At 65.9% G+C, this 55,147-nt stretch carries 57 protein-coding genes (2 of these 57 running past the window's edge); 25 read left to right on the top strand and 32 right to left on the bottom strand.

All coding sequences use genetic code 11. The features are described 5' to 3' along the window. The 11 genes from flgK to flgB form a co-directional block, all read right to left on the bottom strand. Positions 1-1,270 carry the 5' portion of a flagellar hook-associated protein FlgK gene (flgK, locus tag K2L43_RS16875; protein ID WP_220638070.1) on the bottom strand. 749 nt of this gene lie to the left of the window's left edge, so the window shows 1,270 of its 2,019 coding nt (coding positions 1-1,270); its start codon is at positions 1,268-1,270; the stop codon falls past the left edge of the window. A gap of 26 nt (positions 1,271-1,296) precedes the next feature. Continuing rightward, positions 1,297-2,241, bottom strand: coding sequence for a flagellar assembly peptidoglycan hydrolase FlgJ (flgJ, locus tag K2L43_RS16870; RefSeq protein WP_088888657.1), 945 nt, complete (start codon positions 2,239-2,241; stop codon positions 1,297-1,299). 82 nt (positions 2,242-2,323) lie between these two features. Continuing rightward, positions 2,324-3,448 carry a flagellar basal body P-ring protein FlgI gene (locus tag K2L43_RS16865; RefSeq protein WP_011806922.1) on the bottom strand — a complete coding sequence of 375 codons (1,125 nt, stop codon included), beginning with the start codon at positions 3,446-3,448 and terminating at the stop codon, positions 2,324-2,326. A 177-nt stretch (positions 3,449-3,625) separates the two neighbouring features. Continuing rightward, the gene (locus tag K2L43_RS16860; RefSeq protein WP_015914368.1) at positions 3,626-4,606 is read right to left on the bottom strand and encodes a hypothetical protein; all 981 of its coding nucleotides are present in this window, start codon (positions 4,604-4,606) and stop codon (positions 3,626-3,628) included. Next, a complete protein-coding gene (locus tag K2L43_RS16855) occupies positions 4,607-5,323 on the bottom strand; it encodes a flagellar basal body L-ring protein FlgH (protein WP_015914367.1) in 717 nt (238 codons plus the stop codon). A gap of 23 nt (positions 5,324-5,346) precedes the next feature. Beyond that, complete coding sequence (gene flgG, locus K2L43_RS16850) at positions 5,347-6,129, bottom strand: flagellar basal-body rod protein FlgG (RefSeq protein WP_011806919.1); 783 nt, start codon at positions 6,127-6,129, stop codon at positions 5,347-5,349. A gap of 18 nt (positions 6,130-6,147) precedes the next feature. Next, complete coding sequence (locus K2L43_RS16845) at positions 6,148-6,888, bottom strand: flagellar basal body rod protein FlgF (RefSeq protein WP_220638069.1); 741 nt, start codon at positions 6,886-6,888, stop codon at positions 6,148-6,150. Positions 6,889-6,913: 25 nt separating this feature from the next. Then, positions 6,914-8,500 carry a flagellar hook protein FlgE gene (gene flgE, locus K2L43_RS16840; protein WP_220638068.1) on the bottom strand — a complete coding sequence of 529 codons (1,587 nt, stop codon included), beginning with the start codon at positions 8,498-8,500 and terminating at the stop codon, positions 6,914-6,916. Between the two features lie 51 nt (positions 8,501-8,551). Further along, a complete protein-coding gene (locus K2L43_RS16835) occupies positions 8,552-9,214 on the bottom strand; it encodes a flagellar hook assembly protein FlgD (RefSeq protein ID WP_220638067.1) in 663 nt (220 codons plus the stop codon). A 15-nt stretch (positions 9,215-9,229) separates the two neighbouring features. Beyond that, entirely contained in the window at positions 9,230-9,634 is a 405-nt protein-coding gene (gene flgC / locus K2L43_RS16830; protein ID WP_220638066.1) for a flagellar basal body rod protein FlgC, read from the bottom strand. A gap of 21 nt (positions 9,635-9,655) precedes the next feature. Next, on the bottom strand, positions 9,656-10,072 hold the full coding sequence (flgB, locus tag K2L43_RS16825) for a flagellar basal body rod protein FlgB (protein WP_088888269.1): 417 nt from the start codon (positions 10,070-10,072) through the stop codon (positions 9,656-9,658). A gap of 227 nt (positions 10,073-10,299) precedes the next feature. Between flgB and flgA the strand changes: the two genes are divergently transcribed. The 3 genes from flgA to K2L43_RS16810 all read left to right on the top strand — a co-directional run bounded on the left by flgA (position 10,300) and on the right by K2L43_RS16810 (position 11,873). After that, positions 10,300-11,052, top strand: a complete 753-nt coding sequence (gene flgA / locus K2L43_RS16820) for a flagellar basal body P-ring formation chaperone FlgA (RefSeq protein ID WP_220638065.1) — start codon at positions 10,300-10,302, stop codon at positions 11,050-11,052. Between the two features lie 93 nt (positions 11,053-11,145). Continuing rightward, positions 11,146-11,469: a flagellar biosynthesis anti-sigma factor FlgM gene (flgM, locus tag K2L43_RS16815; RefSeq protein ID WP_011806912.1), complete on the top strand. Its 324-nt coding sequence runs from the start codon at positions 11,146-11,148 to the stop codon at positions 11,467-11,469. A 56-nt stretch (positions 11,470-11,525) separates the two neighbouring features. Further along, positions 11,526-11,873 carry a hypothetical protein gene (locus K2L43_RS16810; protein WP_220638064.1) on the top strand — a complete coding sequence of 116 codons (348 nt, stop codon included), beginning with the start codon at positions 11,526-11,528 and terminating at the stop codon, positions 11,871-11,873. Between the two features lie 210 nt (positions 11,874-12,083). Here the strand turns inward: K2L43_RS16810 and K2L43_RS16805 are convergent, their stop codons facing one another. From K2L43_RS16805 to K2L43_RS16720, 18 genes are all read right to left on the bottom strand, one after another. Then, positions 12,084-12,797, bottom strand: coding sequence for an RNA polymerase sigma factor FliA (locus tag K2L43_RS16805; RefSeq protein ID WP_011806910.1), 714 nt, complete (start codon positions 12,795-12,797; stop codon positions 12,084-12,086). Positions 12,798-12,801: 4 nt separating this feature from the next. Beyond that, positions 12,802-13,599 carry a hypothetical protein gene (locus tag K2L43_RS16800; RefSeq protein ID WP_011806909.1) on the bottom strand — a complete coding sequence of 266 codons (798 nt, stop codon included), beginning with the start codon at positions 13,597-13,599 and terminating at the stop codon, positions 12,802-12,804. Then, positions 13,589-15,181 carry a flagellar biosynthesis protein FlhF gene (gene flhF / locus K2L43_RS16795; protein ID WP_088888271.1) on the bottom strand — a complete coding sequence of 531 codons (1,593 nt, stop codon included), beginning with the start codon at positions 15,179-15,181 and terminating at the stop codon, positions 13,589-13,591. The genes K2L43_RS16800 and flhF overlap by 11 nt, the downstream gene beginning before the upstream one ends. Further along, complete coding sequence (flhA, locus tag K2L43_RS16790; RefSeq protein WP_015914360.1) at positions 15,178-17,262, bottom strand: flagellar biosynthesis protein FlhA; 2,085 nt, start codon at positions 17,260-17,262, stop codon at positions 15,178-15,180. The genes flhF and flhA overlap by 4 nt, the downstream gene beginning before the upstream one ends. Further along, positions 17,259-18,431: a flagellar biosynthesis protein FlhB gene (locus tag K2L43_RS16785; protein ID WP_220638063.1), complete on the bottom strand. Its 1,173-nt coding sequence runs from the start codon at positions 18,429-18,431 to the stop codon at positions 17,259-17,261. Before K2L43_RS16785 ends, flhA begins: the two co-directional genes overlap by 4 nt. Before the next feature lie 221 nt (positions 18,432-18,652). Beyond that, positions 18,653-19,282 (bottom strand): protein phosphatase CheZ, encoded by a 630-nt coding sequence (locus K2L43_RS16780; RefSeq protein WP_220638062.1) that lies wholly within the window; start codon positions 19,280-19,282, stop codon positions 18,653-18,655. 2 nt (positions 19,283-19,284) lie between these two features. Further along, positions 19,285-19,671, bottom strand: coding sequence for a chemotaxis response regulator CheY (gene cheY, locus K2L43_RS16775; protein ID WP_011806904.1), 387 nt, complete (start codon positions 19,669-19,671; stop codon positions 19,285-19,287). 61 nt (positions 19,672-19,732) lie between these two features. Beyond that, positions 19,733-20,674, bottom strand: coding sequence for a flagellar motor protein MotB (motB, locus tag K2L43_RS16770; RefSeq protein WP_220638061.1), 942 nt, complete (start codon positions 20,672-20,674; stop codon positions 19,733-19,735). Between the two features lie 26 nt (positions 20,675-20,700). Further along, positions 20,701-21,561 carry a flagellar motor stator protein MotA gene (gene motA / locus K2L43_RS16765; protein WP_220638060.1) on the bottom strand — a complete coding sequence of 287 codons (861 nt, stop codon included), beginning with the start codon at positions 21,559-21,561 and terminating at the stop codon, positions 20,701-20,703. Between the two features lie 94 nt (positions 21,562-21,655). Next, complete coding sequence (locus K2L43_RS16760; protein WP_220638059.1) at positions 21,656-23,890, bottom strand: hypothetical protein; 2,235 nt, start codon at positions 23,888-23,890, stop codon at positions 21,656-21,658. A gap of 60 nt (positions 23,891-23,950) precedes the next feature. Beyond that, positions 23,951-24,778 carry a hypothetical protein gene (locus tag K2L43_RS16755; protein ID WP_220638058.1) on the bottom strand — a complete coding sequence of 276 codons (828 nt, stop codon included), beginning with the start codon at positions 24,776-24,778 and terminating at the stop codon, positions 23,951-23,953. A gap of 82 nt (positions 24,779-24,860) precedes the next feature. Next, on the bottom strand, positions 24,861-26,993 hold the full coding sequence (locus K2L43_RS16750; protein WP_220638057.1) for a class I SAM-dependent methyltransferase: 2,133 nt from the start codon (positions 26,991-26,993) through the stop codon (positions 24,861-24,863). 40 nt (positions 26,994-27,033) lie between these two features. Then, a complete protein-coding gene (locus K2L43_RS16745; RefSeq protein ID WP_220638056.1) occupies positions 27,034-27,648 on the bottom strand; it encodes a class I SAM-dependent methyltransferase in 615 nt (204 codons plus the stop codon). Positions 27,649-27,707: 59 nt separating this feature from the next. Next, positions 27,708-29,048 (bottom strand): bifunctional cytidylyltransferase/SDR family oxidoreductase, encoded by a 1,341-nt coding sequence (locus tag K2L43_RS16740; protein ID WP_220638055.1) that lies wholly within the window; start codon positions 29,046-29,048, stop codon positions 27,708-27,710. Beyond that, the gene (locus K2L43_RS16735) at positions 29,045-30,676 is read right to left on the bottom strand and encodes a hypothetical protein (RefSeq protein WP_220638054.1); all 1,632 of its coding nucleotides are present in this window, start codon (positions 30,674-30,676) and stop codon (positions 29,045-29,047) included. Before K2L43_RS16735 ends, K2L43_RS16740 begins: the two co-directional genes overlap by 4 nt. Before the next feature lie 18 nt (positions 30,677-30,694). Beyond that, positions 30,695-31,531 carry a flagellin gene (locus tag K2L43_RS16730; RefSeq protein ID WP_220638053.1) on the bottom strand — a complete coding sequence of 279 codons (837 nt, stop codon included), beginning with the start codon at positions 31,529-31,531 and terminating at the stop codon, positions 30,695-30,697. A 171-nt stretch (positions 31,532-31,702) separates the two neighbouring features. Then, entirely contained in the window at positions 31,703-33,082 is a 1,380-nt protein-coding gene (gene fliD, locus K2L43_RS16725; protein ID WP_220638052.1) for a flagellar filament capping protein FliD, read from the bottom strand. Between the two features lie 123 nt (positions 33,083-33,205). After that, complete coding sequence (locus K2L43_RS16720; protein ID WP_220638051.1) at positions 33,206-34,039, bottom strand: flagellin; 834 nt, start codon at positions 34,037-34,039, stop codon at positions 33,206-33,208. A gap of 345 nt (positions 34,040-34,384) precedes the next feature. Between K2L43_RS16720 and fliS the strand changes: the two genes are divergently transcribed. Continuing rightward, positions 34,385-34,789, top strand: a complete 405-nt coding sequence (gene fliS / locus K2L43_RS16715; RefSeq protein WP_220638050.1) for a flagellar export chaperone FliS — start codon at positions 34,385-34,387, stop codon at positions 34,787-34,789. A 48-nt stretch (positions 34,790-34,837) separates the two neighbouring features. Next, positions 34,838-35,128 (top strand): flagellar protein FliT, encoded by a 291-nt coding sequence (locus K2L43_RS16710; RefSeq protein ID WP_220638049.1) that lies wholly within the window; start codon positions 34,838-34,840, stop codon positions 35,126-35,128. 181 nt (positions 35,129-35,309) lie between these two features. On the opposite strand, the gene fliE is transcribed toward K2L43_RS16710, so the two are convergent. Then, positions 35,310-35,621: a flagellar hook-basal body complex protein FliE gene (gene fliE, locus K2L43_RS16705; RefSeq protein WP_220638048.1), complete on the bottom strand. Its 312-nt coding sequence runs from the start codon at positions 35,619-35,621 to the stop codon at positions 35,310-35,312. 173 nt (positions 35,622-35,794) lie between these two features. Here fliE and fliF point away from each other — a divergent pair, with 173 nt between their 5' ends. From fliF to fliR, 13 genes are all read left to right on the top strand, one after another. Beyond that, positions 35,795-37,489 carry a flagellar basal-body MS-ring/collar protein FliF gene (gene fliF, locus K2L43_RS16700; protein ID WP_220638047.1) on the top strand — a complete coding sequence of 565 codons (1,695 nt, stop codon included), beginning with the start codon at positions 35,795-35,797 and terminating at the stop codon, positions 37,487-37,489. A gap of 33 nt (positions 37,490-37,522) precedes the next feature. Further along, a complete protein-coding gene (gene fliG / locus K2L43_RS16695; protein ID WP_220638046.1) occupies positions 37,523-38,518 on the top strand; it encodes a flagellar motor switch protein FliG in 996 nt (331 codons plus the stop codon). A gap of 9 nt (positions 38,519-38,527) precedes the next feature. Continuing rightward, entirely contained in the window at positions 38,528-39,262 is a 735-nt protein-coding gene (locus K2L43_RS16690; protein WP_220638045.1) for a FliH/SctL family protein, read from the top strand. Continuing rightward, positions 39,252-40,655 (top strand): flagellar protein export ATPase FliI, encoded by a 1,404-nt coding sequence (fliI, locus tag K2L43_RS16685; RefSeq protein ID WP_041836108.1) that lies wholly within the window; start codon positions 39,252-39,254, stop codon positions 40,653-40,655. Before K2L43_RS16690 ends, fliI begins: the two co-directional genes overlap by 11 nt. A 27-nt stretch (positions 40,656-40,682) precedes the next feature. Next, entirely contained in the window at positions 40,683-41,147 is a 465-nt protein-coding gene (gene fliJ / locus K2L43_RS16680; RefSeq protein WP_220638044.1) for a flagellar export protein FliJ, read from the top strand. A 2-nt stretch (positions 41,148-41,149) separates the two neighbouring features. Then, a complete protein-coding gene (locus K2L43_RS16675) occupies positions 41,150-42,460 on the top strand; it encodes a flagellar hook-length control protein FliK (RefSeq protein WP_220638043.1) in 1,311 nt (436 codons plus the stop codon). Positions 42,461-42,668: 208 nt separating this feature from the next. Continuing rightward, complete coding sequence (gene fliL / locus K2L43_RS16670) at positions 42,669-43,241, top strand: flagellar basal body-associated protein FliL (protein ID WP_220638042.1); 573 nt, start codon at positions 42,669-42,671, stop codon at positions 43,239-43,241. 15 nt (positions 43,242-43,256) lie between these two features. Continuing rightward, a complete protein-coding gene (fliM, locus tag K2L43_RS16665) occupies positions 43,257-44,261 on the top strand; it encodes a flagellar motor switch protein FliM (protein WP_011806887.1) in 1,005 nt (334 codons plus the stop codon). Continuing rightward, complete coding sequence (fliN, locus tag K2L43_RS16660; protein WP_011806886.1) at positions 44,251-44,700, top strand: flagellar motor switch protein FliN; 450 nt, start codon at positions 44,251-44,253, stop codon at positions 44,698-44,700. The genes fliM and fliN overlap by 11 nt, the downstream gene beginning before the upstream one ends. Positions 44,701-44,707: 7 nt before the next feature. Next, entirely contained in the window at positions 44,708-45,070 is a 363-nt protein-coding gene (locus K2L43_RS16655) for a flagellar biosynthetic protein FliO (RefSeq protein ID WP_220638041.1), read from the top strand. Then, a complete protein-coding gene (gene fliP, locus K2L43_RS16650) occupies positions 45,063-45,818 on the top strand; it encodes a flagellar type III secretion system pore protein FliP (protein ID WP_011806884.1) in 756 nt (251 codons plus the stop codon). The genes K2L43_RS16655 and fliP overlap by 8 nt, the downstream gene beginning before the upstream one ends. Positions 45,819-45,828: 10 nt before the next feature. After that, entirely contained in the window at positions 45,829-46,098 is a 270-nt protein-coding gene (gene fliQ / locus K2L43_RS16645) for a flagellar biosynthesis protein FliQ (RefSeq protein ID WP_011806883.1), read from the top strand. Between the two features lie 5 nt (positions 46,099-46,103). Further along, positions 46,104-46,874: a flagellar biosynthetic protein FliR gene (gene fliR / locus K2L43_RS16640; protein ID WP_011806882.1), complete on the top strand. Its 771-nt coding sequence runs from the start codon at positions 46,104-46,106 to the stop codon at positions 46,872-46,874. Between the two features lie 98 nt (positions 46,875-46,972). On the opposite strand, the gene K2L43_RS16635 is transcribed toward fliR, so the two are convergent. Next, positions 46,973-47,602 (bottom strand): response regulator transcription factor, encoded by a 630-nt coding sequence (locus K2L43_RS16635; protein ID WP_220638040.1) that lies wholly within the window; start codon positions 47,600-47,602, stop codon positions 46,973-46,975. Further along, a complete protein-coding gene (locus tag K2L43_RS16630) occupies positions 47,599-48,720 on the bottom strand; it encodes an ATP-binding protein (RefSeq protein ID WP_220638039.1) in 1,122 nt (373 codons plus the stop codon). Before K2L43_RS16630 ends, K2L43_RS16635 begins: the two co-directional genes overlap by 4 nt. 150 nt (positions 48,721-48,870) lie before the next feature. Between K2L43_RS16630 and K2L43_RS16625 the strand changes: the two genes are divergently transcribed. The 7 genes from K2L43_RS16625 to K2L43_RS16595 form a co-directional block, all read left to right on the top strand. Next, complete coding sequence (locus K2L43_RS16625) at positions 48,871-49,317, top strand: hypothetical protein (RefSeq protein WP_220638038.1); 447 nt, start codon at positions 48,871-48,873, stop codon at positions 49,315-49,317. Between the two features lie 68 nt (positions 49,318-49,385). Then, a complete protein-coding gene (locus K2L43_RS16620; RefSeq protein WP_011806878.1) occupies positions 49,386-49,748 on the top strand; it encodes a response regulator in 363 nt (120 codons plus the stop codon). Positions 49,749-49,799: 51 nt separating this feature from the next. Beyond that, on the top strand, positions 49,800-51,932 hold the full coding sequence (locus tag K2L43_RS16615) for a chemotaxis protein CheA (protein ID WP_220638037.1): 2,133 nt from the start codon (positions 49,800-49,802) through the stop codon (positions 51,930-51,932). Positions 51,933-51,965: 33 nt separating this feature from the next. Further along, positions 51,966-52,454 carry a chemotaxis protein CheW gene (locus K2L43_RS16610; protein ID WP_011806876.1) on the top strand — a complete coding sequence of 163 codons (489 nt, stop codon included), beginning with the start codon at positions 51,966-51,968 and terminating at the stop codon, positions 52,452-52,454. A 48-nt stretch (positions 52,455-52,502) separates the two neighbouring features. After that, positions 52,503-53,396, top strand: a complete 894-nt coding sequence (locus tag K2L43_RS16605) for a CheR family methyltransferase (protein WP_172208667.1) — start codon at positions 52,503-52,505, stop codon at positions 53,394-53,396. Between the two features lie 39 nt (positions 53,397-53,435). Next, a complete protein-coding gene (gene cheD, locus K2L43_RS16600) occupies positions 53,436-54,173 on the top strand; it encodes a chemoreceptor glutamine deamidase CheD (protein ID WP_220638036.1) in 738 nt (245 codons plus the stop codon). Positions 54,174-54,210: 37 nt separating this feature from the next. Then, positions 54,211-55,147: the 5' portion of a chemotaxis response regulator protein-glutamate methylesterase gene (locus K2L43_RS16595; RefSeq protein WP_220638035.1), read on the top strand. The gene runs 176 nt beyond the window's last position; 937 of the gene's 1,113 nt are visible here — the first part of the coding sequence; the start codon lies at positions 54,211-54,213; its stop codon lies off the right edge, out of view.

Genomic DNA, 55,147 nt, shown 5'->3' with positions numbered 1-55,147 from the left:
CAAAGGGCTTGAATAGCACGCGCTCGTTGACGGCGCCCGCGGTGCTGAACTTGAAGGTTAGCCCGTCCATTTGTGTGCCCGCTGAGGCCATCAGATTCGCTACGTTGATGGTCTTGCCGTCGGATAGCCGAATGATTTGCCCTGGAACCTCGCCAGTGGGAGTGGGCCCCCCCGTAAACCGCACCTCGTAGTCCGATGCGGCGAACTCGGAAGTGCCCAAAGGCGTTTGAAAATCGATGAATCCTTGTGCCGTTCCGCTGGTATAGCCCGGCGCCTTATCGGGTTCGGAGAACAGTGGCTTGCCGGCCTGTCCGTCCAGTGTCAGGCCCATGCCCTGTTGGTAGTTCATCGTCCGGCCGATGGCCAGCGCCATGCGCCCCAGCAGGTTGCGGCCCTCGGCCAGGTCCTGGTTGGCAAAGCGCAGCAGGCCGGCCACTTCGCCGCCGCCCAGCATGCCCTCGTTCAACTCCACGGGCGCGCCGCCCGCGGGCTTGAAGAACAGCTGCGTGAGCTGGCTCCCCGGGAACTGCTGGGATTCCGCCACCAGCACCTCGCTGGCCTTGTCGCCCAGCACCAGCGCCTGGCTGCCGCCCACGAACACGCCCACCGTGCCATCGTCGGCTGGGATCTGCGTGGTCTGGATGAACTGGTTGAGTTCGCGGATTAGCTGGTCGCGCTTGTCCAGCAGGTCGTTGGGAGTCTGGCCGTTGCCCTTCACGCGGGCGATCTGCTCGTTCACGTCGGCGATGCTCTTGGCCAGCGAATTGATGCGCGTGGCGTCGTTCTGCAACTGTTCATTGACCGAATAGGCGATCTCGTGCAGCTGCTCCGCACTGCTGCGCATGCGCGCGGCCATCTCGTCCATGCGCGTGAGCGTGACGGTGCGCGCCGTGATGTCGGTCGGCGAGGACACCACGTCGGCCAGCGAGTTCAGCATGTCGGTGATGGCGGCGCCCAGGCCGCTGGTGCCCCCTTGGAACACGTCCTGCAGCTGCCCCAGGCGCTCGGCGCGCACCGTGTCGCCCGCCTGCACCGCCTGTGCGGCCGCGGCCTGGCGCGTCAGCAGCTCGCTGTGGTTGCGCAGGATGGTGGCCACCTGCACGCCGTTGCCGATGTAGCCCGAGCCGGTGAACTGGCCCTGCACCGTCTCCATGGCCACGTTCTGGCGTGAGTAGCCGGCCGTGCTGACGTTGGCGATGTTGTGCCCGGTGGTCTGCAAGGCGACCTGGTTGGCGAGGAGGGCGCGGGCGCCGACGTTCAGAAGACTCATGGTTCAGTGCGTTGGTTCTTATGGGTTCAGGCCTGCGTGCCGGATGCCTGGGCCAGCACGGGCGCGCTGGGGGTGCGCGCCACGCCCAGCGTGCTCTGGATGGCGCGGCTGAGCTTGGCGGCGTATTGCGGATCGGTGGCGTAGCCGGCCTTCTGCAGCTCCGTGGCGTAGGCGACGGCGGAATGGGTCTTCTCGCGCGCCTTTTCGTAGCGCGGGTTGTCGTTGATCAGGCGTGCGTAGTCGCGGAACGACTCCTCGAACGAGTCGTAGGCGCGGAACTTGGCGACCACCTTGCGCGGCGCGCCATTGATGTATTCGGTGGTGGTCACCTCGGCCACCTTGCCGGTCCAGCCCTTGCCGGCCTTGATGCCGAACAGGTTGAAGGAGTTGCTGCCGTCCTTGTGGCGGATCTCGCCCTTGCCCCAGCCCGTCTCGTGCCCGGCCTGGCCCAGCATGAAGCTGGCGGGGATGCCGCTGCTGCGCGCCACGCGCTCGGCCGCGGCGCGGTGGTGCTGCACGAAGTCGTCACGTCCCTTGGGCGACGCGGCACGCGGATTGTCGGCAGGCGCGGCCTTGCGCAGCGCGACGTCCATGCTCAGCGTGGAGCCCGGCACCAGCGTGGTCTGGCCGTCGCCGCCCAACTGGCGCGAGAGCTGGCGCTGGATGGCCTCGGCCAGCCCGCCGGGCTGACCCGCCATCTGCACCGACAGCTGCTGGTCGAACAGGTCGCTGGCCAGGTTGCCCTCGGCGCCCTCCAGCAGGCCGGACTTCATGGTGGCCTCGCGCATGCTCTTGATGAGCTCGCGCATGAACAGGGATTCGAGCTGCTTGGCCGCCTCCAGCGTGGCGTCCTTGGTGGCCTGGGCGTCGCCCTGGCTGGCTTGCGCCTTGAGGCTGTTGAGTGCGCGGCCGTCCACGGCCAGCGCCTGGCGTGCGGACGTTGCGCCTGCATTGGGGAGCGAAAGGCTCATGTCCACCTCCCGCCGCGCCGCACGCGGCATGGGCCTTGGATGGAAGCGGCGCCGCCGCGGGGAAGGGTACGCAGGAGCGGCATCAGATCACCTCCAGCTCGGCGTTGAGAGCGCCTGCGGCCTTGATGGCCTGCAGGATGGCCAGCAGGTCCTGCGGTGTGGCGCCCAGCGTGTTGAGCGCGCGCACCACGTCGGCCAGCTGCGGCGAGGCGGGCACCTGCATCACCTTGCCGCCGTCCTGCTGGATGGCGATGTCGCTCTTTTGCGCCACCACGGTCACGCCGCGCGACAGCGGGCTGGGCTGGCTGATGACTGGCGTGGTGCTGATGGTGATGGACAGGTTGCCGTGCGCGATGGCGCAGGGGCCCAGCGTCACCGCCTGGTTGAGCACGATGGAGCCGGTGCGCGCGTTGATGACCACCTTGGCCGCGGGCGTGGAGTCGGGCAGTTGCAACTCCTCCAGCTCGGCGATGAAATTCACCCGCGCGCCGGGGTCCTGCGGCGCGCGCACCTGCACGGTGCGCCCGTCCAGCGCCACGGCGGTGTCCGGGCCCGAGCGGGCGTTGATGGCCAGCGCCACCTTGCGCGCGGCCTGGAAGTCCGAGGCATTCAGGCCCAGGGTGATGGTGTCGCTGTCGTGCAGCGGCGTGGGCACGGCGCGCTCGACCTGGGCGCCGTCGGGGATGCGTCCGGCGCTCAGGTGGTTGATCTGCACCTTGCTGCCGCCGGCCGATGCGCCCGCCCCGCCCACCACCACGTTGCCCTGCGCCAGGGCGTAGATCTCGCCGTCCGCGCCGCGCAGCGGCGTGGCGATCAGCGTGCCGCCCTTGAGCGACTTGGCGTTGCCGATGGAGGACACCGCCACGTCGATCATCTGCCCCGGCTGGGCGAAGGCGGGCAACTGCGCCGTGATCACCACCGTGGCCACGTTCTTGAGCTGCGGCGCCGTGGTGCCCGGCGGCAGGCTGATGCCCGCCTGCTGCAGGTAGTTGGACATGGCCTGCGCGGTGAACGGCATCTGCGTGGACTGGTCGCCCGTGCCGTCCAGACCCACCACCAGGCCGTAGCCGGACAACTGGTTGCTGCGCACGCCCTGCACGGCCGCGATTTCCTTCAGGCGCACGGCCTGCGCGGGCGCGGCCAGGCCCAGGGCGGTGGCCAGGGCCACCAGGCAATGGACGATGCGGGAGTAGGGCAAGGCTTTCATGCCCCCGATTGTGGGCAGCCGGGCCTTAGGGCAATGCGCGGAAAAGCGGGGGCTTTTGGGGCGTTTATCGGCGCTGGGGCGGCGGGTGTGGCGTGGCTTGCCGGTGGCGCAGCGCTGATAGCAAAATTGGCCTCCAGCGCTTTACCATCAAGCGCTAGTAGCTATAAAAATAATAGTTTACTTGCGCGTGCGCGCGGCCCTGGCGGGCGCTGCGGCATGGCGGATGCAGTAGTAGTAGCCGTTGGGCACGCTGGCCAGGTGGTTGGGCCGCGCGCGGCCCGCGCCGTCGTGCGCAAGCGCCGTGTCGTACAGGCCCGCCTGCACGTGGTACACGCCAGCCGGCTGCAGGGCCACGCCGCCGCCGTAGAAGCCCGCGGCCTCGGCGGTTTCCAGTTCTGCCGCCGTGGGCAGGGCGGCGTTCTGCGACTGGCAGTAGCGCAAGGCCGCGTCGCGCGACACCAGCCGGTCGGCATGGCCCGGCGCGGCCGTGAGCCACTGCGCGCTGCCCAGCGGGTTCTGGTGGGCCGTGAAGCGTGTGCCCTGGAAGTAGTCGAACAGGTCGCGCGCCAGCGCCTCGGCCAATAGCGGCGCGGGCGCCGTGGCGGTGAAGCTCTGCGACGCACCGCTGCGCAGCTTGACCAGCGTGGCCGTGGCCTGCACCAGCGCGCCGTCCAGCCGCGTGTAGGTGATGTAGGCGGCCAGCGTGATGCGGCCCACGCGGCTGGGAAGGTCGTCCCGTGCGGAGGGGCGCTGCAGCTGCTCGGGGGTGATGTCGGCGAAGTCGAAGCGCAGTTTGGGGTTGCGCGTGTTGATGCGCCGCGCCTGCCGGTCCAGCTCGGCGATCAGCTGTACGTTGAGGCTGCGCCCCAGCTCGGCCAGGGCCGCGCGCTCGTGGTGGGCCTGCAGGCCGTCCACCGCTTGCAGCGCGGCGGCCACCTTGGCGGGGTCGGTCTTGTCGGCATGCAGGTCGGCAATGATCTGGCGGTCCTGGCCGTAGTCGCCCAGGTCGGAGGCGCGGATCACCGGGATGTTGGGCCACACGGTGAAGGGCTGGTCCACCGGGTCGCGGAAGTCCTGCGCGCCCGCCGGAGCGCAGGCCAGTGCTGCCACCAGCGCGGCCGCGCGCAGGGCACCTGCCCACAAGCGTTGCAGCGTCATTTAGAACGGGCTGATGGTGTTGAACGCGCGCGCCAGCCAGCCCATGGCCTGGGCCTCGGCCTGCTCGCCCAGGCCGCGCGAGATCACGCGCACATTGGCCACGTAGCGCGAGTCGATCACGCTGCCCGGATGGCCGGGCTGGCCGCGGCGCAGGTGGCGGGGATCGACGATGCCCGAGAAGCGCAGCACATCCACGCTGCGGTTCACGCCCACCTGCTTCTCGCCGGTGATGACCAGGTGCCCGTTGGGCAGCACTTCGGTGACGAGGGTGGTGATGTTGCTCTTGAACTCGTTCTTGCTGGCGGTGTTGCCGCTGCCGTTGAAGGTGTTCTCGTAGCCTGCGCCCAGGCCCGATCGCGCGGCCAGCTTGCCCACCGTGGAAGGGGCCAGCAGCGGCAGCGCCGTGATGCTGCCCTTGGTGTCGCCGTTGCGGTTGACGTTGGACTTGGTGTCCTGCTTGGCGTCGATGCTCTCCAGGATCTCGATGGTGACCATGTCGCCCACCAGGCGCGCGCGTTGATCCTCGAAAGCAGGCCGGTAGCTGGCGGCATGGAACAGGCTTCCCGAGGCCGGGCCGGCGGGGCGCGGCAGGGCGGCGATCGGGGGCGGTGTGGTGGGCAGCACGTCCACCGGCGGGGGCGGGTTGATGCTGGCGCAGCCGGCGGCCAGCGCGGCAGCGGTGGCCGCTGCCAGAAGGCGCAGGAGGGAGGTGGTCATGGCAGGGTTCCTTGTCGTGCGGCTCACAGCTGCGACAGCTTGGCCAGCATCTGGTCGGACGTCTGGATAGCCTTGGAATTCATCTCGTAGGCGCGCTGGGTCTGGATCATGGTGACCAGTTCCTCCACCACGTTGACGTTGGAGTTCTCCAGGAAGCCCTGCTTGATGATGCCCAGGCCGTTGGTGCCCGGCTCGGCCTGCTGCGGCGCGCCGGAGGCGGCGGACTCGCGGTACAGGTTCTGTCCCACGGGCTCCAGGCCTGCGGAGTTGATGAAGCTGGACATGCCCAGCTGGCCGATCTGCTGGGGGTTGGGGTTGCCCGCCACGGTCACGCTTACCATGCCGCGCTCGCTGATGCTGATGCTCTTGGCGTCCGCCGGCACGGTGATGCCGGGCGCCACGGGCAGACCGCTGGAGGTGACCACGCGGCCCTGCGAGTCGAGCTTGAACGCGCCGTCGCGCGTGTAGCCGGTGGTGCCGTCGGGCAACTGGACCTCAAAGAAGCCGTTGCCGTCGATGGCCACGTCCAGGCTGTTGCCCGATTGCTGCAGGCTGCCCTGCGTGAAGTTGCGGCTGGTGGCGACCACGTTCACGCCCAGGCCCAGGTGCAGGCCCGTGGGCAACTGGTTCTCCTCGGTGGTCTGGCTGCCGACCTGGCGCAGGTTTTGGTAGATCAGGTCCTCGAACACCGCGTTGTTGCGCTTGAAGCCCGTGGTGGACACGTTGGCGAGGTTGTGCGAGATCACGTCCAGCTGGGTCTGCTGGGCGGTCATGCCGGTCTTGGCGATCCACAGCGAATTCATCATGGCGGTAGTCCTTCAGGGTTAGCCGTTGAGGCTCAGCAGCTGGCCTGCGCTCTTGTCGTCGCTCTCGGCGGTCTGCAGCAGGCGCATTTGTTGTTCAAACTGGCGGGCGGCGGCGATCATGCCGACCATGCATTCCACCGGGTTCACGTTGGATCCCTCCAGCACGCCCGAGCGCAGGCGCGCGTTGGGGTCGGCGGGCAGCGGGTCGCCGCCGGCCGTGCGGAACAGCCCGTCGTCGCCGCGCTTGAGCGGGTTGTCCGCCGCGGGCGTGGCCAGTTTCAGGCGGGCCACGGGCTGGGGTACTTCGCCCGCCAGGCGGGCGGTGATGGTGCCGTCGGCGCCCAGCGTCACTTCGGCATTAGGGGGCACGTCGATGGGTGCGCCGCCGTCCGAGAGCACGGCCATGCCGGTGCTGGTGACCAGCTGGCCGGCGGCAGTGACCTGAAAGGACCCGGCGCGCGTGTAGGTTTCCACGCCGTCCAGACCCTGCACGGCGAACCAGGCATTGCCCACGGCCATGGCGTCCAGCGGACGGCCCGTGGTCTGCGCGGGGCCGGGGGTGTCCACATGGCCCGAGGTGGCCTCCAGCGCGAACACGCGCGTCGTGGAGCCGCCGCCTTGCAGCGGCACCGAGCGGAAGTTGGACATCTCGGCGCGAAAGCCGTTGGTGGAAACGTTGGCCAGGTTGTTGGCCAGCACCGCCTGCCGCTGCGCGGCGGCGCTGGCGCCGGTCATGCTGGTGTAGATCAGGCGATCCATGGCGTGGCCTCGACTTTAGCGTGCGTCAGCGCAGGTTGACGAGAGTGGATATCACCTGATCCATCGTCTTGATGGTCTGGGCGTTGGCCTGGTAGGCGCGCTGGGCGGTCATCATGTTCACCAGCTCGGCGGTCAGATCCACGTTGGAGTCCTCCAGCGCGCCCGCGCGCAGGGCGCCGAAGTTGCCTTCGGTGGGCGTGCCCATGACCGGCTGACCGGATTCGTAGGTTTCGATCCAGTTGCCGCCGCCCACCGGCGCCAGGCCCTGGGTGTTGCGGAAGCTTGCCAGCGCGATCTGGCTTTCTGCGCGTGTCACGCCGTTGGAGTAGCTGGTCATGATCGTGCCGTCGGCGCCGATGTTGATGCCCGTGATCTGACCGGCCGTGTAGCCATCCTGCGTGAGGTCGGAAACGGCGAACTTGGTGCCGAACTGGGTCACGCGATTGAGATCCAGCGTGACCGGGAAGGCGGTCGGTGCAGGGTTGCCGCCCGCGACAGGGGGGCTGTTGGGGTTGGCAGGGCTGGGGTTTACCGATAGCTTCAAGTCGTAGGACTGTGGGCTTGCAGCGGGTGCGGTGTTCAGGGGGGGGGTGAAACTTCCTACCTTGGGATTGGTGTAGTTTTTGGCCTCGTATTTAAAGATGTCGCTCTTGAGTCGTGCGGATGTGACGGTATTGGCGGGTGCTGGTGCAGGGGCATAAGTGAAATCCCAGGCCTCGGTTGGGCTGCTGACAGTCAGAGTAGTTTCCCGGATGGCTTTGACGCCCTTGGCGTCTTCCCCGTAGAAGCGATAGGTAAAAGTCGTTGGGTAGTTGTTTGGGTCTGTTCCACCGGTCTTCAGCGGGTCGGGCATCAAGGTCGCAGCAATGCCACCGTTCTCGTCAAAAATCATGCGCCCCGCAACGGGTGGAATCGTGGGCGGATTGGTCTTTGGGTTATCCAACTGGTTATAGATGTCCCAGGTGTTGGCGCCATTTTTTTCAAAATACAGATTCAGCGGCGTGGCCACCCCCTGGCTGTCGTACACGTTGAGCGATGTGCCGTTGGTCGTGCGCGGGGTGTCCGGCACGGGCGGAGTGGCCTTGGGGTCGCCCGCCGCGTTGGCTGCGCGTGCGTCGAGGTTGAATTCCGCCTTGATGGCCGTGGTGGCCTTGGCCGGAATCGGGGCGGAGGTGGGGAAAACCAGTGGCACGGGCGTGGTCGAGGTGCGCTTGCCTGTCGTGGGGTCGATGGCGTAGCCCGTGACCCTGTCGTTGCTGTTGGTGATCAGGTAGCCCTGGTTGTCGAGCTTGAAATTGCCAGCACGCGTGTAAGCAATCGAGTTGTCGGGCGACTGGAGGCGGAAGAACCCATTGCCGTTGATGGCCACGTCCATGTTGTTGCCCGTGACCGTGATGTTGCCCTGCGTGAACTGCTGTGCCACGGCGCCCACCTGCACGCCAATGCCGGCGTTGGTGCCGCCTGAGGTGCCGATGGCGGAGGCCACCATTTCGGAGAATTCCGTGCGTGAGGCCTTGAAACCCACGGTGCTGCCGTTGGAGATGTTGTGGCCGATCACGTCGAGGTTCTTGGCCGATGCGTTGAGGCCGGCGAGGCCTTGCTGGAAACCCATGGTGTGCTCCTGGTGTGCGGTAGGTGGCGTTGTGTGGAGATGCGGGGCGTGTCAGAGCACGCCGCGGACGTTGGCGTAGTTGACGGTGTTGCCGTTGTCCAGCGTGAGGGTCAGCGCGCCCGCCTTGGAGCCCGTGGCCACCACCTGCGACTGCATCAGCGGTGTGGCCGCGACGGCCGCCTGGCCCGAGGTGGCCTTCACGCGAAAGCGCAGGTCGCCGGTCGCGCCGCTGTACTTGCCGGCGTCCCACTCGAAGCTGCCACGGCCCTGGTTCTGCGCGCCCAGCGCCACCGTATCCACCAACACGCCGCCGGGGGTGACGATCTCCACGTTGACGTCCTGGGCGGCGCCCGCCAGATCGAAGTAGCCCTTGCCCACGCCGTCGGTGACGCTCATGCGGTCGCCCTCGGCGAGTACCGAGCGGCCGATCATGGAGATGCCCTGGATCTGCTGCATGGTGGAGAACTGCTCGGCCATGGTCTGCATGGTCAGGTTCAGCGTCTGCAGGCCCGTCACCGTATTGATCTGGGCCATCTGCGTGGTCATCTGCGCGTTGTCCAGGGGGTTCATCGGATCCTGGTTGTTCAGCTGGGCCACGAGCAGCTTGAGGAAGCGATCCTGCATCGCACTCGCATCGGTGGACGAATCACGGGCCTTGGAGGTGGTGGTGGCGCCCGCGTCGAGGGCACTCGTGTCTATGGGGGAAATGGACATGAAGTTCTCCAGGGTTTATTGGCCCATCTGCAGGGTCTTGAGCAGCAGCGACTTGGCCGTGTTCATGACCTCGACGTTGTTCTGGTAGGAGCGCGAGGCCGAGATCATGTTCACCATCTCCTCCACCGCGTTCACGTTGGCATGGTTCACATAGCCCTCGGCATCGGCCATCGGGTTGGCCGGGTCGTGCACGCGCCGGCCCGGGGCGTCGCTCTCCTGGATGGTGGAGACGCGCACGCCGGCGGCGCCGTCCGGCCCCATGGGCGCGGTCTGGAAGACCACCTGGCGCGCCTTGTACGCCTGGCCGTCGGGGCCGGCCACGGCGTCCACGTTGGCCAGGTTGCTGGCCACGACGTTCAGCCGCTGCGACTGCGCGCTGATGGCGCTGCCCGAGACGTTGAAGATGGAGAACATGGACATGGCGGGTGCTCTCTTTCGGGATTACTGGCCCTGGATGGCGCTGAGCATGGTCTTGGACTGGCCGTTGATGAAGCGCAGCGTGGCCTCGTAGCGCACGGCGTTGTCCACGAACGCGGCGCGCTCGCGGTCCATGTCCACGGTGTTGTTGTCCAGGCTCGGCTGGGTCTGCAGGGCATAGCCCAGCGTGCTGTCCGAGCTGCCACTGGCGGCTGCCGGCAGCGGGATGTGGCGCGGGTCGCTCACGCTCTGGCTGCGCAGGGGGCTGGGGTTCTGGGCTTCGTTCACGGCACGCATGGCATCGGCAAACTTGAAGTCGCGCGCCACGTAGCCGGGCGTGTCCGCGTTGGCGATGTTGCTCGCGATGGCACGCTGGCGCTCCGAGCGCAGCAGCAAGGCGCTTCCGTGAAAGTCCAGGCGGTTGGTCATCTTGTCGAGCATGTGGGCCTCGGCGTGTAAAAAAAGGGGTTCGGCCGCCATGGCCCCAGGGGGCTTGTGGCGTGCGTCGATTATGGAAATCGCCCCGTTTTTCTAAAGCGCGAAGAGCGCTGGGATTGGCCCGTTGTTCCGCGCTTGGCGCATGCGGTGGCCGGCCTACAGTGGCAGGTGTGAAAAGGCGTCCGGGGCCCGTTGTGCCGGACCGCCGTCAGACCCGTTGGAGTCCCGTCATGCCGCTTCCTATCCTGCGCTCATCCCGCCTTGCCTGCCTTCGCTTCCTGATGGGCGGCGCGCTGGCGCTGGGCTCTGCCCTGGCGCTGCCCGCCCATGCCCAGCAGGGAGGCGATCAGACCGCCGAGCTGGGCTCGATCACCCAGCACTGGCTGGACGATGCGCTGGCCCAGGCGCAGGCTGGGGGGCTGCCGCTGCGCATGGAAGTCAGTGTGGGCACGCTGGATTCGCGCCTGCGCCTGGCGCCCTGCGCGCGCGTGGAACCCTATCTGCCCGCTGGTGCCCGCCTGTGGGGGCGCACCCGCCTGGGCCTGCGCTGCGTGGACGGCCCCACCCGCTGGAACGTGTTCCTGCCCATCACGGTCAAGGCTTTCGGCCCCGCTTGGGTGCTGGCCGGCAATGTGGGCACCGGCGCAGTACTGAGCGAGCAAGATGCCATCGAGGCCGAGGTGGACTGGGCCGCAGAACCCGCGGCCATCGTGGCCAACCGCAAGGACTGGGTGGGGCAGACCGCCACCCGTCCGCTGTCCGCCGGCCAGGCGCTGCGCCAGAACATGGTGCGCGCCCCCGACCTGTTCAAGGCTGGCTCTGCGGTGCGCGTGGTGGTGCAGGGGCCGGGTTATGCGGTCACCTCCTCGGGCCAGGCCATGAGCGCGGGCGCTCAAGGACAGAATGTGCGCGTTCGCATGGCTAATGGGCGCATTATTGGGGGTACTGTGCTTGAGGATGGGACAATAGAGGCCACTTTGTGAGCCGCGAAGCACCACAAAGCGCTAAAGTCTGCTCCCTGCCGGCCGAAAACATGGCTACTGGCCCCACATCTCACAGGGGTGGTGGAGAGTGCGATGAAGATTGGACACAACCCGGATACTGCGACTGCGCTGTCAAAGGCCGCTGCCAACAAGCAGCAGGCCAAGGCCGCCGCACCTGCGCCGGCCGCTGAAGAAGCGGCCCAGGGCGCGACGCGCGCCGCCGCAGGCGTGCCCGTCACGCTGTCGGCCGCTGCCCGCGGGGTGGACGCCACCAAGTCCACGGCCGACTTCGACACTGCCAAGGTCAAGGCGATCAAGGCCGCCATCGAAAAAGGCACCTTCCGCGTGGACGCCGAAGCCGTGGCCGACAAGCTGCTGGCCAACGCCTACGAAACCCTGTCCCACTCGCGGGGCTGACCCGCCCTCCTGGGCCGGCTGGCCCGCCGGGGTGACAGGCTCTAGACTTGCACCCCATGTCACTCGACGACACCCTCACCTCCATCGAAGCGCAGCTGCAGGACATGCAGGCTGCGCTTCTTGCTTCCAACCCCCAGACTTTTGAAGACACTGCGGTGCAGCTGCGCGGCGCTGCCATGGCACTGGCCCAGGCCCTGGCGCCTGTGGCGGGCGCGCTGGAGCCCGCCGCCACGCAAAGGGTGCAGGCCATCGGCCGGCAATTGACGCTGGTGCGCGACCAACTGGCGCGGGTGATGGCGCTGACCGAGCGACAGGCGGCGTCGCTGCTGCCGCCCGTGGAGGGGGTGACTTATGGGCCCTCGTCCGGCGCCGCGGGGGCGCGGATTTACCGGGCACCGGGGTGACTTTTAGCCCGAATTGCTGGCTGGGGCTTATGGGATAAGCGCTGGCAGCTATCTTTTTTGATGGGTTCTTCGGGCTTGATGTTGTTGCCCGGGATCCGCCCCGGCGAGCGCATATCCCGGCCCGCGCCATGAAAAGCCGCACCACAAGCTCAAAAAAATAGCTGCCCGCGCTTGTCCAGCAAGCGCAAAACAGCTATTTCATCCAAAAAATCAGTGCCCCCGCATCTTCGTCCGCAACCGCGCAATCGCCTGGCTGTGCAGCTGGCACACGCGCGATTCGGTCACGCCCAGGACGGCGGCGATTTCCTTCAGGTTCATGTCGTGCTCGTAGTACATGCCCATGATGTACTGCTCGCGCTCGGGCAGGGCCTTGATGGCCTCGACCAGCGAGGCGCGCAGGCGCTGGTCGCGCAGCACGGCCATGGGATCGGCGCCCTCGTCGGCCACGTGGCGGTCCAGGAAGCCTTCGTCCTCGTCATCGTGGTGAAAGTCTTCCAGGTACACCAGCTGCGTGCCGCGCACCTTGCTCAGCAGGGCCTGGTAGTCCTCCAGGCTCATGCCCAGTTCGGCGGCGATCTCGGACTCGATGGGGCTGCGGCCCAGGCGCTGCTCCACGCGGTGCAGGGCATGCTCGATGTCCTTTTGGCTCTTGCGCGAGCTGCGGCTCATCCAGTCGCCCTCGCGCAGCTCGTCGAGCATGGCGCCGCGGATGCGCTGGCTGGCAAAGGTCTCGAACTGCACGCCCTGCGCGACTTCGTAGCGCGAGAGCGCGTCGTTCAGACCGATCATGCCGACCTGGATCAGGTCGTCCAGCTCCACGTTGGGCGGGAGCTTGGCGATCATGTGGTGGGCGATGCGCCGCACCAGGGGCACGTGCTGGTGGAACAGCGCGTCCCGGTCGAGCTGGCCTTTCGCGGTGTACATCGGGTCAGTGGCTCCGGTCCAGGGGCGAGAGGGAGGCGCACAGGCTGTGCGGGGGCAGCAGGGGCATGGCAGCGTCAATGGTGCATGCGTTTTCCAGCAGTTGCAAGGCCAGCCGCTGGATGTCCTGCGCGCGCGCCGCGGCCACGGTGGTGGTGTGGACCTGCAGGCCCAGGTGGGTGCGCGCGCTGCGCTGCAGCGTGTCCAGCGCCTCGGCGGTCTGGCGGTGCTGCACAGGCTCCTGCGGCGCGAGGATGGACGCCACCGTGCAGCGCACGCCGGCGTGCAGCGCCATGTGCTTGAGCTGGCGGTAGCTGCGCACCATGCCTTGTGCGCCGGGGCCGGTCATGATCAGCGGTACGCTGGCGCTGCCGCGCAGCAGCGGCGCCAGTTGCTCGGGCGGCGCATGCAGCACCACCAGCGCGTAGGCGCGAAACAAGGGCTGCAGGCGCTGCAGCACGGCGGCGCCATGGTGTTCGGACTGCTGCGCGAGGCGGGCCAGCCCGCGGGCCGCGGGCACCACGGCCAGCGACGCGCCGGTGGCGGAGGCCAGCGTCTGCGCGCCGTTCCAGGGAGCCGGGTGCAGCAGCTGGTCCAGGCCGGGCATGTGCGGGCTCTCGAGCGCCGTGCCGTCCAGCACCACGACGGGGTAGCCCAGGCGCTGCAGGCTGGAGCACAGCTGCCACAGCATTTCCAGCCACGGGCCGCTGCCCGGCTGGCTCAGCACGGCCAGCAGGCGCAGGTCCTGCTGCGGCGTGTAGCTGTGCAGCCCGGCGGCCTGGTGCAAAGCGGTATCAAGCAACATCGGCCATCCCCCGCTCATCGGCCGTTTCCGTGGCGTGCGAGAAGAAGAAGTTCAACTCGGCGGCCTTGGGGTCGAAGGCCGACTTCACGCTCGTGCGCATGGAGGCGCTCACGAGCTTGCGGGCGTCGGCCGCTTCCCAGTCCTCGGGCACGCGCTGGCCGTTGGTCACGCCGCGCAGCACCATCTGGTGGCGGATCAGCGCATCGATGGCGGGGCCCAGCTTCACGGCCTCGTCCACCTTGGACAGGATGGCCTGCTGCGAGCCGGTGGTCTTGAAGCCGGTGAGCACGTCGTCCAGCGTATCGCCGTGGCTGCTGGCGTTGAGCACCAGCAGGCGCTTGACACCGGGCAGCGCCAGCACGTCCAGCAGGTCGCGCTTGCGCGGGTCGCGCGGGGCCACGCCCGTGGTGTCGATGAGCACCATCTTCTTGGACGACAGCAGGCCCAGCAGGTCCTGCAGCGCCGCGCGGTCGTGCGCCAGGTGCGCCACCACGCCCAGCATGCGGCCGTAGGAGCGCAGTTGCTCGTGCGCGCCCACGCGGTAGGTGTCCAGCGTGATCAGGCCCACGCTGGCGGGGCCGTGGATGCGCGCGCACAAGGCGGCCAGCTTGGCGGTGGTGGTGGTCTTGCCCACGCCGGTGGCGCCCACCATGGCGAAGATGCCGCCTTCCTCGTACAGCGGCAGCGTCTGCGCGTCGGTGCGCAGGTTGCGCTCCAGCACTTCCATGAGCCAGCGCACGGCGTCCTGGGCGCCCAGATGCTCGGGCAGGTGTTCCAGCACCGCGCGCGAGAGGGCGGGCGAATAGCCCGCACGGATGAGCTTGAGCATCAGCGTGGACTGGATCGGGTTCTGGCGGGCCTGGCCCAGCCAGGCCAGGGTGTTGAAACGGTCCTCGATCAGCTCCTTCATGGACTGCAGTTCCTTCATGAGGTTCTGCTGTCCCAGGCCGGCCGCCAGCGTGGGCGCGGCTGTGGCGGGCGCCTCGGCGCGGCGCGGCGTGAGCTGCTCGGCGCCCAGGGCGGCATGCATGGGCCGCAATGGGTTGTGGCGTGCCACCGGGGCATTCACGGGCTGTGGCGCGGGTGGCTCGGGCAGGCGCTCAGCGCGGGGTTCGAAGCGTGGCTCGGGCAGGCCGCGCTCCAGCGCGGCGCGCTCGTTCAGGGGCGCGGGGGCGCTCGTGCCGTTCAGGGCCTCGTGGCGGCGGCGCAGCATGCGCTCGCGCACATAGTCTTGGAACGACAGCGTGCTCATGGCCAGTTGCTCGGTGTCGTGCGCCACGGTGCTGCGTGCCGCGGGCGCCGGCTGGCGTGCGGGCTGCGGGACAGGGGCTGCATGGGGCTGCGTCTGGGACATGCGCACCGGCTGGCTCGCGGCCAGGTCGTCGGCGCGCTCCTGCAGACGGTTGGGTGCCGGCTCGGCACCGCCGTGCAGGGACGACAGCGCGTCCTCGGCCGTGGCCACCACCTCGACGCCGCCCGCCGTGGGGCGGTTGGACAGGATCAGTGTGCCTTCACCGAAGGCCATGCGCGCCTTGGCCAGGGCCTCCCGTGCGGTGGGAGCGGTAAAGCGTTTGATGTTCATGCGGATGCACCTTTGAGGATCGGGCCGATGCGGATGGTGTGGGTCTCAGGAATCTCGCTGTGGGCGAGCACCTGCAAGCGGGGAGCCACGCGCCGCACCAGGCGGGCGATGGCGTTGCGGATCTGGTCGGGCACCAGCAGGCAGGCGGGCATGCCCAGCTCTTCTTGCTGCAGGGCCACCTCGGCGGCCTTGTGGGTGAGCAGGTCGGCCACGCCGGGGTCCAGCGCCGGGCCGCTGGCATTGCCCAGGGCCTGCATCAGCAGGCGCTCCAGCCCGGGCTCGATGGCGATGACGCTGAGCTCGCGCGTGGGGCCGTAGATCTGCTGCACGATGGCGGGGGACAGGGCGATGCGCACGCGGCGCGCCAGTTCCACGGGGTCTTGCGTGCTGCCGGCGTGTTCCGCCAGCGTCTCGATGATGGTGCGGATGTCGCGGATGTGCACGGACTCCTCCAGCAACAGCTGCAGCACTTTCTGGAATGTTGTGATGGACACCATCTTGGGCACGACTTCTTCGATGAGTTTGGGTGCCAGCCGGGTCACATGCTCCACGAGCTGCTGCGTCTCGGTGCGGCTCAGGAGCTTGGCGGCGTGCACTTGCATCAAGTGTGACAAATGGGTCGCCATCACGGTTTCCGAATCAACCACGGTAAAGCCCGCCATTTGTGCCGCTTCCTTCTGCGCGGCGTCGATCCAGTGCGCGGGCAGGCCGAAGGCGGGGTCGGTGGTGGGAGTGCCGATCAGCGGCGTGGAGATGCCGCCGGGGTTGATGGCCAGGTACATGCCGGGGAAGGCCTCGCCTTCGCCCACCACCACACCGCGCAGCGTGATGCGGTAGGCGCTGGGCTTGAGCTCCAGGTTGTCGCGCACATGCACGGCCGGCGGCAGGAAGCCCACCTCCTGCGCAAACTTGCGGCGCACGCCCTTGATGCGCGTGAGCAGGTCGCCCTGGCGGCTCTTGTCCACCAAGGCGATCAGGCGGTAGCCCAGCTCCAGGCCCAGCAGGTCCACGGGTTGCAGGTCGTCCCAGCTGGCTTCGCCGTCGCTCACGGGCGCGGGGGCTTCTTCCACCGGGGCGGGGCGGCGCTGGCGCTGCAGCAGCACCCAGGCGCCGTAGCCGAGGAGGCTGCCCATGACCAGGAACACGGTGTGCGGCATGCCGGGGATGAGGCCCAGCAGGATTAGCACGCCCGCGGTCACGCCCAGCACGCGCGGCGACATGAGCAACTGCTGCACGATCTGCTGGCCCATGTCGGAGTCCTTGCCCACGCGCGAGATCACCATCGCGGCCGCGACGGAAATCAGCAGGCCGGGGATCTGGGCCACCAGCGCATCGCCCACGGCCAGCAGGATGTAGCTGTTGGCGGCATCGTTGGCCGACAGGCCATGCTGCAGCATGCCGATGGCGAAGCCACCCACGATGTTGATGATCAGGATCAGGATGCCGGCGACGGCATCGCCGCGCACGAACTTGCTCGCGCCGTCCATGGAGCCGAAGAAGTTGGCTTCTTCCTGCACCTCGGCGCGGCGGCGCTTGGCTTCCTTCTCGTCGATCAGGCCGGCGTTCAGGTCGGCATCCACGGCCATCTGCTTGCCGGGCATGGCGTCCAGCGTGAAGCGGGCCGACACCTCGGCGATGCGCTCCGCGCCCTTGGTCACCACCACGAAGTTGATCACCACCAGGATCGCGAACACGATCAGGCCCACGGCGAAGTTGCCGCCGATCAAGAAGTGGCCGAAGGCCTCGATCACCGCGCCGGCCGCGCCCGGGCCGGTGTGGCCTTCCAGCAGCACCACGCGGGTGGACGCCACGTTCAGCGACAGGCGCATCAGCGTGGTGAGCAGCAGCACCGAAGGGAAGGCCGCGAAGTCCAGCGGCTTGATCATGTACGCGGCCACCATCATCACCATCAGCGCCACGGCGATGTTGAGGGTGAAGAAAGTGTCCAGCATCCAGGGCGGCACGGGCAGCACCATCAGCGCCAGGATGGCCACTACCAGCAGCGGGGCCGACAGCCCCTGCAGTGCCGGGCCGTGGTTGCCGGCCCATTGCCGGACGGAATGGATCGAGGGGGACGTCATCTTGCGTTACCTGTGGCGGGTGCGGGGCGCCGGGTGTGGTGGGCGCTGTGGGGGTCGAGCTCGGGCGGCACGTAGGGATCGGGTTGGGCCTCGGGCATGCGGCCATCGCCGCGCAGCGCGGCCTTTAGGCGGTACACATAGGCCAGCACCTGGGCCACGGCGGTGTACAGCTGTGCGGGAATCGGTTGCTCCAGCTCGGCGTGCGCATACAGCGCGCGCGCCAGCATGGGCGACTGCAGCACCGGCACGCCATGCGCCTGGGCCACTTCGCGGATCTTGAAGGCCAGCAGGTCGGTGCCCTTGGAGACGACCTGGGGTGCACCCATGGTGGCGTCGTCGTACTTCAGGGCCACGGCGTAGTGCGTGGGGTTCATGACCACGAAGTCGGCCTTGGGCACGGCGGTGATGCTGGCGCCGTCGGCGATCTCGCGCGCGCGCTGGCGCTGGCGGCCCTTGAGCTGCGGGTTGCCGTCGGATTCCTTGTGCTCCTGCTTGACTTCCTCGTGCGACATCTTCAGGCGCGACTTGAAGAAGAACGCCTGCAGCGGCACGTCCACCACGGCGAACAGGAACACCACCAGCAGCAGCAGGCTGGAGCCCGACACGATCCAGTCGCCCACGTGGCGCAGCGACATGGGCGAAGGCTGCAGCACCAGCGCGGCCATCTTCTCGATGCTCTGGCCCATGAAGTTCCAGGCCACGAACGACAGGATGCCGGTCATGAGCACCATCTTGCTCACGTTGGCGAGTTGCTGCTTGGAAAACAGGTTGGTGAAGCCGGTCAGCGGGTTGAGCCGGTTGAACTGCGGCGTGATGGGCTTGAAGCTGAAGACCCAGCCGCCGGCGCCCACGGCGCTCAGCAGCGCCGCGCCGCCGGTGAGCGCGGCGAAGCTGGCGCTGGCCAGCAGGCCCACGCCCGCCATGGTCTGCAGGCGCTCCAGCATGTGGCCGGGCGCCTGCACGGTGGCCGCGTTGAATGCGAGCTGCTGGCGCATCGCGCGCTGCAGGTATTCCACGAACCAAGGCGCGAGCACCAGCAGCGCCAGCGCGCCCATGCCCAGGATGGCCAGGTGCGACAGGTCCCGCGAGCGCGCGGCCTGGCCGTCGCTGCGCGCTTTCTGGAGCTTGCGCTCGGTTGCTGGGAGGTTTTTGTCTTGGCTCGAGCTCATGGCGGCGTGACTGCTGGGTCACGCCATTGTCGGGAGCCGGGGCGAAAGCTAAAGCCCGAATAAAGGGGTTGCGCCGGCGTTATTCGCGGCGGTGGCGGCGGGTGCGCTGACGATTAGTTGCTATTAAAAGAATAGCTGTTTGCGCTTGCCCAGTGGGCGTTAAAGCCTGATTTGGCTGAGGTTTATGTCATGCACCGGGCTCCTGCCTGGGCCCGGCCGCGTCAGAACCCCAGACTGGCCAGCAGGTCGTCCACCTGCGACTGGCTGGTCACCACGTCGGGTGCGGACTCGGGATTGACCACGGGCCCCCGCAGTTGGTCGCGCCGCGGCTCGGGCGCGATGGGTGTTTGCGCCTGCGGCGGCGCGGTCTGGATCAGCAACTGCACCAGTTGCTGCTCGATCGTCGCCGCCAGGTTCACCACGCGCGCTATCACCTGGCCGGTGAGATCGTGGAAGTCCTGCGCCATCATGATCTCGGTCAGGTGGCTGTCGGCCTCCTGCGTGGCGCGCTCCACATCGGTCAGGAAGTTGTAGATCTCGCCCTTGGCCACCGCGGCCACGGGGTCGGCCACCAGCGAGGTGACCACGCGGCGCGTTTCCGAGGCCACGTGGTCGTGCAGCGACTTGGCCTGCTCCACCCGGCCCAGCACCTTCTCGGCCGCCTCGCCCGTCAAGCGGGCGATGTAGGACAGGCGGCTTTGCGCATCGGGCAGCTCACCCATGGTGCTGCGCAACTGGTCCGCGTAGCCGAGCTCGTTCAGGGCGGAATGCAGCTGCCGCGTGAGCAGGCCTATCTTGTGGTGGACGTCGTCTGTCCCGTCGGCTGGCGCGCCGTTTTCTCCCGCCGTCATGCTCACAGCCCCATTTTCTTGAGGATCAGGTTGACCTTCTCTTCCAGCGTGGCCTTGGTGAAGGGCTTGACGATGTAGCCGGCGGCGCCGCCCTGGGCGGCGGCGACGATGTCTTCCTTGCGCGCCTCGGCCGTCACCATCAGCACGGGCAGGTGCTTGAGCTTGTCGTCCTTCTTGATCTCGCCCAGCAACTGGAAGCCGTTCATGTTCGGCATGTTGATGTCGGTGACCACGAAGTCGAACTTGCCGTTGCGCAGCTTGTTCAGTGCCGCCACGCCGTCTTCGGCCTCGTCGGCATCAGCGAAACCGCTTTCCTTGAGCAGGTTGCGGACGATGCGCCGCATGGTGGAAAAGTCGTCAACGATCAGAAAGCGAAGGGCGGAGGACACAAAGGACCCTTTCGGTGAATATGGGGCTATTGTCGTAAGTCATCAGCAACGTGACAAGTTGTTACTGATTCGGCGATGAGGAAGCTGGATTGTCCTGCTTTTCTGCCACGGGCGACGGTAACGGAAATACCACGTTCTTTTTACCCATGAGCCGCTCTTCGGCTTCATGGGTGAGTACGGTGATGGTGATGCGCCGGTTCACGGCGGCGCGGGGGTTCTCGGGCTCCAGCAGATCGCTGGCAGCCATGCCCACCACGCGGCCCAGCTTGGCGTCGGGCATGCCTGCGGCCACCAGTTCGCGACGCGAGGCGTTGGCGCGGTCGGCCGACAGCTCCCAGTTGCTGTAGCCGCGGTCGCCATTGCCATAAGGCACGGCATCCGTGTGGCCGGACAGGCTGATGCGGTTTTCTACCCCGCCCAAAGCTGCACCAATCTGGTGCAGGATGTCGCGCATGTAGGGTTTGACCAGCGCGCTGCCACTGTCGAACATCGGGCGGTTCTGATCGTCCACGATCTGGATCTGCAGGCCGTCGGGCGTCAGGTCCAGCCGGATCTGCGAGCGGTATTCGTTCAGGCGAGGGCTCTCGGTGATCATTGCCTCGATCTTGGTCTGCAGCGCCTTGATGCGCTGGGCGTCCTGCCGGGCACGCTCGGCGCGCGAGGCCTCCACGCTGGAGCGCATGTTGGTGGAGCTGTCGGAATTGGAGCGGCGCACCTGCCCGTGCACCTTGGACAGGTCGTTGCCGCCGCCCGGGATCACGCTGGAGCTGTTGCCCGCCCCGTCGCCGCCCTGCATCGCCACCTTGAGCGGCGACGAAAAGTAGGCCGCAATGCCCTGCAGCTCGCCCTTGGCGGTGGAGCCCAGCAGCCACATCAGCAGGAAGAAGGCCATCATGGCCGTCACAAAGTCGGCGTAGGCGATCTTCCATGCGCCGCCGTGCGGCGCATGGGGCCGCTTCTTGGCGCGCTTGATGATGATGGGCTGGAGCTTCTTTTCGGCCATGGCAAAGGCGGTTCAGGCGTGGCGCGTCACTTCTTGCCCTTGACGTGGGCTTCCAGCTCGACGAAGCCCGGGCGGTCCCCGGAGAACAGCACCTTGCGGCCGAACTCGATGGAGGTGGCGGGGTTGTAGCCCTGCATGCTGGCCAGCAGGGTGGACTTGATGCACTCGTATTCCTTGGCGGCGTCAGCGGCCTTTTGCTCCAGCAGCCCGGCCAGCGGCTCCATCGCGCCGTAGGCCAGCAGAATGCCCAGGAAGGTGCCCACCAGCGCCGAGGCAATCATGCCCCCCAGCACGGCGGGCGGTTGGCCCACCGAGCCCATGGTGTTCACCACCCCGAGCACCGCGGCCACGATACCGAAGGCCGGCAGGGCGCCGGCCAGCCGCGTGAGCGCCGCCACGGGGGCGTGCGCCTCGGCGTGGTGGGTCTCGATCTCGCTGTCCATCAGCGCCTCGATCTCGTGGGCGTTCAGGTTGCCCGAGACCATCATGCGCAGGTAGTCGGTGGTGAATTCGATCACGTGCGGGTCGCTGCCCACGTTAGGGAATTTCTTGAACAGCTCTGATTCCTTGGGCGACTCCACGTCCTGCTCGATCGACATCAGCCCTTCCTTGCGGGCCTTCTGCAGGATCTCGTAGAGCATGGCCATCAGCTCCATGTAGCGCGCCTTGGTGTATTTGTTGCCTTTGAACACCTGGGGCAGGGTGGCCATGGTGGCCTTGAGCACCTTGGGCTGGTTGGTCACGATGAATGAGCCCAGCGCGGCCCCGCCGATGGTGATCATTTCAAAGGGCAGGGCCTCCAACAACACGTTGATATTGCCGCCATGGGCCACGAACACGCCGAAGACGCAGCCGAAGGTGATGAGGTAGCCGAGGATGACGAACATGGTGTGAAATTGTGTCAGAGTCTTACTGGGGCCTAAGACCCGAACAGGCGTGTAAACAGGCGCTTGTTCGTTGCAGTGGTGCGGGCGGCGCTCATCACACCAGTTCAAGCAGTGCCGCGTCAGCGCTGATATAGCCCAGATCGGTCAGAAGGCGCGGTTGGCCGAGACTGGTCCAATCCACCGCCAGCACGTTCACCTGCGCCCCTTGGGCGATCGATTCATCGGGCAGCAGCGACGCCTCGCTCAAGGAAACGTCCAGGTACACAGGCAAATCGCCGAGCGCGCGCACCGTGCATGGAAGGCGCTCAAAGCGCAGCTGCTGCGCCAGCGGATCGACCGCAAAGCTGGGCTTCACCGGGGCGCTCGACAGTTTCGGCCAGCCGAATCTTGCTGCCTGCTCATCGTACAGCTGGCGGTTTTCGGCGCTGCTGCGGGCGTAGGAAATCTCAAAACTCATGGATTCACCCAGTAGGTCGTTGGGCTGTTTCACCGACTGCAGAAAATCTCGAGAAAAAGGCGGTGCATATTTGCGCGGCGTGTCGTAGCCGGAATAATCGTATTTGAGTTCGCCGAGCACCGAACAGATGAATTGGTCGTTTTTAACGCTCACCTGGTAGGAAAAAGAGATTTCAGAAAGATAGCGTATCAGTGCGTCTGAGGTTTTGTTAATCCTGAGCAGATCCCTGGTGAAGCGAGTCGCTCCTTCGACAAAATGGGGGAAGGCGCTGCTGCGCTTGGGGACGATCTTTGGCGTGACGCTACCATCGTCGCTCTCGATGTACTCCTTTATGCTGTGATAGTCGATATCGGAAAAAATCGCCTCAAAAGGAACGTAGGTAATATTGGATGCGATGAAATTCTTGCGTATTACATTGCCGCGATTTCCATAGTAGCTACGCACATAATAGAAGCAGCTGCCAATATCTCTGTCGGCGGCAGTATTTAAGATCCTGGTAAATGCTTCCTGCGTGTATCCGGTGCCCCAAAATTCGACGAAGGCTATTTTTTTGTCAAAATCTATTTCCTGTTGGAAATACTTCACGGCCAGTCGCCGGCGCTGCTTCGCGATTGCAAGCAGCCTGTTTTTGTAATCCTTGGAATTTTTCAACAGCTCCACGACCCTCTGTACCAGCGCCGGATCGAGCCTGTCGGTGGCTTGTAACCCAGCTGCAATTGGACAGAATTCGAAAAATTCCTCTTCACTCAGTAGGGTGGCCTTGAGTAATTCATCGTATGTCTGTACAGCATAAAAATTTCCATAAGATCCGAAAAATTCTGGGTCGATGGCGTCGTCTGAAAAGGCGGCAACGCGCCAGGTGGCGCGCGAGCCAAAGATGTACTTGGTCTGCAGGGGGTAGGAGTGGGCCAGAATGATCTCGTCGGCGATCGCTTTCAGGATATGCCCGTCGCGCGCGATGAAATACAGTACTTGCGTTCTTTGGCGCAGCGCATTTTGAATGCACCAATACACATAGGGGACAAGGGCTGATCCCACATAGGCGTAACCATAGTATTTCCGCTCCAATGTTTCGCTGCATGCGGCATCGAGTAGACCGATGCGGTGTTGGCGCATCATCGCGGCAATTTCGTAGGCGTCGCATTTCAGATTTGGCGGCGCGTTGTGGATGATGGCGCGCTCCATGTCGCTGAATTTGACGATTTGGTGCGTTACCCCCTCAATGCCGTATTTTCTCGGGGTTTCTCCGTCCGCTAGCGCGTTGTCTCCGTAATGGATCCAGCGGCGCAGACTGGGGCCGATCAACGAGTAAATGTGCTTGTACATGGAGCCGGTCTGTTTTTGATAGCCAAGCTCCGAAGAGATGAAAATCGGCACGCCGACGAGGCTGGGCGCGGCTTTCCCCAGTATGCGTTCGATCACACCGCGTGGCAGGTACATGTCGGTGATGATGACGGTCGGAAAGCCTTGCGTCTTCAGCGCACACAGGTACTCCACCCTTTTATTTATGGGCCTGCAGTGGGCTATTTCTGCTGCGATCTCCAATTCTTGCAGCTGCCGTATTTGTTCGTCGTTAAGGTCGTAGGAGCTTGCGATGCGTTGGTAGATTTCGTCGAAGCTGACCTCCAGGCGCTCCTCATCATGAAGAAAGGAGATTCTTCTTTTTACGTGGCGTGCATCTGCCTCTGCTTTTTGACGCAATGTGGGCCAGTTATCGATCAAAGATTGAGGCAGCTGCGACCCGGCTCGTACGAGTTCGCGCTGCACGAAATGGAAAATGCTTTCCGGCTCAACGGTGTCTCTCTCTATCAAGGTATCAAAGAGGTCGAAACTGTAGAGCAGGGAACCGTCAGCGACGTTGGCTTGGGACATGGCGGTAATCGGGCTGGTGAGTTTTTTTGAATTCCGGGCGCGGTGCTACATGTTTCCTGGTTACGCCGTGGACAGAGCGCGCATTTTTTTTTCGACTTGAGCGCGTATGGCGCCGGCTTCGGGCTGGTCTTGGGCGTCCGTGCAGCGGTCGCACTCGCGCAGTGCCTCTGCGTAGTGCCTGCAGCGCAGATAGACCTGAGCGGCCTTGAGCGCCAGCATGCTCTTGATGGGCGATAGGGCTTGGACGTTCGGCAGTGCGTCCGCGATCCGTGCGAAGCTGCGCGCCAGGTCGGGCAGCCTGGCGCTGGGCGCCAGCTCACCGCCGTATTGCGTAAAGCGTGTGACCAGCGTGTTGGCGACGTGCAGCCACGCCTGCGTGTCGAGCTCGGCAGCGTGTAGAGACTCGATCAGGGCGATGCCCAGGTCGAAACGCGCGAAATCGAACGTCAATTCAAAGGCCGCGTCCAAATCGCAAAGATCGCATTCGCAGGTGTCAAGCCCCTGTTTCAGCGCTTCGGCGCTCAAGGACGCGGGCGCTGCCATGGCCTTCGTCAGCCACCAGATGGGCAATTTGTCGTTCAATTGGTCCAGCGCATCGGGCGGCTCCGCTTGCGACAAGACGCCGTAGACGGTGAGCCATTGGTGCCTGTCGTTGGGCGTTGGCAGGTTCTCGCAACCCAGTGTGGCCAGGAACAAGACGACGCTAAAGCGTTGTTGTGCACGGGCAATATCCAGAACTTCGTCGCTCAACAGGCCAGTTTCCATCTGCGGCGCGACGTAATCGTGCAATGAGGCGGTGGCTGCTCCTTGGAGCAGATGGTGCAGTTTTGCCACCCGATCGAGGTTGACAGTGCGCTCTAAGACGGCGAGGCGGTTTCTTGAACTCATGATGCAGTAGGGCTGGGCGCTGGCCAATCTGGTCCGTGGTGCGTTGATAGAAGCGGAGGATGTGTGAGTTGTCCGTTGCTGCTCAAGCAGCGACTCCTTGCCAGGCGCCCAAAAATGCTTCGACCCGTGCTGGCATCTGAGCGTCGACGGGACGGGTAAAAGATGTCAGCACCTGCGCCAGCCTTTGAGCTGAAGCACCTAGGGCGTCTGTGCCGTGGACGTCCAGAAGAAAGTACTCGTTCAGATAAGCGATGCGGCGGCGTATTTCTGTCGTTCGGCTCTGCCAGTCGCGGGCCGAGAGCAGCGCGTTTAAAAACGCCTCGGTCGACGCATAGTCCGCGTGCCGATAGGGGCCGTTGGCAACGGACAACGGTGTCTTGGCAAGCAGGCCAAAGCTTTTGGCACCCAATGCGGCGTCGTACTGAATCGTTGTCAGCGTGAACAGGTAATGGTCGGCCGCCTCCAAGACAGAGCCGACGTCTTCGTCGACGTGCTGGATATTGGGGTGCCGCGGATAGCGGAAGCGCTCGCCTTCGCGCTGGTTGAACGGATGGTCTTGAACGATGAGCCGCACGTCGTGTGCGATGCAGTACTGTGCGATCTCCGTCAGCTGGTTCTGCAGCGTGGCGCGGGAGCTGCCGTGAGTAGAGCCCAAGACGTTCGCCTCTCCTCGGCGATAGAGGTTGGGCTCGCCGTGTGGGAACCAGGCGATGACGCGTTGATCCTCGGGTATGCCATAGCGCTCGCGAAATGCCGTCCGATCGATGAAGGACTTGGATGCGTAGCGGCTTTTTGCCCTGCGCTGTACAGCTCTCTTTTCCAGGGCATCCCATTGGGCTGCGTCAGGTGTGTAGGTCTGCCACAGCTTTTGCGCCAGCAGGCTGCATGTCGTTTCAGAGAGGTAATTGTTGCCAACGACGTCGAACATCAAGGTTTGTGCCAGCCAGCCGCGCTCGCCAAACCACAGTGGGATATCGTCTCGCCTGCAGACGAGCTCGATAATTTTGCTTATGGGATTGGAGCTTTGCCATGCGAGAACCGACGCGGGCTTCAGCGTGCGCAGCAAGTCGTCAAAAAAGCGCCGTGCCCGCGCCAGCGTGCGGCTTGCGGTGGCCTCATCGCAGCGGTACCAGGAGCCCAGCAGCGCGAGCAGATCGCGTTCGGCGGCCGAGTCAGCCTGAGGCGGAGGGTCGCAGGGATAGCCATCCAGCGCGGCAAGGCGGGTCAGTTCATAGGCGATGGGGATGACGTGCAGGCGATCGCTGCGCAGTTTGGCCGTGGAGAGCACGACGAGCATGAAACCCGCCGAGTCGAGCGCGTCGCCCAATTGCTCCCAAAAAGCGGTGACGCTCGCATCGACTGCGCTGGGTACGCAGTTGACGGCGAGTACGATGCCGTTGGCGAGCGGCGCGTGGTTCGTGTCTTGGGGCAGGGGGACGGCGCTGCTCGGTTGGGCCAGCAGGGCGAGTTGATTGCGAATAGCGTCCAGGGATCCAGTGGGATGAGGCAAGATGGAAGTGTCGATTTGCGCGAGAAGCGATGAAGCAAGTCCAAAGCTTTTGTCCTTGCACGCCTTTTGAAGCTCCCCCGTCACGTAAGCGGTATGTGCCAGGCGCTCGACCAGCGCGATTTGGGAACTTGGGTCTGGCGCGGGAAGCGGTTTGACCGTGACCCAGCTTGGGTACTGGGACCACATGTCGTCCGTTTTCTCAAACTCGAGGACGCCCAATTCCAGCGTGTAATCCGCAATAAATCGGTCAACTGCCTGCACAACGCGTGGCCAATGGCTTGAGTAGTCGTCGCCAGCCATGACGCCGCCGGGCTTGAGCTTGGGCCACCAGGTGCGAAATGTCTGTCCATCCTCTTCACCCGTATGGGCATAGCCATCGACGTAGATGAAGTCGAAAAAATGGTTCGGGAATAAATCGACGGCCTCGTCGAAGGTCATTCGCAAAGCCGTGCTCTGCGAGCGAAACTTGGACAAACGACGCAGCGCAAGCTTGTATTGCTCGACGTCGTGGCCCCGATCGCCGCGCCACATGTCTACGCTGTACAGGTGCTCGAAGACGCCGGTGTGCAAAAGGTCTGTGGAAAATTTGCCTTCAGCAACGCCCAGCTCAATGCCGATCGCCCCTGGCGGCAGCAGCTTGACGAGATCAGTGCGCCGCGTGCAGGTCTGCAGCAGATCCAATTGAGGGTGGTAGATGACGTCCATATTCAATCCGTGATGCTGGTGGGCGGCCCAAGTTGAATGCTTAAAGACGCCAGTGTGCGGGGAGTTCGGCGATTTTTTCAACGAGCAGACTTGAACCTGCGTGGCCAGCAACGCGTGCGCATCCGCTGGCAATCAACTCTTCACAAAGCTGCGTTACCCCTGAGCAGTGGTTGTCTTGCTTCTTGTGCGCAAGGCCGTTATTGGGCATGCAATCGTGATAGACCGCCAGGGCGGGGTGGCCATCGTCTGCGACGAGCGCAGGCCAGTGCGCAATGGTGTCTTTACGCACGCCTTCATAACTGTGGTCACCATCGATGAAGAGCAGACCAAAGCGGTTTTCTGGCGCAAAAGGGGTGCGCGAGTCTCCAATGATCAACTCAAGTCGGTCCGGGTGAGTTTCCTGAATTTTCTTGAAGAATTCCTCGCACGTCGGATGGTGTGCCGGTGCGTTATCTATGGATGAAACCTTGCGCCCCTCACCCGCGGTCACGAGCAAAACGGTGGTGCCGCCATGGCGCCGGCCGATTTCCAATATACGACCGCTGCTGGCCTTGACCGCCTTCCACAGGAGCGCGGCTTCGTCAAAGTTCTGGCGGATTATTCCGCGGTTGTCGTTGTTGCACTGGAATAACCAGGTTAAGTCTTCGAAGTTCATAAAAATAGCCTTTTTTCGCTGTCGCGCGGTCTCTGGGATGAATGGAGCGTCTGTTTTGCTCAGACCCGAACAATCACTCCGGTATCTCCCGTGCTCATGAGTTTTGCGGCGCTCAATGCGACCTCGTAGGGGCTGAGCAGCGTGCGCGGGTCTTCGTGGGCGAAGTTGTTGCGGCGCATCGCGGTATCCGTTCGCCGGGGAACGATGCAGTTCACCCGGATGCCATCGTCCATCCATTCGTCGGCGAGCGCCTGCGTCAGGTTCACCACACCGGCCTTGCACGCGGAATAGGGCGCGTAGTCGGTGCGCCCGCGCGTGAACGACGACGAGGAAAAGTTGAGCAGCATGCCGCGGGAGGCTTTCAGCGCAGCGTGGCTGCACTGCGCGACGTTTAGCGCGCCCAGCAGGTTGACCGTCACCTGCTGCGCCACGTCGGCGGGCGGCTGCTTTGCCAGCGGCCCCTTGAGCAGCAGGCCGGCGGTGTTCACCACGTGGTCGATACGGCCCCATTCCTGCTGCGCCTGCGCGATGGCCGAGGCCACTTGGCCATGGTTTGCCACATCGCAGCCGTCGCTGCGCGACAGGCTCTTGACGCGGCAGCCGGCTTCTTGCAACACCTGCACGATGGCTTTGCCGATGCCTTGGCTGCCGCCGAAAACCAGGGCGTGGCGGCCTCGCATGTACAGGCCGTCCAGTTGCGGGTTGATGCGTTGCTGGCGGATGCGGAACAGTTCGTCGGCCAGGATCAGGTCGACCGCATCGGTGATCTTGATGTTCTCTGTGCTGCCCTGGACGACGCGCACCGGCTGCAGCGGGTTGCAGGACAGGTAGATGCCGCAGTCGTCGGTGAATTCGTTCAGACGCTCGGCGCCCAGTTCTTCGTAGCAGCGCACCAGCGCCGTGTAGCGAAACCCCTGGGGCGTCTGGCCGCGGTACAGGTGGTCGCGCTTCGGGATGTTCTGGATCAGGCCGTCGCGCGCGACGATGATGGTGTCGGCCGTCTTGATCGCCACGTCCACCGCGTCGCAGCCCTGCAGCGCGGCGGCGACGTCGTGCAGCACCTGGTGGTCGAGAAAGGGGCGCGCCGCATCGTGCAGCACCACGTGCGTCGGCGGATCGTCCTTGAGGTGGCGCAGCGCCGCCCAGGCTGATTCCTGGCGCGACGCTCCGCCGATGACGATCTCGGCTTTGGTGCCGCGCAGTAGGTCGCGCGCGAGGGCGACCGAGTCGGCGGGCACCGCCACCAGAATGCGTGCCTGCGGGTCGAAGCTGCTCAGGCATTCGTAGCTGTGCTGCAGCACGGTTTTGCCGGCGACGCGGATGAATTGCTTGGGCACCTCCGCGCCCAGGCGTGTGCCGCTGCCACCTGCGAGCAGTACATAGGCCGTTGTGGATGTCATAGGGCAGCCGGGCTTTCGTTTTCGAGCAAAAAAATGTTGTCCAGCCGGGTCGCAAGCTCTTTCAGTTGCGCGAGCAAGGACTGGGCCATGCCGCCGGCGCGGTGGCATTCGCGCTCCATCAGCGCTGATGCGCGCGACAGTTTTTCCGTCTTGCCCTGGCTGATGGCGCTGTAGATACTCAGGCGTCCGACGATTTGGTAAATCGGCCCGCCGACATCGACGGTTGACGGGGATTGCAGGTGGGAGATGTAGTCGGGATCGGACGTGCGCCAATCGTTGCCGTAGTTCTCGCGCAGATTCAGGTCGATGTCGCTGGGGGCGTAGAAATCGGCCCCCAGGAATTGGATGGGTTGCAGGTCGAACGGCGTGAAGGCGAATTTCTGCAGGTAGCCGAAGAGATTGTTCACGCCCGTGACCAGCTTGTCTTCGTGCGGACGGTAGAGAAAGACGTCGATGCAGGTCTGGGTTGCGATGTGCTGAATGGCGATGACGTAGGTCTCTTCCTTGCCCAGGGTCGAGGTTTCGACGTAGAACTTCCTGCTTTGCAAGATGGCGTTGGTGATGTCGAACTGATGGACCCACTCACCCATGATGCCCACGTCGATGTCCTTGTCGTGGCCCAGCAGCCGGCCTTCGCGCGCGTAGCCCAGCAAGGTGCCGGACACCAGAAAGGCGCGGTGGCCGCGAGGCTCCAGGGCCGCCTGCAGCTCGATGAGCGCCTGGGCCGCGGTGTCCGGGTCGAAGGCGGGCGCGGACGATGATGGCTGAAGCTTCCTTTTTTCCATGCGCTGGCGGAATTCACCCAGCATTTCCGGCGTCATCACGAGCGCGATCGCCTTGTCTAGCCAGGCGATCGCCTCCAGATGCTCTCCGGCGCGGCAGCAAGCCTCGGCCATGCGAACCGCATGTTCGTGCTGGTAGGGGATGCTGTCCTCGTCGATCAACGCTGCCACGGCTTTGGCGTGCTCCGGCTCATTGGCCTCCAAGAAGCTGCGTGCGGCATATGCCGCGATGGTGCTGCGCACGAGTTGGTTGTCGTCGTCGCGTGGGAGCCGCGCGATCACGATCTCCAGGCTTCGGGCGTAATAATCCAGGCCAGGCTGGTTGCGCAAGAGAATTTCGCGGTCGATCAGCGTCTTGGCGATGGCCAGCCATGCCGTCGTCGCCAGGGGCTGGGCGGCGAGGTGCCGCAGCAACTGCTCCAGCAGGTCGAGCCGTGCCTGGTCTATGGTCAGTTCGATGGCGTCCAGCCAGTCCGCGGCCGCCGCGCAGGGCTGTGGCGACGGCAGGTCGGCCATGCCGAGCAATTGCCGCACCACCCATTTGATCGGCAGCCCGTCGGGCAGGGTGTGGAAACCGTCGCTTTCCCGATTCTGGACAAGGCTCTGGTAGCACACCAGCCACATGGCGTGGTCATCGGGGTGGGGCAGGTTGGCAATGCCCAGGGTGGCGAGAAAGAGGGTCACTTTCGTCGAACGCAGTGCCCGTGCGGCGTTGAGCATGCCGTCGCCAAGCAGACCCTTGGAGAATTCCTCGTTGACGAAGGCTTCGAGTTCTTCGTGAGCGGCTTGATCGAGCATTTGCTCCATCACTGCGACACGGTGCTGGTCGGCGCGGGATACTTTCATGGCAATTGTCCGTCGGATTCAGCCCTGCAGCAGTCGCAAGACGTTTTGGGGGAGTTGGTTGGCCTGAGCGATCATGGCCGTGCCGGCCTGCTGCAGGATCTGTGTGCGGCTGAGATTGGCCGTTTCGGCGGCGAAGTCGGCGTCCATGATGCGCCCGCGCGCGGCCGACTGGTTCTCGACCGCGGTGCGCAAATAGGAGATGGTGCTCTCGAACCGGCTTTGCACGGCGCCCAGCGTTGCACGGTTGGTGTTCACCTGCGCCAGGGCAGCGTCGAGCTTGGAGATGGTGGCGCGCGCCGCATTGTTGGTGGAACCTAGCGAGACGCCGTTGGCGTTGGCCACGGAGGTCAGCGCCGACGACATATTGATCGCGGCCACCGTGATCTGGTTAACGCCGGAGGCGTTTGCGCCGATCTGGAAGGTATGCGCGTTGGAGTTTTGGAGGATGGTCATGCCGTTGAACTGGGTGGCACCGACCATGCGATTGACTTCCTTGCTCAGCTCCTTGTATTCCTGGTCCAGTTTCTGGATGTCTTCCGGCTTGTTGGTGGCGTTCGACGCCTGCACGGCCAGTTCGCGCATGCGCTGCAGCATGTCGTTGATGCCGGATAGGCCGCCTTCGGCCACCTGCGCCATGGAGATGCCGTCGCTGGCGTTGCGAATCGCCACGTTCATGCCACGCACCTGGGTGTTCATGCGGTCGGCGATGGCCAGGCCGGCGGCGTCGTCCTTGGCGCTGTTGACGCGCAGGCCGGAGGACAGGCGCTGCATGGTGGTGTTCAGGCTGGCGGTGTTGAGTGCGGTGTTGCGCTGCGCGTTGAGCGAGGCGACGTTGGTGTTGATGGTCATGGCCATGATCGGGCTCCTTCAGGCGTTGGACGGACGTTCCACTCGGGGACGCATGTAATGGCGTGGACCATTGCCGAGTGCCATGCCTACCGGGTGTTGATGCGGATTCTGATCAGGACGGGAAAAACAAAAGCCCCGATGAACGGGGCCTTTGGGTGCTATTTACGGTTTTGCGGATCAGCTCTTAAGGCTGTTGCTCCACTGCGAGACGAAGGAGCCTAGCGAGCCCATGGAGCCCATGCTGGCGTCCAGGCTCTGGTACTGCTTGAGCAGGCTCTTTTGCCGTTGCTCGAGCAGCAGGCTCATCCTGTCCTGGTCGCTGTGGTTGCTCTTGAGCGACGCCTGCAGGGCATTGTTGCGGCTGGTGATGCTGCCATCCACGCCGTTGGCCTTGAACGCGAAATCGCGGATTTGGGTGACAAAGCCGTTGGTGCCGTCGGTCAGCAGCTTTTGCAGCTTGGGCAGATCCGTGAGCGCTGCATCGATCTTCGTGGCGTTCATGCTGAGGGAGCCGTCGCGCTGCAGCTGCAGGCCGAGGTCGCTCAGGTATGCCCCTTCGGCATTGGGCGTGCCGATGATCCGGCGCAGGCTGTTTTGCAGGGCAACTGCCGTGCTGTCGCCTTGCAGCGGCTGGCTGGTGGATGTGGCCTGGTTGTAGCGGGTCAGGTCGGCGACCACGCTGTTGACCTTGTTGTAGGCCTGCACAAACGCTTCGATCTTGGTCTTGATGGCCTTGGTGTCCTCGGTAATAGAGACGTCCACGGGAGTGGGCGATGTTTTCACAAGATTGAGGGTGAGGCCGGGCACGACGTCGGTGACGGTATTGCTGGCGGACTTCGAAGCGATGCCGTTGATCGTAAAGAGTGCGTCCTGGGCCGCTTGGGTGCGTGTGGCGCCATCGTTGGCGGCGACCGAAGCGGGGTCGTAGGCGAGCTTGCTCAGCCCGGGATCGGAGACGGAAAGGGCAAAGCCATTTTCTTCGCCGGTCTTGCTGCTGCGCAGCAGCAGCTGGTCGCCCGTTGCGCCCTTCACCACCACGGCGGAGATGCCCGCATCGGCTTTGTTGATCTTGCCGGCAATGGTGGCGAGCGAGTCATTCGCGTCGATGGCAATGTTCACGGAAGCACCTGCGTCGGTGAAACTGCTGCTGTCTTCGCTCCAGCTGCCTCGCTGGATCGACAGTGTCCCGCTGGTGCCGATGGAGGCGCCGCTTGCGACGCTGCCAGATGCCACGGCCTGCGCCTGGGCCAGGGCATTGACCTGAACGGAGAACTGCGCTGCCGTGGCCTCGCCCGTCGCGCTGCCCTTGAGTATGGATTCGTCACTGCTGTTCAGCAGCCTTCCGCGCCAGCTGTCGAGGTCTGCAAGGCCCTTGGCGGCGTCGTAGAGCGCGGACATCGCCGACTTGATCTGGCCGAACGACGAGATTTTTGTCTCGATGCCGCTGGCCTTGGTTTGTAACAGATCCAACGGGCGTTGCTCGAGCTTCATCAGTTGGCTGACGATCGTGTTGACGTCCAGTCCACTGCCGATGCCGGGAGAAGAGATGCTAGCCATGGTTGAGTCCTTGTAACTTGAGGGGGCCGCGTATCTCGCGGAGCCGATGATCTGCAGGCATCCAAAGCGAGAAAAGCCGAGGGCTGTCAGGCCCCCAGCTTTGCGTCAAGACGCCGCTGCCGATCACCGCAGCAGGCTCAGCACGCCCTGGGGCAGCTGGTTGGCCTGCGCGATCATGGCCGTGCCGGCCTGCTGCAGGATCTGGGCGCGGCTCAGGTTGGCCGTTTCGGAGGCGAAATCGGCGTCCATGATGCGCCCGCGCGCGGCCGACTGGTTTTCAACGGCGTTGCGCAGGTAGGAGATGGTGTTCTCGAACCGGCTTTGCACGGCGCCCAGCGTTGCACGGTTGGTGTTCACCTGCGCCAGGGCAGCGTCGAGCTTGGAGATGGTGGCGCGCGCCGCATTGTTGGTGGAACCTAGCGAGACGCCGTTGGCGTTGGCCACGGAGGTCAGCGCCGACGACATATTGATCGCGGCCACCGTGATCTGGTTAACGCCGGAGGCGTTTGCGCCGATCTGGAAGGTATGCGCGTTGGAGTTTTGGAGGATGGTCATGCCGTTGAACTGGGTGGCACCGACCATGCGATTGACTTCCTTGCTCAGCTCCTTGTATTCCTGGTCCAGTTTCTGGATGTCTTCCGGCTTGTTGGTGGCGTTCGACGCCTGCACGGCCAGTTCGCGCATGCGCTGCAGCATGTCGTTGATGCCGGACAGGCCGCCTTCTGCGATCTGCGCCATGGACACGCCGTCTCCCGCGTTGCGGATGGCAACGTTCATGCCACGCACCTGGGTGTTCATGCGGTCGGCGATGGCCAGGCCGGCGGCGTCGTCCTTGGCGCTGTTGACGCGCAGGCCGGAGGACAGGCGCTGCATGGTGGTGTTCAGGCTGGCGGTGTTGAGTGCGGTGTTGCGCTGCGCGTTGAGCGAGGCGACGTTGGTGTTGATGGTCATGGCCATAATGAAAGCTCCTTGGCGTGAAAAAAATCCTGCCCAGTGCCAGCGGTGCCCTGTGCGCCTCTGGCAACGAGTCCTTGCGAGGCCCGTTGAATGTGTTTTCGGTTGTTACACGCAGAACTTTAGGACCGGTAACGCCGATCTAGTGTCAACCAAGCCCGGACGGGGAAAGCCCGAATTGGATGGCGGTTTGCTGTCCTTTTCTTGGCATGGGGCGGGTGCCTGGCTAGGCAGAATGACGGCCATGTCTTCTTTGCCCATGGGCGGCTTTTTTCTTGTGATGGCCTTAATTTGGATGCGCGCCCGCCGATAACGGATGCAGCAAATACAAAAATGGAAGGCTCTCGCATGTACACCCCTCCCAGTGCCCGGGTTTCGGCTGCTTACCGCCAGGTGGACTTGAGTTCTCAGGTCATGAGTGCGTCGCCCCATGGCCTGATTGGCCTATTGTTCAAGGAGCTGCGCTCCTGCCTGGTGGGCGCCAAGGGGGCCATGGAGCGCAAGGACGTGGCCGCCAAGGTGCGCCTGATCGGTAAAGCGGCGCGCCTGCTGGACGAGGGCCTGCTTGCAGGCCTGGACGTCAAGGCGGGCGGCGAGCTTGCCGCCAACCTGCATAGGGTGTATTCCTATTGCCTGGCGCGTCTGTTGGTGGCAAATGCCCATAACGATGCGGCGATCGTGGATGAGGTGCTGCAGGTTCTGCAGCCCGTGATGGATGGGTGGAACGAAATCGGAGGTCGGGCATCTGCCTGAATGTGACTTATGCGGGTGACGACGACCAACACGCAAGCAGCTCCCGAAATGTTGATTGATTACTACAAGGCCATTGAAAACAGCAGCGCCAGGATGCTGGAAGCCGCCCGCCTCAAGGACTGGGACGAGGTGGTGCGCTGCGAGGGCGCTTGCGCCGTGCTCATCGAGCAGCTGCGCTACCAGTCGCAGCAGCAGGAGCTGGCACCCGAGCAGCGCAAGGAAAAGGCGCGCATCATGCAACGCATCCTGCGCAACGATGCCCAGATCCGCTGCCTGGCCGAGCCCTGGCTGGCGCAGTTCGAGCACCTGTTCGACGGGCAGCCGCAGATGATGCACTGACGTTGTGCTTTCCTTCCCTGGCTGCGGCGTGGTGGCGCCGCGCAGGGGGCTCCAGGGGCAACGCAAAAAGCCGGCACCGCAAGGTGGCCGGCTTTTTTATATGCGAAATATGCCTCTAGCGCTTATCCAGTAAGCGCTAGCAGCTATTAAATCATGAGCTAAAATCGCGTCGATGCGCGCCTTACACCTGCATGTTCATGATGTCGGTGTAGGCCTGCACCATGCGGTTGCGCACGTGCAGCGTGGCCTGGAAGCCGATCTGCGCCTTTTGCATGGCGACCATGGTTTCCTCGATGCTGACGTTGGGGTTTTCCAGTTGCACTTCGCGCTGCAGGCCGCTGGCCTGGTCCTGTGCGGCGCTCACGGACTGCAGCGCGTTCTTGAACGCCGAGGAAAAGCCGACCTCCTGCACGCCTTCCTGCGGCGCGGTGACGCGGCGCGCCACCTGGGTGCCGGTGAGGGGAAACTGGGTGCTGTTGATGCGCAGGTCCATGGTGGGATCGGGAAATGTCAGGAATGGCGCAATCGTAGGGCGCCGTGGCGCGCGCAGAGGCGGGAAATGATGGCCAAAGCCGCGCTTTATCGGCTGAACGGCGGACGGGGCGGATTCCATAATCGCCGCACGCCAGAGCCTCGCCTGGCGCCCGTCTTTTTGTGGAAAACCCGATGTCTGCAGTTGCCGAAGTTCCCGTCGCTCCGCCTCCCGTCGCCAGCCCTGGCTGGCCGCAGCGGCTGGCCTCGCTCGACCGTCCCGCACGCCTGCGCCTGGGGGTGGTGGCAGCGCTGCTGGTCGCGGCGTTGCTGGCCGCGTTCTTCTACAGCCGCCAGCCCGACTACCGGGTGCTGTTCTCCGGCCTGAACGACAAGGACGGCGGCGCCATCGTGGCGCAGCTGTCGCAGATGAATGTGCCTTACAAGTACACCGAAGGGGGCGGTGCCATCCTCGTGCCGGCCGAGCGCGTGCACGACGTGCGCCTGCGCCTGGCCACGCAGGGCCTGCCCAAGGGATCGGTGACCGGGTTCGAGCTGATGGAGACCAACCGCTTCGGTGTCACCCAGTTCCAGGAGCGCCTGAACTTCCAGCGCGGGCTGGAGGGGGAGCTGACGCGCTCGATCCAGGCGCTGGCCTCGGTGCAGAGCGCACGCGTGCACCTGGCGCTGCCACAGCAAAACGGTTTCTTCCGCGAGCAGCAAAAGCCCTCGGCCTCGGTGTTGCTCAGCCTGTACCCCGGGCGCTTCCTGGACCGCGCGCAGCTCGCAGGCATCGTGCACCTGGTGGCCTCCAGCGTGCCGGAACTCGCTCCCTCAGCCGTGAGCGTGCTGGACGATACCGGCAAGCTGCTGTCGCAGACGCCCGACATGGCCGGCGCCGGCGTGGACGCGCAGCAACTGGCCTATGTGCAGCAGATCGAGCAGCAGTACGCGCGCCGCATTCTGGACCTGCTGGAGCCCGTCGTGGGCAAGAACAACGTGAAGGCCCAGGTGACCGCCGAAGTGGACTTCAACCAGACCGAGTCCACCGTCGAGCAGCACAAGCCCAACCTGGCGCCCGATGCCAGCGCCGTGCGCAGCCAGCAGGTGGTGGAAAGCGGCGGCACGCCCGGCGCGCAGCCACCCACGGGCGTGCCTGGCGCGGTGACCAACCAACCGCCGCAGGCCTCTGCGGCTCCCATCAACGGCGCCAACCCCGCACCCACGGCGGCCGGTGGCGCGCCGGGCAGCGGCGCTGCGGGCCAGGCCAAGCGCGAGTCCATCACCAACTATGAGGTGGACAAGACCACCCAGGTGACGCGCGGCGGTGCCGGCGCCATCAAGCGTGTGAACGCGGCCGTGGTGGTGAACTACCAGCCCGTGAGCGAAGGGCCGGGCAAGCCCGCGGTGAACAAGGCGCTGACGCCTGAACAGCTGGAGCAGATGACGGCGCTGGTGCGCGAGACGATCGGCTTCAACAAGGAGCGCGGCGATTCCGTCAACCTCATGAATGCCCCCTTCCTGGTGGAGGAGGCCCCCCCGGGCGAACTGCCGCTGTGGAAGCAGCCCGAGACGATCGAGTTGGCCAAGACGCTGGGCTGGCCGCTGGGCATCTCGCTGGCCGCGGCCATCCTGCTGCTGGGGCTGCTGCGCCCGGCGCTCAAGGCCCGCGCCCGCGCCGTGCAGATGGCGGCGCAGCAGCCGGCGGGGGCGCAGCTGAGTGCCATCGCCTCCGAAGAATTGCAGCGCCCCGGCCTGCCGGGGCCTGCGCAACCCGAAGAGCTGCAGCCCACGGCGGAACAACTGCGCCTGGAAGAGGCGCGCCAACTGGCCCGCGACAACCCCGTCGCCGTGGCCAGTATCCTCAAAACCTGGGTCAATGGCGACTGACGCCGCCGGCCCGCACCGAATCACGAGACTGTCATGGACGAGCAAGGCCTGAACGACGCCGCCATCATGCTGATGTCCCTGGGCGAGGAAGAGGCCGCCGAGGTCTTCAAGCACCTGTCGCCCAAGGAAGTGCAAAAGCTGGGCGAGACCATCGCGCGCATGCGCACCGTCTCCCGCGAGAAGGTGGACGAGGTGCTCAACCGTTTCACCAGCGACGCGGCCGCGCAAAGCCTGCTGGTGTCCGACACCAGCAACTACGTGCGTGCCGTGCTCAAGCGCGCCCTGGGCGACGACAAGGCCGCGTTGCTGATCGACCGCATCCTGCAGGGCGGCGACGTGTCGGGCATCGAAAGCCTGAAGTGGATGGATCCGCTGTCGGTGGCCGAGCTGCTGCGTCACGAGCACCCGCAGATCGTGGCCGCCATCCTGGTGCACCTGGATCCGGACCAGTCGTCCGAGATCCTCAAGCAGTTCACCGAGCGCCAGCGCGCCGAGGTGATGCTGCGCATCGCCACGCTGGAGGGTATCCAGCCCACGGCGCTCAAGGACCTGAACGAGGTGCTGTTCAAGGTGCTGGCGGGCGGCGACAAGGTGCGCAAGAGCTCGCTGGGCGGCGTCAAGGCGGCGGCCGAGATCATCAACCTGCTGGGTTCGGGCATGGATGCGGCGGTGCTGGAGTCCATCCGCGGCTACGACATAGACCTGGCCCAGAAGATCATGGACAAGATGTTCGTGTTCGACGACATCGTCAAGCTCGACAACCGCGCCATCCAGACCGTGCTGCGCGAAGTGGCTTCCGAGACCCTGGTGGTTGCGCTCAAGGGCGCGCAGCCCGAGGTGCGCGACAAGATTCTGTCCAACATGTCCTCGCGCGCCGCAGAGGCGCTGCGCGAAGACCTGGAGTCGCGCGGCCCGATGCGCCTGTCCGAGGTGGAGGCGCAGCAAAAGGAAATCCTCAAGACGGTGCGGCGCCTGGCCGACGAGGGCCAGATCGCGCTGGCCAGCGGCGGCGACGACGCCTTTGTGTAGGACTGATCAATGACCCGGTCCCTGCGTTATTACACCCGCTTCATCCCGCGCGAAGAGGTGGGCGACGTCACCCGTTGGGAGTTCGGTGACGTGGAGTTTCCCCCGGGCAGCCAGCCGCTGGCGCCCGAGCCGCCGGTGCTGGAGCCCGAGGCGGATCCCGTTGCGCCCGGTATCGACGAGGCGCAGCACCAGGCCCTGGTGCAGCAGGCGCGCGAAGAGGGCTATGCCCAGGGCCTGGCCGAAGGCCAGGAGCAGACGCGGCTGCAGTGGCAGCAGCGCATGGACGACTACGTGGCCGGCCAGGGGCGCGAAGGCGCCGAGCGGCTGGCCCGGCTCGCCCAGGCGCTGGAAGAAAGCTTCACCGGCATGCAGCAGGGCATGGCGCAGGAGGTATTGCAACTGGCCTGCGACATCGCGCGCCAGGTGGTGCGCCAGGAGGTCGCGGGCAATTCCCAGGCGGTACTGCCCGTGGTGCGCGAGGCGCTGGGCATGCTGGTCAGCGAGGCGCGGCCCGCCACCGTGCGCCTGAACCCGGGCGACTGGGCCGCGCTGGAGCAGCCGCTGCGGGAGGAGTTTCCCGCCGGCCGCATCCAGTGGCTGGCCGACACCGCCGTGGAGCCCGGCGACTGCCAGGTGGAGTCGGGCGGCATGGTGGTGGACGGGTCGCTGGACAAGCGCTGGCGCCGCGCCATTGCCGCGCTGGGTCTGACCGCGGCCTGGAAGGACGTGGACCATGGCGATTGAGCCGGCCCGCGCCTGGGATGATTTCATGGCACAGGCGCGCGCGCGCCTGGCGCCGGAGCAGCCGCTGGAGACGCGCGGCACGCTCACCCGCCTGACCGGCCTGGTACTCGAAGCCACCGGCATCCGCGTGCCCGTGGGGTCGCAGTGCCAGGTGCAGATGAACGGCCAGGAGCCAGTGTTGGCCGAGGTGGTGGGGTTCGCGGGCGACACGGCCTACCTGATGCCCGCGGGAGACATCCATGGCCTGTCTAGCGGCGCCAGCGTGATGCCGGCTCCCGCCTACGTGCCGGCGTTGCACCTGGGCGCGGCGCCGGTGGAGGAAGCCGGCGCGGGCGTGGGCGCACTGCTTCTTCCCATGGGTGACGGCCTGCTGGGCCGTGTGGTGGATTCGCAGGGCAACCCCCTGGACCATGCGGGACCGCTGGCGCAAGTGACGGCCCAGCCCATGGACCGCCGCCCCATCAATGCCATGGAGCGCGACCCGGTGCGCGAGCCGCTGGACACCGGCGTGCGCGCCATCAATGCCCTGCTCACCGTGGGCCGTGGCCAGCGGCTGGGCCTGTTCGCCGGCTCGGGCGTGGGCAAGAGCGTCCTGCTGGGCATGATGGCCCGCTACACCCAGGCAGACGTGATCGTGGTCGGCCTGATCGGTGAGCGCGGGCGCGAGGTCAAGGAATTCGTCGAAGACATCCTGGGCGTGCAGGACCGCGGCCGCGCCGTGGTGGTGGCCGCACCGGCCGATGCACCGCCGCTCCTGCGCATGCAGGGCGCGGCCTATGCCACGGCGATTGCCGAGCACTTCCGCGACAAGGGCCAGCATGTGCTGCTGCTCATGGACTCGCTCACGCGCTACGCCATGGCGCAGCGCGAGATCGCCCTGGCGATCGGTGAGCCCCCGGCCACCAAGGGCTACCCGCCCAGCTGCTTCGCCAAGCTGCCGGCGTTGGTGGAGCGCAGCGGCAACGGACTGAACGGCGTGGGCTCCATTACCGCCTTCTACACCGTACTGTCCGAGGGCGACGACCAGCAGGACCCGATCGCCGACGCAGCCCGCGCGATCCTAGACGGGCACATCGTGCTGTCGCGCGCGCTGGCCGAAAGCGGGCACTACCCGGCCATCGACATCGAGCAATCTGCCTCGCGCGTGATGCACAACGTCGTGCCGCGCGCGCACTTCGAGCTGGCGCGCGGCTTCCGCGCGGTGTACTCGCGCTATCAGAAGAGCCGCGATTTGATCCAGGTCGGCGCATACATGAGCGGATCCGACCCGCAGCTGGACGAGGCGATCCGCCTGCAGCCGGGCATGACCGCCTTTTTGCAGCAGAGCATGTTCGAGGCCGCCCCCATGGACGACAGCATCGCCGCCATGGGCCAGGCGCTGGAAGGCGCGTGAGGCTAGGGCGATGGGAGGGCACGCCGCATGTCGTCGCTGAAGGCCTTCGAGGTGGCGGTGGAGCTGGCCGAACGCCGGCGCGACGCCGCGCGCCAGGCGCTCAAGAACGTGCAGGATGCGCGCCATGCCGCGCAGGCCCAGCTGGAGCAGCTCACGGGCTACGCCGCGGAAACGCAAAGCCGCTGGGGCATGAAGGCCGACAGCGCCATGCAACCCGAGGTGATGTACCACCACTACCAATTCATGGGCCGGCTGGACCATGCCATCGGCCTGCAGACGGGCGTGGTGAGCGGGCAGGACGTGCGTGTGGACAAGGCCCGGCAGGCGCTGCTGGAGGCCGAACTGCGCCTGGCCAGCCTGCGCAAGGTGCTGGAGCGGCGGCGCGCCGAGGTGGCCTTACAGCAGCAGCGCCGTGAACAGAAACAAACCGATGAGCGCGCCGCGTTGCGCGCCGGGCGGGGGGCACGCTCCCCGCAGGATCAGGAGTATTGACCATGGAACAGACCCGTATTTCCTCCTCGCCTTCTACGGCTGCGCACGAGGCGCGCGGCGCCCGGGGCGCCTCCGCCAAGGCTGGCAGCGCCGCTGAGGACAAGGCGGCAGCGCAGGGCGACGGCTTTGCCCTGCTGCTGGCCGCTCTGGGCGGCGGCGAGGGCGCGGCCACGGTGCTGGACACGCTGGCGGTGGCTGGCGAGGCATTGCAGTCGCCCGAGGCGCTGCCGGACGCGGGCGCGCTGGCAGCCTGGGCGGCGGGTCTTCAGCCGGGAGCCGCGCTCGCGCAGCGGACGGGTGAGTCGATCGCAGCCGAGGCGGATGCCCTGGCCGGCCGCCTGGGCCTGGGCCTGGTGCGCGCGGGGCAGGATACGCTGGTGGGGCAGACCGCCCTGCTGGACGGCGCGACGGAGCGGGCGGCTCTGCAGGGCGGGGCCTCCATGGCGGGGCCCGGCAGCGCCGCGGGCCGCGGCACAGCCTGGCGCGCGCAAGGCATGGCACTGCAGGCTGCGGCACAGGACGCCGCCAGCGCCGCAGGGGATGCCTTGCGCGCCGGTGCCCATGCGGCGCGCTCTGGCCTGCAGCAGGCAGCGGACACGGTGTCGCACCTTGCGGCGCAGGTGTCCCAGGCCGTGGATGCGACCGCGCAGCGGCGCGACGCCGTGCCCGTCGCTGGCACGCCGTTGCAGGCCCAGCCCGGCGAATGGATGGCTGCGCAGGCAGCCCCCGCGGGCATCTCGGGCGCCGCACCTGGCTCCGCAGCGGCGGGCGCGGGCGGGGCCGCCACCCCCGCGGGACTGCGGGGTGCGGACGCTGCCGCGGGCACTTCGGGCGCGGAGCCTTTCAGGTCACCTGCCGAGGGGGCCGGGCTGGAGTCGGCCGACGCCACGCTGGCGGGCATGGCCGGGGCAGAGGACGCCCTGGCGGATCAGTTGGCCGAGCAGGTGGCCTACTGGGTGCACCAGAAAACCCAGAATGCCGAACTGACGCTGGACCAGGATGGCCGGCCCGTGGAGGTGAGGGTGGCGCTCACGGGCGACGAGGCGCATGTGACCTTCCGCAGCGACCAAGCCGATGCGCGCCAGTGGCTGGACGGCAGCACGGCCCAGCTGCGGGAGATGCTGCAGCGCGAGGGGCTGCAGCTCGCCGGCGTGACGGTGGACACGGCGGGTGGCGGTGCCGCCGACCGGCAGGGCCGACGGGACGAGAGCCGCCCGGGCGCGCGCCAGGCCGCCGTGCAGGCCCCCGCGCCTGCGGGGCAGTCCGGCGGCGGACGGGGCGTGGCCGAGCGCTCGGTGGATATCTTCGTCTGACGCACCGCCGGGGTGGCCCCTGTGCCGCCCCGGCGGCAGCGGTGCGCATCGGGGCGCATGCGGCTGAAAACCCGGGTTTTGGGCGCTTATTCTGGCTTTCGCGGGGCGCCGGGGCGTTCAATAATCGGCCATCACTGCGGGGAAGGGCCTTTCGGCCCGCCGCCCGCAGCCCACTTCCCCTGCCCTTGTTGCGCAAGAAAGCCCCAACGTGTCCGACAACACTGCTGCTCCGGCCAAAAGCAAGAAACTGATCATCATCCTGGCCGTTCTCGCCCTGGTGCTGGTGGCGGGCGGCGCCGCAGCCTGGATGATGCTGTCCCAGCGCCACGCGGCCGAGGACGAGGAGGGCGGCGGCCGGGCGGTCGCCCAGGCGGGCACGCCCAAGACACCTCCCACCTTCCTGCCCATGGACAACATGGTGGTCAACCTGGCCGACCCCGGCGGCGACCGCTTTGCCCAGCTGGGCATCACGCTGGAGCTGGCCGACGGCAAGACGGCGGACCAGGTGAAGGCCTACATGCCCACCATCCGCAGCGGCGTATTGCTGCTGCTGTCGCAGCGTACGTCCGACGAGTTGCTGACGCGCGAGGGCAAGGAGAAGCTGGCGGTGGACATCCGCCGCGAAGTGTCGCGCCCGCTGGGCTACAGCGTGCCCAAGCCGCGCAAGCGCTCGGCCAGCCGCGATCCCTTGGACGAGGATGTCGAAGAAGAAGAACCCCGTCCCCGCGCCGACACCAATCCGGTGCGGCAGGTGCTGTTCTCCAGCTTCATCATCCAGTGAGGAAAGGTTGCAGCCATGAGTGAGTCCTTTCTGTCCCAGGAAGAAGTCGATGCCCTGCTGGAGGGCGTGACGGGCGAGAGCCAGAAGACCGTCAAGGAGGAGATCGAGGCCGGCGCCGTCCGCAACTACGACATCTCCAGCCAGGAGCGCATCGTGCGCGGCCGCATGCCGACGATGGAAATCGTCAACGAGCGGTTTGCGCGCAACTTCCGCATCGGCCTGTTCAATTTCATCCGCCGCAGCCCTGAGATCTCCGTGGGCACCGTGTCGGTGCAGCGCTACAGCGCCTTCCTGCGCGAGCTGGTGGTGCCGACCAACTTCAACATCGTCGCCATTCGTCCGCTGCGCGGCAGCGGCCTGGTCGTGTGCGAACCGTCGCTCGTGTTCGGCATCATCGACACGCTGTACGGCGGCGTGGGCAAGTTCCAGACCCGCATCGAAGGGCGTGACTTCTCGGCCACCGAGCAGCGCGTGATCAACCGCCTGGTGGACGTGATCTGCGCGGAATACAAGAAGGCCTGGCAAGGCATCTACCCCCTGGAGCTGGCCTACCAGCGCTCGGAGATGCAGCCGCAGTTCGCCAACATCGCCACACCCAGCGAGATCGTGGTGTCCACCGCCTTCCAGCTGGAGATCGGCGACCTGGCCGGCGCGATCCACATCTGCATGCCGTATGCCACGCTGGAGCCCATCCGCGACGTGCTGTACTCGTCGGTGCAGGGTGACGCGATCGAGGTGGACCGGCGCTGGGTGCGCGTGCTCACGCGCGAGATCCAGGCCGCCGAGGTCACCCTGGTGGCCGAGCTGGCGCGCGCCGACGCCACGGTGGAGCAACTGCTGGCCATGAAGCCGGGCGACTTCATCGAACTGGAGCGCGAGCCGCGCATCCGCGCCTCCATCGAGGGGGTGCCCGTTTTCGAGTGCCAGTACGGCACGCACAACTCCAAGTACGCGATCCGCATCGAGGAATGCCTGCGCGGTGCCGAAGCGCACTGGATGGGAGAAAAGAATGTCAACTGAATCCGACCACAACGACAACTCTGGCGGGTCCGCTGCGGACGACCCGTTTGCCGGCTGGGCCGAGGCACTGGAAGAGCAAAAGCGCGTCGACGGGCAGACCATCGATGCCGAGCAGGGAGGCCCGTTGTCGGGCGAGCCCGCGCGCCCCTATGCCGCCGGCGGCGAGCCGCAGGTGCACGACATCAACATGGTGCTGGACATTCCGGTGCAGCTGTCGGTGGAACTGGGCCGCACCAAGGTGCCGATCAAATACATCCTGCAGCTGGCCCAGGGGTCGGTGGTCGAACTGGACGCGCTGGCCGGCGAGCCCATGGACGTGCTGGTCAACGGCTACCTCATCGCCCAGGGTGAAGTGGTGGTGGTGAACGATAAGTTCGGTATCCGCCTGACCGACGTGGTCACGCCTTCGGAGCGGCTGCGCCGCGTCAGCCGTGGATAGCGTGGGTATGACGCAGACGCTGCTGCTGGTGGTGCTGTTCGTCGGCGCGCTGGCGGCCTTGCCGTGGCTGGTCCGCCGGCTGCAGCAGCGCCAAGCCGGCTTGCAGGCCCATGCGGGCGGTGCCTCGCGTGTGCTTTCGGCGGTGGCCGTGGGGCCGCAGCAGCGCGTGGTGACCGTGGAGGTCGGCCCGCCGCAGCAGCGCACGCTGCTGGTACTGGGCGTGACCGCGCAGCAGATCAACTGCCTGCATGTACTGCCGGCGGCTGCAGCGCCGGGGTCGGCGCCAGCGCCTTCGTTTGCCGCCGAGATGGCGGCCGCGCGCGCGCAGACCGTACAACCGGCGAATGCGGGCGGAGACGGCCATGCATAAGGCCGTGCGCGGCATCGCGGCCGGTGCGGCTGGCTTGCTGCTGGCGGGCGCCGCCTGGGCGCAGCAGCAGCCCGCGGGTGCGCTGCCGCTGGTGATCGGCTCGGGGCCGGGCGGCACGAGCTACTCGGTGCCCATCCAGACGCTGCTGTTCTTCACGGCGCTGTCGTTCCTGCCGGCCGTGCTGCTCATGATGACGGGCTTCACGCGCATCGTGATCGTGCTGTCGCTGCTGCGCCAGGCCATCGGCACGCAGTCCGCGCCGCCCAACCAGGTCATCATCGGCCTGTCGCTGTTCCTCACGCTGTTCGTCATGGGGCCCACGCTGGACAAGGTGTACCAGGAGGCCTACGTGCCCTACACCACCAACGCCATCACCTTCGAGCAGGCCATCCAGAAGGCCGAGGCGCCCATGCGCGGCTTCATGCTCAAGCAGACGCGCCAGTCCGACTTCGCGCTGTTCGCACGCCTGGCCAAGCTGGACGAGGGCGTGACGGCCGAGACCGCGCCGCTGCGCGTGCTGGTGCCGGCCTTCGTGACCAGCGAGCTGAAGTCGGCCTTCCAGATCGGCTTCATGATCTTCATTCCGTTCCTGATCATCGACATGGTGGTCTCCAGCGTGCTCATGTCGCTGGGCATGATGATGCTGTCGCCGGTGCTGGTGGCGCTGCCGTTCAAGCTCATGCTGTTCGTGCTGGCCGATGGCTGGAACCTGCTCATCGGCTCGCTGGCCGCGAGCTTCGCGACGTGAAGGATTTCGCATGACCTCCCAGTTCGTGCTCACCATGGGCCGCGATGCGCTCACCCTGCTGCTGATGATCGCCATGCCGGTGCTGGGGGTGGTGATGGCCGTGGGCCTGCTGGTGAGCATCTTCCAGGCCGTGACGCAGATCCACGAGGCCACGCTGGCCTTCGTGCCCAAGCTGATCGCGGCCGTGGTGGTGTTCGCGATCGCCGGGCCGTGGATGCTGACCACGCTGGTGGACTTCCTGCGCCGCACGATCGAGGCCATACCGTCCGTCGTCGGGTAGGCATCTTGATCACCTTCACCGAGGCGCAGATCATGGCCTGGCTGTCGCCGGTGCTGTGGCCGTTCCTGCGCGTGCTGGCTCTGTTCACGTCGGCGCCGGTGTTCTCGATGCGCGTGATCCCAGTGCGCACGCGCATCGGGCTGGCCTTTTTGGTGGCGGTGTGCGCGCAGGCAGTGCTGCCCGAGCAGCCGGTCATCAGCCTGAACAGCCGCGAGGCCGCGGGCGCGGTGGTGCAGCAGGTCGGGATTGGCCTGGCGATGGGCTTTGCGGTGCGGCTGGTGTTCGCGGCCGTGGAGCTGGCCGGCGAAATCATCGGCCTGCAGATGGGCCTGAACTTCGCTTCCTTCTTCGACCCCGCGAGCAATGCGCAGGTGAGCGCGGTGGCGCGCTTCTTCGGCAACATCTCCATGCTGCTGTTCGTGGTGATCAACGGCCACCTGATGGTGTTGATGGCCGTGGTCAAGAGTTTCGACAGCTTCCCCGTGGGCGGCAACTTTCTGCAGGCCATCGGGCAGATGCGGCTGCACGAGCTGGGCGCGTCGCTGTTCTCCAGCGCTTTGTGGATCGCGCTGCCCATGATTGCGCTGCTGCTGTTCGTGAACCTGACCCTGGGCATCATCTCGCGCGTGGCGCCGCAGATGAACATCTATGCCGTGGGCTTCCCGGTCACGCTCACCGTGGGCATGCTGGGCATCACGGCCACACTGCCGATGCTGGAGCAGCCCATGCTGGCGCTGCTGCAGCAGTCCATCGACCTGTTCGCCGCGCCGCGTTAGCCGGTCAAAAAAGAGAGCTGCCAGCGCTTGCTGCAAGCCATTTTCAATATCAAAACATATTGAAGTGCTTGTGCATCAAGCGGTAGCAGCTATTGTTTTCATACCAACCGATTGCGGATCGCGTACACCGTCAGCTCCGCGTTGTTGGCCAGCTTGAGCTTTTCCAGCACCCGCGCGCGGTACACGCTCACGGTCTTGGGGCTGAGCATCAGCTCCTCGGCGATGTCTGACAGGCGCTTGCCCGAGGCGATCTTCACCAGCGTCTGCAGCTCGCGCTCCGACAGCGATTCATGCGGCAGCTCGGGCGTGGGCTGCGCCAGGCTGTCGGCCAGCAACTGCGCCACCTCGGGCGTGAGGTACTTGCGCCCCTGCACGATGGTCTGCACCGCGGCGATGAGCTGCACCGGGTCGCCCGCCTTGTTGGCGTAGCCGTGCGCCCCGGCCTTCAGGCAGCGCAGCGCGTACTGGTCCTCGGGATACATCGAGACGATCAGCACCTTGATGTCCGGGTGCGTCTCTTTCAGGCTGGCCATCACCTCCAGGCCGCTGCGCCCGGGCAGGTTCAGGTCCAGCAGCAGCACGTCGCAGGCGGCCGTGCGCAGCACCTCGCGCAACTCGGGATAACTGCCGGCCTCGCCGGTCACGCGGATATCGGGCGACTCGGTCAGCGTGTCGCGTATGCCGCGCCGCAGCACGGCATGGTCATCGCATAGCACCACCTGGATCACTGCACATCTCCTGCTTTGCCTGCGGGCGATGTTAGCGGCACGGTCATGATCACCGACGTGCCATGCCCCGGCCGGCTGCTGATGTCCATCCAGCCGCCCGCGCGCCGCGCGCGCTCCTGCAGGCCCTGCAGGCCGAAGGAGCGGGGTTTCTTGCGCATCTCGGGCGCCATGCCGCGGCCGTCGTCGGTCACCTCCAGCGTCAGCACGTCCTCGTGGTCCGACAGATCGATGCGCACCTGGCCGGCCTGCGCGTGCTTTTGCACGTTGGTCAGCGCCTCTTGCGCGGTGCGGTAGGCCACCAGTTGCAGCGCGGGCGGCACGTCCAGCGCCTCGCGGCTGGCGGTGACGCGCACGGGGATGCGCGTGCGGCGCTCGAAGGTCTCGGCCAGCCAGCGCACGGCGGCCACGAGGCCCTGGTCCAGCACGGGCGGGCGCAGGTTCATCATGAGGCGCTGGGCCGCGTCGATGGCGTGCTGCAGCATCTCGGTGGCGGTGCCGGCGTGTTCGCGCAGGCCGTCCTCACCGGCGTGGCGGCCGATCCAGGCCAGGTCGAATTTCACCGCGGCCAGCGCGCCGCCGATGTCGTCATGGATCTCGCGCGCGATGGCGGCGCGCTCCTCCTCGATGGAGGTCTGCAGGTGCTCGGCCAGGTCGGCCAACTGCTGCCGGGACTCGGCCAACTCGGCCGCGGCCTCCTCGCGCGCGCGGCGGGCCTGCGCGACCTCCATCGCACGCGCCAGCACATGCGGCAGGCGCGCCATGTCGTCCTTGAGCAGGTAGTCGGCAAAGCCCAGCCGCATGGCGTCTACCGCGGCGGCCTCGCCGATCGCGCCGGACAGCAGCACGAAGGGCGGGTGCCCCGGGCATTGCTCCACGATGCGCCAGGCATCCAGCGCCGTGAAGCCGGGCAGGCGGTAGTCCGCCAGGATCACGTCGAACGATTCCCGCTCCAGCCACCCGGTGAAGGCCTCCAGGGAGTCCACTTGGTGGATCTCATGGGACAGCCCGGCGCGCCGCAGCGTCAGCCGCACCAGCGCGTGGTCGGCGGTTGAGTCCTCGAGATGCAGCACTCGCACGGGTCTTTTCGGGGCCTCAAGATCGGTGGGAGTGGGTATCATAGGATACATATTGGAACAAATTGGGGCCCGAAACGGTCATTCCAGCCTGTGGCGCGGTACAACGGATGCCGTAATGCTGCAGCACAGGCGACAGGATTGGGCCCCGGACGATGGTGCCGCCGGCTATGCGCCAGCAGCAATGGAGAAACGATGCAATCTACGCTAAATACGCCAGATGGGCCTGCCGCGCAGGTGCCCGTCATGGTGGCGGCCGAGTTGCAGGATTCCCTGCTGATGGCCATGCACGACCTGCACCGGCTGGAAGGGCTGCTCAACCACGCCACCGAGAACCTGCTCGCGCGTTTCGGCGAGGCCAACGCCTCGCTGACGGATGAGCTCATCGGCGCGTCGGCAGAGTTGGCCGATCTGCGCACCGCCTTGCGCAGTGCAGTGACGGAGTTGCAGTTTCACGACATGGCGACCCAGCTCATCATCCACACTACCAAGGTGTTGCAGGGATGCGCCTTTCGCCTGGCGGCCGAGACCATGGGACAAGAAGAGGGGGAGGACGCCGCGCCGCTGGAGGGCGTGGTGCCCGATCGGCCCAACCCTGTCACGCAAAGCGAGATGGAGGCCGGCTCGATCGAGCTGTTCTGATCCAGGCGCGGTTCCCGTATCTCCCAACCCATTAACCTTATTCAAATCAAAAGTCGTTGGAGCTTTACATGCAGTCCATTCTTGCGGTCGATGATTCTCCGTCCATGCGGAAAATGGTTTCCTTCACGCTCACCGGAGCGGGGTACCACGTGGTGGAAGCGGTGGATGGCCAGGACGCGCTGGAAAAGGCCGAGACCCACGACATCCATCTGGTGCTGGCCGACCAGAACATGCCGCGCCTGGACGGCATCGGCCTCACGCGCAAGCTGCGCGAGCATCCGCGCTTCAAGAGCATTCCCATCCTCATCCTCACGACGGAATCCAGCGACCAGATGAAGCAGGCCGGCCGCAGCGCGGGCGCCACCGGCTGGCTGGTCAAGCCGTTCGACCCCACGCGCCTCATCGAAGTGATCCAAAAGGTCATCCGCTGATCGCGCCGGCCACACCAACACCTACGACGTAGCACACAGGAACTCGGGACCATGGCGGATACCTACCAAGAGGGCGCAGGCGCGGACTTTGACCTCAGCCAGTTCTATCAGATCTTCTTCGAAGAGGCCGGCGAGAACCTGGACCAGATGGAGCAGATGCTGCTGGACCTGGACGTGGATGCCGCCAACGACGAAGAGCTGAACGGCATCTTCCGCTGCGCGCATTCCATCAAGGGCGGCTCGGCCACCTTCGGTTTTTCGGATGTGGCGGAACTCACGCACCAAATGGAATCGCTGCTGGACCGGCTGCGCCGCCACGAACTGCAGCTGATCCCGCAGATGGTGGACGTGCTGCTGGAGTCGGCGGACGCCTCGCGCAGCCTGCTGGCACGCCATCAGGCGGGCGGGCAGGGTGAGGCGGTTTCCACGCATGACCTCGTGCGCCGCATCAGCGAACTGGCGGCCGGCGCCGTGCCAGCGGCAGCACCCGCCGCAGCGGCGCCCGCTCCAGCGCCTGTGGCTGCTGCGGCTCCTGCGCCAACGCCCGCGGTGGCGCCGGTGGTGCCCGCTGCGGCGGTCCCCGGCGGCGCTCGCTCGCTGGAGATCCACATCGGTCCACTGGCCCAGGTGACATTGGCCGATGCGATCAAGGACCTGTTCCGCGACATCCCGGGCTTGGGCAGCATCAACGATCTGCCGGAAGACCGCCCCGGCATGCGCCGGTTCGCGGTGCAGACCACGTCCACGGACGAGGATCTGCTGGACCTGTTCGCATTCCATGTGGCGAAAGAGCAGGTGGCCATCCACGACGCGGCGACCTCCGCGGCGCCTGCCGCGCAAGAGGCCCATGAGCCGCTAGAGCCATCCGCTGCGGCCCTGGCCGAGCCGTACGGCTTCTTTGCCGGCGCGCCGGGCGTGCCTGTCGAGGCCGCTCCTGCCGCCGCACCGGCCAGTGCTGCTGAGCGGCCCGCCGCGCGTGCCGCCTCCGCCGAGGCCAAGGGCGGCGCGCAGGCCTCCATGGAATCGTCCACCATCCGCGTGGCGGTGAGCAAGGTGGATCAGCTCATCAACCTGGTGGGCGAACTGGTCATCACCCAGGCCATGCTGGCGCAGAACAGCCGTGGCCTGGATGCGGGCGTCTACCAGCAACTGCTGGCAGGCCTGGCCGACCTGGACCGCAACACGCGCGACCTGCAGGAATCCGTGATGTCGATCCGCATGATTCCCATGTCGATCGTGTTCAACCGATTCCCGCGCATGCTGCGTGACTTGGCGGGCAAGCTGGGCAAGAAGGTGGATTTCGTCACCCACGGCGAGGCGACCGAACTGGACAAGAGCCTGGTCGAGAAGATCACCGACCCGCTGACCCACCTGGTGCGCAACAGCTGCGACCACGGCATCGAGATGCCCGCCGACCGCCTGGCTGCGGGCAAGCCAGAACACGGCACCATCACGCTGTCGGCATCGCACCAGGGGGGCTCCATCGTGATCGAGGTGCGCGACGACGGCAAGGGCATGTCGCGCGAGAAGATCCTCAAGAAGGCGCGCGAGCGTGGGCTGGATGTTTCCGACGCCATGCCCGACAGCGAGGTCTGGAACCTGATCTTCGCGCCCGGTTTCTCCACGGCGGATGTGGTGACCGATGTCTCGGGCCGCGGCGTGGGCATGGACGTGGTCAAGCGCAACATCACCGCGCTGGGTGGTTCGGTGGAGATTGATTCCGCTGAAGGCTACGGCATGCGTGTGTCCGTGCGCCTGCCGCTGACGCTGGCCATCATGGACGGCATGTCGGTAGGCGTGAGCGACGAGGTGTACATCCTGCCGCTGTCGTCAGTGGTGGAGTCGTTCCAGGTCAACGGTGGCGAAGTGAACACCGTGGCCCAGGGCTCCCAGCTGGTGAAGGTGCGCGACGAATACATGCCCGTGGTGGCGCTGGAGAAGATCTTCCAAGTGCCGCGCCCCGACGCGAATTCCACCAGCAGCATCATGGTGGTGGTGGAGGCCGATGGCAGCCGCGTGGCCGTGCTGGTCGACGAACTGCTGGGGCAGCACCAGGTGGTGGTGAAGAACCTGGAGACCAACTACCGCAAGGTGCCCAACGTGTCGGGCGCCACCATTCTGGGGGATGGCACCGTGGCCTTGATTCTGGACACGGCTGCCCTGGTGCGCCGTGCGCGCCACTGAATTGCGAAACGCTGAACGACGAGGAGTGAGGGCATGAGTCTGGTGGACAAGGGTGCAGAGACCACGGCTGCGGGCGCGAGGGAATACCTGACGTTCCGCCTGGGCCAGGAGGAATACGGCATCGACATCCTCAAGGTGCAGGAAATCCGCGGCTATGAAAACCCCACGCGCATCGCCCATGCGCCGGCTTTCATCAAAGGGGTGACCAACCTGCGAGGCACCATCGTGCCGATCGTGGACATGCGGCTGCGCTTCAACTGTGCGCAAGCCGAGTACAACAGCTTCACGGTCGTCATCATCCTGAACCTGCGCGAGCGGGTGGTGGGCATCGTGGTGGATTCCGTGAGCGACGTGATGGAGCTGACGCCCGAGCAGGTACGCACGGCCCCGGACATCGAGAGCTCCATCGACGCGCAGTGCATCCGCGGGCTTGGCTCGGTGGGCGACCGCATGCTCATCCTGCTGGACATCGAAAAACTCATGGCCGGCATGGACATGGGCCTTGCCATGGCCGGGGACTGATGCGGCGAGCCGCAGCCTTCCCGCTATACACACGTTGACGAGCGCGCCATGAGCCTGACCGCCAGCCCCACCGCCGCGCCACGGCGCCCGGCCCGCCCCGCTGCGGGGGCTGCTGCTCCCGTGGCCGAGAGTGGCGAAGGGCGCGAGTTCGCCTGGACCCATCAGGACTTCGCGCGGGTGCAGTCCCTGATCTACCAGCGCGCCGGCATCAGCCTGCATGATGGCAAGCACGCCATGGTGTACAGCCGCCTGTCGCGCCGCTTGCGCGATACCGGGTACGACAGCTTTCATGAGTACCTGAGCTGGCTGGAAGGCCACGACGGGCCGGAGTGGCAGGAGTTCGTGAACGCCCTGACCACCAACCTCACGGCGTTCTTTCGCGAGCAACACCATTTCGAGATCCTGGCGTCGCTGCTGCGCATGCGCTCTGCCGGGCCATGGAACATCTGGTGCAATGCGGCATCGACCGGCGAAGAACCTTACTCGATCGCGATGACCGTCCTGGAAACCCTGGGCAACAACGCGTCTTTCAAGCTGACGGCCAGCGACATCGATTCGCGGGTGCTGGCCACGGCCGCCCGCGGGGTCTATCGCCTCGACGGTCTGAAGGGCTTGAGCCAAGAGCGTCTGCAGCGCTTCTTTCTGCGCGGCAAGGGCGGCAACGCCGGGCTGGCACGTGTGCGCCCCGAGTTGCGCAAACCCATCGAGTTCCTGAGCGTGAACCTGATCCGCGACGACTGGCCGTTCCGCGAGCCCTTCGACGTGGTCTTTTGCCGCAACGTGATGATTTATTTTGACGGCCCCACCCAGCGACGGGTGCTGGAGCGCATCCACCGTGTGCTCAAGCCCGGCGGCATGCTGTTCGTGGGGCATGCCGAGAACTTCAGCGATTCGCGCGACCTTTTTGCCCTGCGAGGCAAGACGGTGTACGAACGCATCTGATGCGGGCATGTTTGACCTACCGCGAGGCGCTGGCGATCCATGAGCATCACACCCGGAGCTGATCCACGGCCCTCTGCCTTGCCGGGCGGGGGCCTGGAGCGCCGGCGCACGCCCCGCATCACGCCTCTGCCTGTGAATGCCCCGGCAGGCACCGCGCCTGCCATGACGCTGCAGGAGCTCAAGGCCTGTCCGCGCAGGCCGGGTGAGGCATCGTTTTTCTTTTTCGATCACCATTTCCAGCACAACGCGGTGAAGGTCTTGCCAGGCGAGTTTTTTGTCTCGCACGACAGCCTGGCCATCATGACGGTGCTGGGATCGTGCATTGCCGCCTGTCTGTGGGACAGCCGCATGCGCGTGGGAGGCATGAACCACTTCATGCTGCCCGAGGGGGACAGCGCCGATGCGTCGGGCCGGTATGGTTCCTACGCCATGGAACTGCTCATCAATGAGATGATGAAGCTGGGCGCTCGCCGCGAGACGCTGCAGGCCAAGATCTTCGGCGGTGCCCAGGTGATGCACAACTTCACCACGCTCAACGTGGGCGAGCGCAACACCCGCTTTGTGCAAGACTATCTGGCCACGGAGCGCATTCCGGTGGTGTCGGAGGACGTGCTCGACATCTATCCGCGCAAAGTGGTGTTCTTTCCGGTGACAGGCAAGGTGATGGTCAAGCGCCTGGCGCATGCCCATCCAGAAACGCTGGAGCAGGAAGTGGTGCGGGGCAACGCGGCTACCGTGGCGCGCGCCACCAGCGGAGGCTCCGTGGATCTGTTCTGATCGGCGGCACTAACAACACAGCAAGGATTTGAAAGGCATGAGCGGCAAGATCAGGGTGATCGTGGTGGACGATTCGGCATTGGTGCGCAGCCTGCTGTCGGAGATCATCAACCGCCAGAGCGACATGGAGTGCATCGGCACGGCCAACGACCCGCTGATCGCGCGCGAGATGATCCGCGAGAAAAATCCCGACGTGATCACGCTCGATGTGGAGATGCCGCGCATGGACGGCATCGACTTCCTGGGGCGCTTGATGCGCCTGCGGCCGATGCCCGTGGTGATGATCTCGACCCTGACCGAGCGCGGCGCCGAAGTGACCATGCGGGCGCTCGAACTGGGGGCCGTGGATTTCGTCGCCAAGCCGCGCGTGGGGCTGTCCAGCGGACTGAACGAATTGGCGGCTCAGATCGTGGACAAGATCCGCGTTGCGGCCGTGGCCCATGTGCGGCGCGCCCCCGCGCGCAGCGCCGCCGCCATTGTCCACCCCGATGCAGGTGCCGCTACCGCGCCGGCTCCCGCTCCCACGGCGTCGGCGCTGCTGGGGCGCGTCTCTACCGAAAAGGTGATCTGCATTGGCGCGTCGACCGGCGGCACCGAGGCCATCCGCGAGGTCCTGATCCATATGCCGGCGGACTCTCCGGCCATCGTGATCACCCAGCACATGCCGCCAGGGTTCACCACCAGTTTTGCCGCGCGGCTCAACAGCCTGTGCCAGATCACGGTCAAAGAGGCGGTGAACGGCGAGCGGATTCTGCCCGGCCATGCCTATATTGCGCCGGGGGGGCGGCAGTTCTACCTGGCACGCAGCGGCGCCAACTATGTAGCGGTGGTGGATGACAGCCCGCCGGTCAACCGGCACAAGCCTTCGGTGGAGGTGCTGTTCAAGTCGGCAGCTGCCGTGGTGGGGCGCAATGCCTACGGCATCATGCTCACCGGCATGGGCGGGGATGGCGCTGCTGCCATGCGTGAGATGC

Source organism: Diaphorobacter sp. MNS-0 (assembly GCF_019602835.1).
GTDB lineage: Bacteria > Pseudomonadota > Gammaproteobacteria > Burkholderiales > Burkholderiaceae_C > Diaphorobacter > Diaphorobacter nitroreducens.
This window is presented reverse-complemented; position numbering and strand designations above follow the sequence as displayed.

What these genes read in the sequence shown, in the direction of transcription:
- flgJ (WP_088888657.1), bottom strand. Translation starts at nt 2,241, where the DNA reads ATGAGCCTTTCGCTCCCCAATGCAGGCGCAACGTCCGCACGCCAGGCG.
- K2L43_RS16865 (WP_011806922.1), bottom strand. Translation starts at nt 3,448, where the DNA reads ATGAAAGCCTTGCCCTACTCCCGCATCGTCCATTGCCTGGTGGCCCTG.
- K2L43_RS16860 (WP_015914368.1), bottom strand. Translation starts at nt 4,606, where the DNA reads ATGACGCTGCAACGCTTGTGGGCAGGTGCCCTGCGCGCGGCCGCGCTG.
- K2L43_RS16855 (WP_015914367.1), bottom strand. Translation starts at nt 5,323, where the DNA reads ATGACCACCTCCCTCCTGCGCCTTCTGGCAGCGGCCACCGCTGCCGCG.
- flgG (WP_011806919.1), bottom strand. Translation starts at nt 6,129, where the DNA reads ATGATGAATTCGCTGTGGATCGCCAAGACCGGCATGACCGCCCAGCAG.
- K2L43_RS16845 (WP_220638069.1), bottom strand. Translation starts at nt 6,888, where the DNA reads ATGGATCGCCTGATCTACACCAGCATGACCGGCGCCAGCGCCGCCGCG.
- flgE (WP_220638068.1), bottom strand. Translation starts at nt 8,500, where the DNA reads ATGGGTTTCCAGCAAGGCCTCGCCGGCCTCAACGCATCGGCCAAGAAC.
- K2L43_RS16835 (WP_220638067.1), bottom strand. Translation starts at nt 9,214, where the DNA reads ATGTCCATTTCCCCCATAGACACGAGTGCCCTCGACGCGGGCGCCACC.
- flgC (WP_220638066.1), bottom strand. Translation starts at nt 9,634, where the DNA reads ATGTCCATGTTCTCCATCTTCAACGTCTCGGGCAGCGCCATCAGCGCG.
- flgB (WP_088888269.1), bottom strand. Translation starts at nt 10,072, where the DNA reads ATGCTCGACAAGATGACCAACCGCCTGGACTTTCACGGAAGCGCCTTG.
- flgA (WP_220638065.1), top strand. Translation starts at nt 10,300, where the DNA reads ATGCCGCTTCCTATCCTGCGCTCATCCCGCCTTGCCTGCCTTCGCTTC.
- flgM (WP_011806912.1), top strand. Translation starts at nt 11,146, where the DNA reads ATGAAGATTGGACACAACCCGGATACTGCGACTGCGCTGTCAAAGGCC.
- K2L43_RS16810 (WP_220638064.1), top strand. Translation starts at nt 11,526, where the DNA reads ATGTCACTCGACGACACCCTCACCTCCATCGAAGCGCAGCTGCAGGAC.
- K2L43_RS16805 (WP_011806910.1), bottom strand. Translation starts at nt 12,797, where the DNA reads ATGTACACCGCGAAAGGCCAGCTCGACCGGGACGCGCTGTTCCACCAG.
- K2L43_RS16800 (WP_011806909.1), bottom strand. Translation starts at nt 13,599, where the DNA reads ATGTTGCTTGATACCGCTTTGCACCAGGCCGCCGGGCTGCACAGCTAC.
- flhF (WP_088888271.1), bottom strand. Translation starts at nt 15,181, where the DNA reads ATGAACATCAAACGCTTTACCGCTCCCACCGCACGGGAGGCCCTGGCC.
- flhA (WP_015914360.1), bottom strand. Translation starts at nt 17,262, where the DNA reads ATGACGTCCCCCTCGATCCATTCCGTCCGGCAATGGGCCGGCAACCAC.
- K2L43_RS16785 (WP_220638063.1), bottom strand. Translation starts at nt 18,431, where the DNA reads ATGAGCTCGAGCCAAGACAAAAACCTCCCAGCAACCGAGCGCAAGCTC.
- K2L43_RS16780 (WP_220638062.1), bottom strand. Translation starts at nt 19,282, where the DNA reads ATGACGGCGGGAGAAAACGGCGCGCCAGCCGACGGGACAGACGACGTC.
- motB (WP_220638061.1), bottom strand. Translation starts at nt 20,674, where the DNA reads ATGGCCGAAAAGAAGCTCCAGCCCATCATCATCAAGCGCGCCAAGAAG.
- motA (WP_220638060.1), bottom strand. Translation starts at nt 21,561, where the DNA reads ATGTTCGTCATCCTCGGCTACCTCATCACCTTCGGCTGCGTCTTCGGC.
- K2L43_RS16760 (WP_220638059.1), bottom strand. Translation starts at nt 23,890, where the DNA reads ATGTCCCAAGCCAACGTCGCTGACGGTTCCCTGCTCTACAGTTTCGAC.
- K2L43_RS16755 (WP_220638058.1), bottom strand. Translation starts at nt 24,778, where the DNA reads ATGAGTTCAAGAAACCGCCTCGCCGTCTTAGAGCGCACTGTCAACCTC.
- K2L43_RS16750 (WP_220638057.1), bottom strand. Translation starts at nt 26,993, where the DNA reads ATGGACGTCATCTACCACCCTCAATTGGATCTGCTGCAGACCTGCACG.
- K2L43_RS16745 (WP_220638056.1), bottom strand. Translation starts at nt 27,648, where the DNA reads ATGAACTTCGAAGACTTAACCTGGTTATTCCAGTGCAACAACGACAAC.
- K2L43_RS16740 (WP_220638055.1), bottom strand. Translation starts at nt 29,048, where the DNA reads ATGACATCCACAACGGCCTATGTACTGCTCGCAGGTGGCAGCGGCACA.
- K2L43_RS16735 (WP_220638054.1), bottom strand. Translation starts at nt 30,676, where the DNA reads ATGAAAGTATCCCGCGCCGACCAGCACCGTGTCGCAGTGATGGAGCAA.
- K2L43_RS16730 (WP_220638053.1), bottom strand. Translation starts at nt 31,531, where the DNA reads ATGGCCATGACCATCAACACCAACGTCGCCTCGCTCAACGCGCAGCGC.
- fliD (WP_220638052.1), bottom strand. Translation starts at nt 33,082, where the DNA reads ATGGCTAGCATCTCTTCTCCCGGCATCGGCAGTGGACTGGACGTCAAC.
- K2L43_RS16720 (WP_220638051.1), bottom strand. Translation starts at nt 34,039, where the DNA reads ATGGCCATGACCATCAACACCAACGTCGCCTCGCTCAACGCGCAGCGC.
- fliS (WP_220638050.1), top strand. Translation starts at nt 34,385, where the DNA reads ATGTACACCCCTCCCAGTGCCCGGGTTTCGGCTGCTTACCGCCAGGTG.
- K2L43_RS16710 (WP_220638049.1), top strand. Translation starts at nt 34,838, where the DNA reads ATGTTGATTGATTACTACAAGGCCATTGAAAACAGCAGCGCCAGGATG.
- fliE (WP_220638048.1), bottom strand. Translation starts at nt 35,621, where the DNA reads ATGGACCTGCGCATCAACAGCACCCAGTTTCCCCTCACCGGCACCCAG.
- fliF (WP_220638047.1), top strand. Translation starts at nt 35,795, where the DNA reads ATGTCTGCAGTTGCCGAAGTTCCCGTCGCTCCGCCTCCCGTCGCCAGC.
- fliG (WP_220638046.1), top strand. Translation starts at nt 37,523, where the DNA reads ATGGACGAGCAAGGCCTGAACGACGCCGCCATCATGCTGATGTCCCTG.
- K2L43_RS16690 (WP_220638045.1), top strand. Translation starts at nt 38,528, where the DNA reads ATGACCCGGTCCCTGCGTTATTACACCCGCTTCATCCCGCGCGAAGAG.
- fliI (WP_041836108.1), top strand. Translation starts at nt 39,252, where the DNA reads ATGGCGATTGAGCCGGCCCGCGCCTGGGATGATTTCATGGCACAGGCG.
- fliJ (WP_220638044.1), top strand. Translation starts at nt 40,683, where the DNA reads ATGTCGTCGCTGAAGGCCTTCGAGGTGGCGGTGGAGCTGGCCGAACGC.
- K2L43_RS16675 (WP_220638043.1), top strand. Translation starts at nt 41,150, where the DNA reads ATGGAACAGACCCGTATTTCCTCCTCGCCTTCTACGGCTGCGCACGAG.
- fliM (WP_011806887.1), top strand. Translation starts at nt 43,257, where the DNA reads ATGAGTGAGTCCTTTCTGTCCCAGGAAGAAGTCGATGCCCTGCTGGAG.
- fliN (WP_011806886.1), top strand. Translation starts at nt 44,251, where the DNA reads ATGTCAACTGAATCCGACCACAACGACAACTCTGGCGGGTCCGCTGCG.
- K2L43_RS16655 (WP_220638041.1), top strand. Translation starts at nt 44,708, where the DNA reads ATGACGCAGACGCTGCTGCTGGTGGTGCTGTTCGTCGGCGCGCTGGCG.
- fliP (WP_011806884.1), top strand. Translation starts at nt 45,063, where the DNA reads ATGCATAAGGCCGTGCGCGGCATCGCGGCCGGTGCGGCTGGCTTGCTG.
- fliQ (WP_011806883.1), top strand. Translation starts at nt 45,829, where the DNA reads ATGACCTCCCAGTTCGTGCTCACCATGGGCCGCGATGCGCTCACCCTG.
- K2L43_RS16630 (WP_220638039.1), bottom strand. Translation starts at nt 48,720, where the DNA reads ATGATACCCACTCCCACCGATCTTGAGGCCCCGAAAAGACCCGTGCGA.
- K2L43_RS16625 (WP_220638038.1), top strand. Translation starts at nt 48,871, where the DNA reads ATGCAATCTACGCTAAATACGCCAGATGGGCCTGCCGCGCAGGTGCCC.
- K2L43_RS16620 (WP_011806878.1), top strand. Translation starts at nt 49,386, where the DNA reads ATGCAGTCCATTCTTGCGGTCGATGATTCTCCGTCCATGCGGAAAATG.
- K2L43_RS16615 (WP_220638037.1), top strand. Translation starts at nt 49,800, where the DNA reads ATGGCGGATACCTACCAAGAGGGCGCAGGCGCGGACTTTGACCTCAGC.
- K2L43_RS16610 (WP_011806876.1), top strand. Translation starts at nt 51,966, where the DNA reads ATGAGTCTGGTGGACAAGGGTGCAGAGACCACGGCTGCGGGCGCGAGG.
- K2L43_RS16605 (WP_172208667.1), top strand. Translation starts at nt 52,503, where the DNA reads ATGAGCCTGACCGCCAGCCCCACCGCCGCGCCACGGCGCCCGGCCCGC.
- cheD (WP_220638036.1), top strand. Translation starts at nt 53,436, where the DNA reads ATGAGCATCACACCCGGAGCTGATCCACGGCCCTCTGCCTTGCCGGGC.